At 37.4% G+C, this 44,555-nt stretch carries 45 protein-coding genes, 1 riboswitch and 1 other annotated feature; of the genes, 17 read left to right on the forward strand and 28 right to left on the reverse strand.

Features of this window, described 5'->3' with window-relative positions; all coding sequences use genetic code 11:
* Positions 1 to 206: 206 nt before the first annotated feature.
* Positions 207 to 653 (forward strand): YtoQ family protein, encoded by a 447-nt coding sequence (locus J2S13_RS10640; RefSeq protein ID WP_307257739.1) that lies wholly within the window; start codon positions 207 to 209, stop codon positions 651 to 653.
* 69 nt (positions 654 to 722) lie between these two features.
* Here the strand turns inward: J2S13_RS10640 and J2S13_RS10645 are convergent, their stop codons facing one another.
* On the reverse strand, positions 723 to 1,796 hold the full coding sequence (locus tag J2S13_RS10645) for a M42 family metallopeptidase (protein WP_307257740.1): 1,074 nt from the start codon (positions 1,794 to 1,796) through the stop codon (positions 723 to 725).
* A 325-nt stretch (positions 1,797 to 2,121) separates the two neighbouring features.
* On the opposite strand from J2S13_RS10645, the gene J2S13_RS10650 reads away from it, so the two are divergent.
* Positions 2,122 to 2,442 carry a PepSY domain-containing protein gene (locus tag J2S13_RS10650; RefSeq protein WP_307257742.1) on the forward strand — a complete coding sequence of 107 codons (321 nt, stop codon included), beginning with the start codon at positions 2,122 to 2,124 and terminating at the stop codon, positions 2,440 to 2,442.
* A gap of 125 nt (positions 2,443 to 2,567) precedes the next feature.
* Here J2S13_RS10650 and J2S13_RS10655 read toward each other — a convergent pair whose 3' ends face one another.
* Entirely contained in the window at positions 2,568 to 3,410 is an 843-nt protein-coding gene (locus J2S13_RS10655) for a YtnP family quorum-quenching lactonase (RefSeq protein WP_307257743.1), read from the reverse strand.
* Between the two features lie 556 nt (positions 3,411 to 3,966).
* Positions 3,967 to 4,611, reverse strand: a complete 645-nt coding sequence (trmB, locus tag J2S13_RS10660) for a tRNA (guanosine(46)-N7)-methyltransferase TrmB (RefSeq protein WP_307257744.1) — start codon at positions 4,609 to 4,611, stop codon at positions 3,967 to 3,969.
* A gap of 258 nt (positions 4,612 to 4,869) precedes the next feature.
* On the opposite strand from trmB, the gene J2S13_RS10665 reads away from it, so the two are divergent.
* Positions 4,870 to 5,148 carry a YtzH-like family protein gene (locus tag J2S13_RS10665; protein WP_307257745.1) on the forward strand — a complete coding sequence of 93 codons (279 nt, stop codon included), beginning with the start codon at positions 4,870 to 4,872 and terminating at the stop codon, positions 5,146 to 5,148.
* A gap of 1 nt (position 5,149) precedes the next feature.
* On the opposite strand, the gene J2S13_RS10670 is transcribed toward J2S13_RS10665, so the two are convergent.
* The 3 genes from J2S13_RS10670 to thpR all read right to left on the reverse strand — a co-directional run bounded on the left by J2S13_RS10670 (position 5,150) and on the right by thpR (position 7,940).
* Positions 5,150 to 5,920 (reverse strand): phosphotransferase family protein, encoded by a 771-nt coding sequence (locus tag J2S13_RS10670; RefSeq protein WP_307257746.1) that lies wholly within the window; start codon positions 5,918 to 5,920, stop codon positions 5,150 to 5,152.
* Positions 5,921 to 6,395: 475 nt separating this feature from the next.
* The gene (locus tag J2S13_RS10675; protein ID WP_307257747.1) at positions 6,396 to 7,376 is read right to left on the reverse strand and encodes an NERD domain-containing protein; all 981 of its coding nucleotides are present in this window, start codon (positions 7,374 to 7,376) and stop codon (positions 6,396 to 6,398) included.
* 21 nt (positions 7,377 to 7,397) lie between these two features.
* Entirely contained in the window at positions 7,398 to 7,940 is a 543-nt protein-coding gene (gene thpR, locus J2S13_RS10680) for an RNA 2',3'-cyclic phosphodiesterase (protein ID WP_307257748.1), read from the reverse strand.
* Between the two features lie 351 nt (positions 7,941 to 8,291).
* On the opposite strand from thpR, the gene cysK reads away from it, so the two are divergent.
* The gene (gene cysK / locus J2S13_RS10685) at positions 8,292 to 9,224 is read left to right on the forward strand and encodes a cysteine synthase A (RefSeq protein WP_307257749.1); all 933 of its coding nucleotides are present in this window, start codon (positions 8,292 to 8,294) and stop codon (positions 9,222 to 9,224) included.
* Between the two features lie 106 nt (positions 9,225 to 9,330).
* Here the strand turns inward: cysK and pepV are convergent, their stop codons facing one another.
* Complete coding sequence (pepV, locus tag J2S13_RS10690) at positions 9,331 to 10,749, reverse strand: dipeptidase PepV (RefSeq protein ID WP_307257750.1); 1,419 nt, start codon at positions 10,747 to 10,749, stop codon at positions 9,331 to 9,333.
* A 558-nt stretch (positions 10,750 to 11,307) separates the two neighbouring features.
* Between pepV and J2S13_RS10695 the strand changes: the two genes are divergently transcribed.
* A complete protein-coding gene (locus J2S13_RS10695; protein WP_307257751.1) occupies positions 11,308 to 11,529 on the forward strand; it encodes a DeoR family transcriptional regulator in 222 nt (73 codons plus the stop codon).
* A gap of 94 nt (positions 11,530 to 11,623) precedes the next feature.
* On the opposite strand, the gene J2S13_RS10700 is transcribed toward J2S13_RS10695, so the two are convergent.
* Complete coding sequence (locus J2S13_RS10700) at positions 11,624 to 12,352, reverse strand: pseudouridine synthase (RefSeq protein WP_307257752.1); 729 nt, start codon at positions 12,350 to 12,352, stop codon at positions 11,624 to 11,626.
* 51 nt (positions 12,353 to 12,403) lie between these two features.
* A complete protein-coding gene (gene cobT, locus J2S13_RS10705; protein WP_307257753.1) occupies positions 12,404 to 13,447 on the reverse strand; it encodes a nicotinate-nucleotide--dimethylbenzimidazole phosphoribosyltransferase in 1,044 nt (347 codons plus the stop codon).
* Between the two features lie 204 nt (positions 13,448 to 13,651).
* On the opposite strand from cobT, the gene J2S13_RS10710 reads away from it, so the two are divergent.
* Positions 13,652 to 13,858 (forward strand): hypothetical protein, encoded by a 207-nt coding sequence (locus J2S13_RS10710; protein ID WP_370874024.1) that lies wholly within the window; start codon positions 13,652 to 13,654, stop codon positions 13,856 to 13,858.
* Between the two features lie 130 nt (positions 13,859 to 13,988).
* Here J2S13_RS10710 and J2S13_RS10715 read toward each other — a convergent pair whose 3' ends face one another.
* Positions 13,989 to 15,611: a putative polysaccharide biosynthesis protein gene (locus J2S13_RS10715; protein ID WP_307257754.1), complete on the reverse strand. Its 1,623-nt coding sequence runs from the start codon at positions 15,609 to 15,611 to the stop codon at positions 13,989 to 13,991.
* Positions 15,612 to 15,745: 134 nt separating this feature from the next.
* Here J2S13_RS10715 and J2S13_RS10720 point away from each other — a divergent pair, with 134 nt between their 5' ends.
* On the forward strand, positions 15,746 to 17,014 hold the full coding sequence (locus tag J2S13_RS10720; RefSeq protein ID WP_307257755.1) for a BaiN/RdsA family NAD(P)/FAD-dependent oxidoreductase: 1,269 nt from the start codon (positions 15,746 to 15,748) through the stop codon (positions 17,012 to 17,014).
* 39 nt (positions 17,015 to 17,053) lie between these two features.
* Here J2S13_RS10720 and J2S13_RS10725 read toward each other — a convergent pair whose 3' ends face one another.
* The gene (locus J2S13_RS10725; RefSeq protein WP_307257756.1) at positions 17,054 to 17,236 is read right to left on the reverse strand and encodes a sporulation protein Cse60; all 183 of its coding nucleotides are present in this window, start codon (positions 17,234 to 17,236) and stop codon (positions 17,054 to 17,056) included.
* A gap of 182 nt (positions 17,237 to 17,418) precedes the next feature.
* On the opposite strand from J2S13_RS10725, the gene J2S13_RS10730 reads away from it, so the two are divergent.
* Both J2S13_RS10730 and J2S13_RS10735 read left to right on the forward strand, forming a co-directional pair.
* On the forward strand, positions 17,419 to 18,096 hold the full coding sequence (locus J2S13_RS10730; RefSeq protein ID WP_307257757.1) for a response regulator transcription factor: 678 nt from the start codon (positions 17,419 to 17,421) through the stop codon (positions 18,094 to 18,096).
* The gene (locus J2S13_RS10735; RefSeq protein WP_307257758.1) at positions 18,089 to 19,324 is read left to right on the forward strand and encodes a sensor histidine kinase; all 1,236 of its coding nucleotides are present in this window, start codon (positions 18,089 to 18,091) and stop codon (positions 19,322 to 19,324) included. Before J2S13_RS10730 ends, J2S13_RS10735 begins: the two co-directional genes overlap by 8 nt.
* Before the next feature lie 114 nt (positions 19,325 to 19,438).
* On the opposite strand, the gene J2S13_RS10740 is transcribed toward J2S13_RS10735, so the two are convergent.
* The 9 genes from J2S13_RS10740 to J2S13_RS10780 form a co-directional block, all read right to left on the reverse strand.
* Positions 19,439 to 19,996 carry a ferric reductase-like transmembrane domain-containing protein gene (locus J2S13_RS10740; RefSeq protein ID WP_307257759.1) on the reverse strand — a complete coding sequence of 186 codons (558 nt, stop codon included), beginning with the start codon at positions 19,994 to 19,996 and terminating at the stop codon, positions 19,439 to 19,441.
* Between the two features lie 11 nt (positions 19,997 to 20,007).
* Complete coding sequence (locus J2S13_RS10745) at positions 20,008 to 20,895, reverse strand: FAD:protein FMN transferase (protein ID WP_307257760.1); 888 nt, start codon at positions 20,893 to 20,895, stop codon at positions 20,008 to 20,010.
* An 11-nt stretch (positions 20,896 to 20,906) separates the two neighbouring features.
* Entirely contained in the window at positions 20,907 to 21,143 is a 237-nt protein-coding gene (locus J2S13_RS10750) for a hypothetical protein (protein ID WP_307257761.1), read from the reverse strand.
* Between the two features lie 14 nt (positions 21,144 to 21,157).
* The gene (locus tag J2S13_RS10755) at positions 21,158 to 21,829 is read right to left on the reverse strand and encodes a copper amine oxidase N-terminal domain-containing protein (RefSeq protein WP_307257785.1); all 672 of its coding nucleotides are present in this window, start codon (positions 21,827 to 21,829) and stop codon (positions 21,158 to 21,160) included.
* A gap of 282 nt (positions 21,830 to 22,111) precedes the next feature.
* Positions 22,112 to 22,426 carry a rhodanese-like domain-containing protein gene (locus J2S13_RS10760; RefSeq protein ID WP_307257762.1) on the reverse strand — a complete coding sequence of 105 codons (315 nt, stop codon included), beginning with the start codon at positions 22,424 to 22,426 and terminating at the stop codon, positions 22,112 to 22,114.
* Positions 22,427 to 22,544: 118 nt separating this feature from the next.
* Complete coding sequence (leuS, locus tag J2S13_RS10765) at positions 22,545 to 24,956, reverse strand: leucine--tRNA ligase (protein ID WP_307257764.1); 2,412 nt, start codon at positions 24,954 to 24,956, stop codon at positions 22,545 to 22,547.
* A 96-nt stretch (positions 24,957 to 25,052) separates the two neighbouring features.
* Positions 25,053 to 25,270 (reverse strand) — a binding site (T-box leader).
* 63 nt (positions 25,271 to 25,333) lie between these two features.
* Positions 25,334 to 26,527, reverse strand: coding sequence for an MDR family MFS transporter (locus J2S13_RS10770; protein WP_307257765.1), 1,194 nt, complete (start codon positions 26,525 to 26,527; stop codon positions 25,334 to 25,336).
* Positions 26,528 to 26,950: 423 nt separating this feature from the next.
* The gene (locus tag J2S13_RS10775; RefSeq protein WP_307257766.1) at positions 26,951 to 27,106 is read right to left on the reverse strand and encodes a glycogen biosynthesis protein GlgD; all 156 of its coding nucleotides are present in this window, start codon (positions 27,104 to 27,106) and stop codon (positions 26,951 to 26,953) included.
* Positions 27,103 to 27,390 (reverse strand): YtzC family protein, encoded by a 288-nt coding sequence (locus J2S13_RS10780; protein WP_307257767.1) that lies wholly within the window; start codon positions 27,388 to 27,390, stop codon positions 27,103 to 27,105. The genes J2S13_RS10775 and J2S13_RS10780 overlap by 4 nt, the downstream gene beginning before the upstream one ends.
* A 207-nt stretch (positions 27,391 to 27,597) precedes the next feature.
* On the opposite strand from J2S13_RS10780, the gene mnmL reads away from it, so the two are divergent.
* Together mnmL and mnmM are read left to right on the forward strand one after the other, a co-directional pair.
* The gene (gene mnmL, locus J2S13_RS10785) at positions 27,598 to 28,560 is read left to right on the forward strand and encodes a tRNA modification radical SAM protein MnmL/YtqA (protein ID WP_307257768.1); all 963 of its coding nucleotides are present in this window, start codon (positions 27,598 to 27,600) and stop codon (positions 28,558 to 28,560) included.
* On the forward strand, positions 28,557 to 29,147 hold the full coding sequence (gene mnmM, locus J2S13_RS10790; protein ID WP_307257769.1) for a tRNA 5-(aminomethyl)-2-thiouridylate-methyltransferase MnmM: 591 nt from the start codon (positions 28,557 to 28,559) through the stop codon (positions 29,145 to 29,147). Before mnmL ends, mnmM begins: the two co-directional genes overlap by 4 nt.
* 81 nt (positions 29,148 to 29,228) lie before the next feature.
* On the opposite strand, the gene J2S13_RS10795 is transcribed toward mnmM, so the two are convergent.
* The 3 genes from J2S13_RS10795 to J2S13_RS10805 form a co-directional block, all read right to left on the reverse strand.
* Positions 29,229 to 30,233, reverse strand: coding sequence for an LLM class flavin-dependent oxidoreductase (locus J2S13_RS10795; protein ID WP_307257770.1), 1,005 nt, complete (start codon positions 30,231 to 30,233; stop codon positions 29,229 to 29,231).
* Positions 30,234 to 30,321: 88 nt separating this feature from the next.
* Positions 30,322 to 31,380 (reverse strand): tetraprenyl-beta-curcumene synthase, encoded by a 1,059-nt coding sequence (tbcS, locus tag J2S13_RS10800; protein WP_307257771.1) that lies wholly within the window; start codon positions 31,378 to 31,380, stop codon positions 30,322 to 30,324.
* 14 nt (positions 31,381 to 31,394) lie between these two features.
* Positions 31,395 to 32,204, reverse strand: a complete 810-nt coding sequence (locus tag J2S13_RS10805) for an alpha/beta hydrolase (protein ID WP_307257772.1) — start codon at positions 32,202 to 32,204, stop codon at positions 31,395 to 31,397.
* Positions 32,205 to 32,306: 102 nt separating this feature from the next.
* Between J2S13_RS10805 and J2S13_RS10810 the strand changes: the two genes are divergently transcribed.
* A complete protein-coding gene (locus J2S13_RS10810; RefSeq protein WP_307257774.1) occupies positions 32,307 to 32,822 on the forward strand; it encodes a gamma carbonic anhydrase in 516 nt (171 codons plus the stop codon).
* Between the two features lie 64 nt (positions 32,823 to 32,886).
* On the forward strand, positions 32,887 to 33,717 hold the full coding sequence (locus J2S13_RS10815; RefSeq protein ID WP_307257775.1) for a C39 family peptidase: 831 nt from the start codon (positions 32,887 to 32,889) through the stop codon (positions 33,715 to 33,717).
* 328 nt (positions 33,718 to 34,045) lie between these two features.
* Here J2S13_RS10815 and asnB read toward each other — a convergent pair whose 3' ends face one another.
* Both asnB and metK read right to left on the reverse strand, forming a co-directional pair.
* Positions 34,046 to 35,935 carry an asparagine synthase (glutamine-hydrolyzing) gene (gene asnB, locus J2S13_RS10820; protein WP_307257776.1) on the reverse strand — a complete coding sequence of 630 codons (1,890 nt, stop codon included), beginning with the start codon at positions 35,933 to 35,935 and terminating at the stop codon, positions 34,046 to 34,048.
* A gap of 231 nt (positions 35,936 to 36,166) precedes the next feature.
* Positions 36,167 to 37,366: a methionine adenosyltransferase gene (gene metK, locus J2S13_RS10825; protein WP_307257777.1), complete on the reverse strand. Its 1,200-nt coding sequence runs from the start codon at positions 37,364 to 37,366 to the stop codon at positions 36,167 to 36,169.
* 228 nt (positions 37,367 to 37,594) lie between these two features.
* Positions 37,595 to 37,799, reverse strand: a riboswitch (SAM riboswitch).
* 376 nt (positions 37,800 to 38,175) lie between these two features.
* On the opposite strand from metK, the gene pckA reads away from it, so the two are divergent.
* On the forward strand, positions 38,176 to 39,762 hold the full coding sequence (pckA, locus tag J2S13_RS10830; RefSeq protein WP_307257778.1) for a phosphoenolpyruvate carboxykinase (ATP): 1,587 nt from the start codon (positions 38,176 to 38,178) through the stop codon (positions 39,760 to 39,762).
* 62 nt (positions 39,763 to 39,824) lie between these two features.
* On the opposite strand, the gene J2S13_RS10835 is transcribed toward pckA, so the two are convergent.
* Complete coding sequence (locus J2S13_RS10835) at positions 39,825 to 40,067, reverse strand: DUF2584 domain-containing protein (RefSeq protein WP_307257779.1); 243 nt, start codon at positions 40,065 to 40,067, stop codon at positions 39,825 to 39,827.
* 40 nt (positions 40,068 to 40,107) lie between these two features.
* Positions 40,108 to 40,905: an alpha/beta hydrolase family protein gene (locus J2S13_RS10840; RefSeq protein ID WP_307257786.1), complete on the reverse strand. Its 798-nt coding sequence runs from the start codon at positions 40,903 to 40,905 to the stop codon at positions 40,108 to 40,110.
* Between the two features lie 143 nt (positions 40,906 to 41,048).
* Between J2S13_RS10840 and J2S13_RS10845 the strand changes: the two genes are divergently transcribed.
* The 3 genes from J2S13_RS10845 to J2S13_RS10855 all read left to right on the forward strand — a co-directional run bounded on the left by J2S13_RS10845 (position 41,049) and on the right by J2S13_RS10855 (position 43,827).
* Positions 41,049 to 42,059, forward strand: coding sequence for an ABC transporter substrate-binding protein (locus J2S13_RS10845; RefSeq protein ID WP_307257780.1), 1,011 nt, complete (start codon positions 41,049 to 41,051; stop codon positions 42,057 to 42,059).
* 198 nt (positions 42,060 to 42,257) lie between these two features.
* Entirely contained in the window at positions 42,258 to 43,028 is a 771-nt protein-coding gene (locus J2S13_RS10850) for an ABC transporter ATP-binding protein (RefSeq protein WP_307257781.1), read from the forward strand.
* Positions 43,015 to 43,827, forward strand: coding sequence for an ABC transporter permease (locus J2S13_RS10855; protein ID WP_307257782.1), 813 nt, complete (start codon positions 43,015 to 43,017; stop codon positions 43,825 to 43,827). Before J2S13_RS10850 ends, J2S13_RS10855 begins: the two co-directional genes overlap by 14 nt.
* Here J2S13_RS10855 and ytkD read toward each other — a convergent pair.
* Positions 43,824 to 44,300 (reverse strand): RNA deprotection pyrophosphohydrolase, encoded by a 477-nt coding sequence (gene ytkD / locus J2S13_RS10860; protein ID WP_307257783.1) that lies wholly within the window; start codon positions 44,298 to 44,300, stop codon positions 43,824 to 43,826. The two genes, J2S13_RS10855 and ytkD, sit on opposite strands and share 4 nt — an antisense overlap.
* Between the last annotated feature and the right edge of the window lie 255 nt (positions 44,301 to 44,555).

Genomic DNA, 44,555 nt, shown 5'->3' on the forward strand with positions numbered 1-44,555 from the left:
TATTTGCCGTCTAGCATACATTTATGATAGAGTGCTTTCTCTTTTTTTGACTAGAAATATGCCTCAGGTACCCCCGAGTAAAATTTTACACATAGAGAAAATTCTTTGATTCGATCTATTATTCCCATTTGAGGAGCGAGATAAAAAAATTCAAAATTCAGTTTATTTAAGGTATATTAATTAAGAATGAAGGAGGTTGTTAGAGAATGGAAATCATTATTTATTTAGCAGGGGAGATCCATACAAGTTGGCGCGAAGAAATAAAGGCACGGTCGAATGCTCTTCAATTGCCGATTACTTTCGTTGGACCAATGGAAAATCATGAACGCTCAGACAATATTGGCGAAGAAATATTAGGAGAGCAACCTAACGCTATTTTAAAAGATGAAGCCGCTTCGAGCATTAATAATTTTCGAACACAAATTTTAATGCAAAAGGCAGACATTGTCATCGCCTTATTCGGTGAAAAATACAAACAATGGAACACAGCGATGGATGCAAGCTTAGCGATTACCTCTGGGAAGCCACTGATCTTAATCCGACCAAAAGAACATCACCATGCCCTCAAAGAATTATCAAGGAAAGCCAATGTAACAGTTGAAACAATTGAGCAGGCAATCCAAGTGTTATCTTATATTTTTGAAGAGAAATAGACTTTAGCTTGAATCAGTGGGGGAAGATTCCCTTCCCCCACTGTTTTAGTATGAATATTTATTCACCATTTAACCGTTTTGACGAATCGTTTGAACAGTGGATTGGTCACATGTTTTAACTAATTTCACTAATAATTCTTTTGCAGCAGCATAGTCATCCACATGAATAATGGAAGCATGAGTATGAATATATCTTGAGCAAATTCCGATCACAGCACTCGGTACACCTTCATTCGATAAGTGAACTCTTCCAGCATCTGTTCCCCCTTGTGATACGAAATATTGATAAGGGATATGATTGGTTTCGGCTGTATCCAATACGAATTCTCTCATTCCTCTATGTGTCACCATAGATCGGTCAAGAATCCTTAGTAGTGTCCCTTTCCCAAGCTGTCCAAATTCATTTTTATCTCCTGTCATGTCATTGGCTGGGCTTGCATCCAATGCAAAAAAGAGATCAGGCTTAATCATATTGGCAGATGTCTGTGCACCACGTAGCCCTACCTCTTCCTGAACAGTTGCACCAGAATATAATACATTCGGTAGGTTTTCATCTTTCACTTCTTTTAATAATTCGATTGCTAATCCACAACCATAGCGATTATCCCATGCTTTTGCTAAAATTTTCCTTTCATTTGCCATCGGAGTAAATGGACAAATCGGTACTATTTGCTGTCCTGGCTTAATCCCCATTTGGACGGCATCTTCCCGATCATCTGCTCCAACATCAATTAACATATTTTTGATCTCCATTGGCTTATTTCTTCGACTATCATTTAATAAATGCGGGGGAATGGAACCGATCACGCCGATGATAGGACCTTGCTCTGTGATAATTTGAATCCGTTGAGCAAGTAACACTTGACTCCACCAACCACCTAATGTTTGAAAGCGAATCATGCCGTTGTCTGTAATCGAGGTGACCATAAATCCAACTTCATCCATATGCCCAGCCACCATAAGAGTCGGACCGTTTTCTTCTCCTTTTTTCATTCCGAATATACTTCCAAGTCCATCTTGAATGATCTCATCGGAGTATTGTGATAATTGTTGACGCATAAACGCTCGAACCGCATGTTCATTACCAGATGTTCCCGGAAGTTCTGTTAATGTTTTAAAAAGTTGTAGAGTCTCCTGATTCATTGTAAAACTCCTTTTCTAAAATTTTTTCATTATGTACAATATATTCCTCAAAAGTTCAAAATCGAACCCGTTCTAAATATTGCCTTCCTCTATTTTATAGAAAAATCTTGTCCCTTTCCACCTTCACATTTGTTCGATTTACATCGCCTCTGTAGATGCTTCATTAAGAAAGTTCTTCATGTGAGGGAAAAATGAAATTTTATTGAAAAAAAGTCTCGGAAAGGATTATCTAAACAAACTACTGTATACTGAACTTATATGTGAAAGATCATTCCATAGGAGAAATCCTTATGGATGTAAAAGCCATGCTGGAGGTGGAAGGAAGATGAAATACAATTGGAAAACTTTTTTAGCAGGGGCAGTTTCAGGTGCTATCGGAGCTCTTGCCGTTCAACAAGCTATATCAAATCAAATGTCGGTATCTGCGGAAAAAATATTAGAAAATGTCAAAGAAGCATTTAAAAAAGACGGAGCAATTGATGGTTCATGGATTCAAATGAAGCCAGAGGAGTTTCATAAGCTTGGCCTACAAACGACGGTTTATCGTGGAGGCATTTCAAGAAGAGTGAATGAGAAATTAGAACAATTTGAATTTATCGCCGATGCCAAGACCGGAACGATTATGGACGTGTATCGACTCCCCTAATAATGAAGCTTCAAAATGACGTCCCGAAGGCAAAGTGCCAAGCCATTTTCACCAAGATACTGCTTCAAATCTTCCAATAAAGCCAGAATGGAGCTAGGCACTTTAGGGACACCTTTACATCATTCTTATCTAATTCGTTTTACTGACTCTACGATCTCATGAGATTCATTCCACTTCACAGCCCGATAAAAGGCATCATGATAAAATGTGAACCAAGCGTGATCCTTCACCCCTTCAGATAACCACTTTTGCTTTGCGGCAATCGAATCCATTGGATAATCATCATAGGCCATGACCCATAACACATGTTGATGGGCAGTAGTCGGCATAATATCTGCCATATGAATAAGCTTTTCACCATCTCTTTCAATGACAATGATTGAGTGTCCATCACTGTGACCGCCTGTATGGACCATTTTCACTCCGTTCACCACTTCTATTTCATCTTCAAATGTTTTGACTTGATCTACAATTGCTTGCCAATTCTCCTTCCAATATGTATTTTTGGAACGAATATTCGGGTTTCTCATTTCCCCCCATTCAGTTCGCGACGTATAGATGGTAGCATTGGGAAATGCAGAGACAAGCTCGTCCCCATCATACTTTGTCAAACCACATGCATGGTCAAAATGAAGATGAGTCATTAAGATAATATCAATATCTTCTGGCAATACCCCAAGCTGTTGTAATGATTCTTCTACTTTTGATTCCTCCCTAACCCCAAAGTTACGTTTTTGTTTAGCATTCATTTTCCCATATCCGATTCCAGTTTCAATTAAAATATTTTTCCTATCTAATTGAAAGAAAATAGGGTCTGTGCGCAATTCAATTTGATTTTCATCATTATGTGGATATTTCCGTGACCATAATGGTTTAGGAACAACTCCAAACATAGCTCCCCCATCTAAATTCGTTACTCCACCGTTTAACCATGTCAATGTTAAATCTCCTATTGTAAGCGTTTCCACCACTTCGCCCCCTTTACATAACTTTCTAAATTATAACATAATTCAAAAACCCCCACTATATTTTATAAATACAAAAGCGGAAGCGCCTTGTCCATCGGCGTACGGATTTTGTAGTCTTTGACTGAGATAAAGGAAACACAGCGAGGTCTTTCACGAGCTGATGTTGACTTATCGTAGGGAAAAGACGGAGAAATCCGCTAGACGATAGGCGCTGGAGCTGGACGATCAAAAGCGGAAGCGCCTTGTCCATCGGCGTACGGATTTTGTAGTCTTTGACTGAGATAAAGGAAACACAGCGAGGTCTTTTACGAGCTGATGTTGACTTATCGTAGGGAAAAGACGGAGAAATCCGCTAGACGATAGGCGCTGGAGCTGGACGATCAAAAGCGGAAGCGCCTGGTCATCGGCGTACGGATTTTGTAGTCTTTGACTGAGATAAAGGAAACACTGCGAGGTATTCCACGAGCTGATGTTGACTTATCGTAGGGAGAAAACGGAGAAATACGATAGCTGATAGACGAGGCAAAAATCGGCCCTTTGTGGGACCGATTTTTTCTTAATCATTTTGAAATTTTACTTCACACCGATAAATTCGTTGACCTTTTGCTGAAAATTTCTCTTCATATTCTGTCATAATATTTCCTTCATAATCACTTTGATGAAGATCTAAACTAATATATTTTAATAGCATTCCATATTTAGAAAAACTCATAAGAGAATATTCAAAGAGTCCTTGATTATCCGTTTTAAAATGAATTTCTCCCCCATCAATTAAAAGATCTTCATAAATCTTTAAAAATGACTGATATGTAAGGCGGCGTTTTTCATGTCTTACTTTAGGCCATGGATCTGAAAAATTTAAATAGACACGTTCTACATCATTTTTCGCAAAAAATTTCGATAAATCATTTGCATCCACACTTAATAGCTTTACATTAGGGAGATCGGCCTCAATAATTCGATCAAGCGCTGAAACGATGACACTTTCATACACTTCAATCCCGATATAATTAATATGAGGGTTCGCTTTCGCCATTCCTGTTACAAACTGGCCTTTTCCCGTCCCGACCTCAATGTGGATAGGATGGTCATTACCAAATACCTCTTCCCATCTTCCTTTATATTGTTCTGGTTGTTGAATCGAATATTGCGGATATTCATTCAATTTATCTTTAGCCCAAGGCTTATATCTTAATCTCATGTCAGCACCTCTTTTTTCAATCACTGATTGCACTTCGCATCGTTCAAACGATATCATGATCCCCCATTTGTTGCAAGGAGCATCTTAATGGGACTACTTCTTCAATTTTTCGTATAGATGAATATAGGCATTGATAAGAATAAATAAAAAAAGAACTCACAAAATAAGGAGTGAATTCTTTTCCTTAAAAAGAACAGATGATCGATTTATTCAATTAACCGTAAATGAGCTTACTTAAATAGTGAAAGGATGACTTCCATGACGTTAAATCATCAACATCAGCTGGAATTATTAAAGGACATTTTGTCAAATCATCAAACCGATTGTTGTGGTTCAGTTGCTGAATGTGAACAGTTGGAACGACTAGTCAAATCTTTAATGGTCAACCAGCATATCCATTCTTCGATGAAACCTTTATTAGAAAATGTCTATTCCTATAGTCAAAATGGAAAGAATGCCGGGAACCTTAATCAACATATCCAATCACATCAAAGCCAACTATCTGAATGGGTAGCAGATATGAATCATTTTTCATAAATCACTGAATGGATTGTAAAAAATGAAGCCAGTTCATCATTTCATCAAAGCGATTCTTATCTCTGTGCCACTGGACGAAGTAAAGGGTTTGGACCGTGATGTACCATTTCATTCTTAGTTTCAAATGAGATGTCAAAGTTACTCCGTATAATCCTAACCACTGCTCCCAATTTTCTTTGGGAATATACCAATATAACAGTGATCCAATATCTATTGCAGGATCGCCAATCATAGCATTGTCCCAATCAATTAAATACAACTGGTTGTCTGTTTGCAGCCAGTTGTTATGGTTGACATCTCCATGGCAAACAACCAATTCCTCGCAATAAATATTTTTGAGTTCATATTGTAAGAATTGAATGGATTCTTTCACCCCGGGATATTGTAAAATTTCATCATCTAAATTCATGGTGATTTTCTTCAGCATCATTTCGGGTTGATTATGCCTTTTTCCAAGCCTCTTAAGCATCATTAATAACGGTTTTGAAGAGTGAATTTTCTTTAACACTTTTACAACTTGTTCACTCATCATTTCAACCGGCTTAAGTTCTCTTCCATTTAACCATTGCTGAGCAGTGATGACATCTCCGTTTTCCAAACGTTTCGTCCAAATTAGTTTCGGTACTATTCTTTCTGCAGAAAGAACAGCTAAGAATGGGGAAGAATTCCGTTTTAAAAATAGCTTTTGGCCATTATGACTGGCTAAAAAGGCTTCACCAGTCGCACCACCGGCGGAAACAATTTCCCAATCTTGTCCTAATAAATGTTCCAACTTCATTCACCTTCATTTAAGTAAGCTGTACGATTAAAAAGTACAAACTTTATATTAGCTCACTCCTCATCTGTCGATTCTTTCATAAAGAGAAAGCGAAACTAATCGTTTATTTTTTTAAAATTGTAGCAAAACATAGCTTAAACACATGAAAGAATTCCAATGGGACTCTCCCTTTTAATATCATCCATTCATTAATTGGCGATAAAAAAACAGTTATTGAAGCTCAACGACAATAACTATCTAGTAAATTTTATCCTCTTTCGATGTTTTTCGTCAAGATTACTTTATAGAATCCAAATATCGCAGGACAAAATTCGACTTCCTTCAAACAATCTCTTTATTAAAGGATTCAATCTCCGTACAATTTAACATCTTTTCATTGTATACCAAAAGGGTCCAAGTCAGCAATTCATTTTTTCATATTGTTAAAAATTCCATTTTTATATACCCTACTTTTTTCAGGATTACGTTTTCACTCATCCACTACAAAGGGGTCTTCTATACCCATATCCCATTCAGGTCGACGGATACTAGTGGTTTGTGCATAATCTAATAAACTCTTCGTCGCCTTCATTTGCATTCTTTTTAGCGGAGAATGCAATTTCCGCATAGATTCAAACCATTGGTTAAAATTTCTACAATCCACGATTTCTAAATCAAATGGAGCGGTCGGAAAATCAATATACCCATTTCTCGATAAAACTAATTTTTTCACAGGAAACTCTACTTCATAAAGTTTAAAAAGCTGTGAAATAATGATTCCCATCCGATTTAAAGAAATGGCAGGACTAAGCACCTTTTCTTCTTGTTCCCCTATCTTTTTTGTCCAAAAACGATCATTGGATCCGACAAATGTGGCTTCATGACCATCTTCTAGAAATGAAATACACCACACTTCCGTTGGGGTGATCAACAGGTGATCTAATTCAACAGGTGCATTTTTCATCCTTAAAATCGGTTCATACATAAGAAGGAAAGTATCAGGAAATCGTTGCAGGAAAAACTGTAAACGCTCATCCTGTATGTATTTTTGATCTATATACGACTTCTCTGTTAATGTAGAACTCGCCCATTTTAATTGAAATTGAAATAATTGCTCAAGAAATAATTTTTTTAACTCATGCTTATTTTTTGGGGGATGAGATAAATTGAAATGAAAGGGAAAGACTTCGGTTTCCTTCATTTCCCCCCATTTTTCTAGGTCGTCATCCTCTAACTCTGTATTTACATTCTTTTTAAATAAACCTTTCACCCGCTGAAAAAAGCCTGCTTTTTCAAGTTCAAATACTTCCTCTTCGATTGGTTGATCCCCTTCATTTTGTTTTTCTACTTCCCATTTTTGCTGTGTTTTCTCCCATTGTTGCTTTTTAAATCGAACAAATTGTGTAGGGTAGCGATATAAATCAAATTCATAGCGTGATATATAATCTTGAAGCTTAATTAATTGTGCCATCTTGACCGTCCCTTTCAGTGCTTACTCATGTAATATAAATGTCTCAATTGCTTCATATTTTGGTATTCTATCGAGATGTGTTTGGTATAATGCGACCGTGTCCGCCTTAAAGGGAAGATCGATATCGCTTTCTATTCCTTTAGGATAAGGATATTCTCCTTTCCATTTTCGTGCAATCGTAATATGTGGTCGAAACGGTCTTGTCTCAAGTTCAAAGCCCGCCTCATTACATGCTTTATGAATGATCTGCTGTAACTGGTGTAAGCGGGGTTCCTCCTCAACTCCAATCCAAAAAATTCTTGGGGAATCAGAGCGGCCAAACGTACCGTATGAAGAAATCTTTAATGAAAAGGAGGAAAATCCAATTAACCCTTTTCTTACATTTTCCACTGCCTTTTCTAATTTCACCTGATCCGCACTTCCTAAAAAAGCAAAGGTTAAATGATAATCTTCCGGATGTACCCATTTTTGAAATGGGAAGTGGAGTTGACTTGAATATTGATGTAACATATTTTTCGTATTTTCAGGTAATGATAAAGCAAAAAAATAGTGATATTGTGTCAATTTATTTCACCCTTGTCATAAAAGTATAGTCGACTAAACAGACGCGACAAGCAAGTGCCAAGATCCGCCAAAGAGGGCACTTTTTCCCTCTGAAGGAGATAGCCACTAGACCTTGAGCGTCTAGGAGCTGCAACTGGCCAATAAATGAGTATTTATTCATTATTTTACCAAATTCTATTCACTGTTTCACATTTTCGGGCAAAAGAAACTTCCTTATTCCCATTCAATTCAAATATTTTTATTTCATACAACATTTTCTTCGGATTAACGACAAATATCCTGTATTATTTGATTGGTTTAGTTTGAATTTAGTATTATAAAGATAGGTAGGCAAAAGAAAGGATGAAAAACATGAAAGTCGTGAACAATATTGCGGATTTAATCGGAGATACACCATTAGTCAAACTGAACCGTCTTAATCCTGAAGATGGAGCAGATGTCTATTTAAAATTAGAATTTTTTAACCCGAGCAAAAGTGTAAAAGACCGCGCGGCATTCAATATGATTATCGAAGCTGAAAAATCAGGGGAATTAAAAAAAGGGGCCACTATTATTGAACCAACAAGTGGAAATACAGGAATTGGCCTTGCGATGAATGCTTCAGCAAGAGGCTACCGCGCTATACTAGTCATGCCGGATACGATGACAAAGGAAAGAATTAATCTCTTAAAAGCTTATGGAGCGGAGGTCGTCCTTACTCCCGGTCATAAAAAAATGCCAGGTGCTATTCGAAAAGCAGAAGAATTAGCAAAAGAAATTCCAAACAGCTACATTCCCATGCAATTTGAAAACCAAGCAAATCCTGATGCTCACAGAAAAACCACTGCATTAGAAGTCATTGAAGCAATGAAGCAAATCAATAAGAAATTAACGGCGTTTGTTGCCACTGCTGGAACGGGAGGAACCATCACAGGTACAGGGGAAGTTTTAAAAGATTATTACCCCCAATTAAAGGTTCATGTTGCAGAACCAGCTGGCTCACCTGTACTATCAGGCGGGAAACCAGGAAAACATAAATTAGTAGGAACAAGCCCTGGCTTTATCCCTAATACATTGAATACGAATGTATATGACAAAATCCATTTAATAAAAGATGAGGACGCATATGATATTACGAGACGCCTTGCAAAAGAGGAAGGAATTTTAGTTGGACCTTCATCTGGAGCAGCTTGTTATGCCGCGATCCAAGTAGCCAAAACCCTTTCAAAAGAGGACGTGGTAGTTTGTATGGTAATGGATACAGGGGAAAGATACTTATCCACAGATGTGTTTTTAGAGGGATAACAAAGGCGAAAATGACTGAGGTCTTATGTCCAGATTTCGTAGTTTTCAAATGATATAAAGGAAAGAAAAAGAATGACTAAAAATTCAAGTCATTCTTTTTCTATCTCTATTCTTGCGTTAATTCATAAATCGCTTGTGCATAAATAGCGGTGGCTTTAAATAAATCTTCAATAAACATATGTTCATCTTTCTGATGCATCACATCAGCTCGGCCTGGGAATAATGCGCCAAATGCAACCCCTTTTTCTAACGATCTAGCGTATGTTCCCCCACCAATGGCTAAAAGTTCTGCTTTTTCCCCTGTTTGTTCTTCATATACTTTACTTAAAATTTGTATGAATTCATCATTTTTATCCACATAATGTGGTGGACTATCAGAAAAGTTTTCAATGACGAATCCTTGATCTTGTAATAATAATTCCAAAGCTTCTTTATGTTCCGCGAGTTTATACGTAACAGGATAACGCATATTCACTCCGATACGTCCACCTTCTTTTTCACTATACGATAACTTTCCAATGTTCATCGTTAAATCACCACTAATCTCATCTTCATAAGCTAGCTGTAATTTTCGACCACGAGAATCTTCATGCAAATAATGGGAGATGAACGAAAAGAATGGTCTAGCGGCTTCATCAATCGGTAACTTGGATAAGAAGTCAGCTAAAAACAGCCCAGCATTCCTACCATTTCTTGGTTCCATTCCATGTGCGGAAACTCCTTCTAATTCCAAGACTAAATGGCCGTTGTCAATATGATAACGCCCTTTTAATCCATGGTTATGGAATAGATCCTCAAATCGTTGTACAAATTCTGTTTGACATTCATTGACAACAATCATGGCCTTCGCATAATCAGGAACCATGTTATACCGTCTACCTGAATCAAATGAAACCACTCTTATCATTGCTTGAGAGGGGTCATACTTCCGTGCTTTGTGGACAAGATCATAATCCACAATTCCCTTCTCTGCATGGATGATAGGAAAGTCTCCATCAGGTGCAAAACCAACAGTTGGCATTTCTTCCTGTTTAAAATAATGATCCACACATTGCCAATCACTTTCTTCATCTGTTCCGATAATCATTCGTACTCTTTTATTTAATGGGAGTCCCAGTTCCTTCACGATTTTCATTGCATAATAAGCAGCCATTGTCGGCCCCTTATCATCTAAGGAACCACGTCCAAAGATTTTTCCATCTATGATTTCACCACTGAATGGATCGACAGACCATCCATCTCCTTCAGGAACGACATCAACATGACAAAGAATCCCGACGATATCCTCACCCGCTCCGAATTCAAGATGTCCTGCAACATTTCCTACGTTTTTACTAGTGAAGCCATCTTTTTCACCTAGTTGTAACATATAATCTAATGCCGCTTTCACATTCTTGCCAAGTGGGGCTTCTGGAGTTTGGTCTACATCATTTCGGACACTTTTAATACGAATCAAAGATTGCAAATCATGAATTAATGCCTCTTTTCGTTGTTCAACTTCTTTCATCCAATTGATTTGTGTCACAATCATTGCTCCTTTATCTAACAGTTTCTATTCTACTCTATTTATATTGTACTCCTCCTTCCCAAGGAAAAAAACATAAATCAACGAAATATCTTCCATCTATAGATTCCCATTGTAAAAATATGCTATTCACTCTTTAAGTGATAATATGTGCAACCGTACTTCTTCCATCCTAAATAAAATGAAACTTCATTCAGTGAGAATTTTATTCCCCCGTTACGAGTGTGATAAAGATTCATACGCTAATTTACATTTTTATGGCCTAAGTTTTACTGAATATTCCGAAAAACATTCATATTTGAATAGTTTTTTGATATATTTTTATTAAAGCAATTATTAAGATGTGGTAAATTAGGGTAAACTTTTCTTAAATTATGATTTCATTCTGGAAAAGCACTCGCAAAAAGGGTAAAATAAAATTGTCAGACATCTTAAATCTCTTAGTAAAGGAGCTGTCTGTGGAAAAGAAGCTTACATACAATGTGTGGAAGTTAACCCCCACATCCATATAGCCGTCCGTTGGTTTGCCTTTGGAAATAAGATGAGGGAGTTGGTTTTTTGAAACCTTCAACGAATCGGATGCTAACAAGAATTAAATCCGTCTATCTATTTATTAAAGAAAATGGAACTGTATCTACACAAGAAATAGTTGACGAGTTTGGCATCACTCCTCGCACCATTCAACGAGATTTGAATGTGTTAGCCTATAACGACTTGGTTGTAAGCCCGAGCCGTGGCAAATGGACAACGACAGAGAAAAGAGTAAAGATGACATCTTAGGTGTTTGAATTTAATGAATGAAATAGTTGAAGGCTGTCCCTAAATGCAAATGTGCATAGGACAGCCTTTTTTTGCTTTTTAGAAACGATAAAATTTAAAACGGTGTCTCTCCTTTAAATGATTTCAGCTCGTCTATTTCTTCCTCAGTCAACTCACGGTACTCGCCCAATTGTAGGGAATCATCTAATTGTAATGGGCCCATCGTAAGGCGTTTTAAATAGACGACTTTTTTTCCAACTGCTTCAAACATTCGTTTTACTTGATGAAACTTTCCTTCTGTGATGGTTAATTCTATATCTGATCGCAATCCGCTTTTTAAAATGTTTAAAAAGCCTGGTTTTGTGACATATCCATCATCGAGTTGAACTCCTTTTTGGAAATCCACGACATCTTTTTCCGTCACATTCCCCTCTATAACAGCAAAATAGGTTTTGCAAACATGTTTTTTAGGGGCTAAAAGCTGATGAGCAAGCTGACCATCATTTGTGATCAATAAAAGTCCTTCTGTATCTTTATCTAGTCGCCCCACAGGGAATGGATCAAAGATCGTATCTTCAGCTTCTAATAAATCAATCACCGTTTCATCCCGATCATCCTCCGTGGCCGAGATGACACCCGCCGGTTTATTCATCATTAAATAAATAAATTCACGATACTGTACTTCTTCCCCGAACACCAAGACACTATCCTTTTCGGGATCTACATGTTGTTTTCCATCTTTCACTGCCTCACCGTTAACTAACACCGAACCATTTTTTAATATTTTCTTAACTTCTTTTCTACTTCCATACCCACTATTCGAAAGCAATTTATCGATTCTCAAAAGGCTTCACCTCCCATCTTTATCATTTTCTGAAAAGCGACACTTAATCGATTAAAAACCAGCTTCCTCAAATGTGAACATTTCTTTATTCATCATCACAGCCGCTTCGACTAGGTTAAACGCTAACACAGCTCCTGATCCTTCTCCAAGTCTTAAATCTAAATCGAGCATTGGTTTTAATCCTAAATATTCAAGCGCTTTGATAGCTCCAATTTCTACAGATAAATGAGAAGGGATGATATAATCTTTTACCTTTGGTTCAATGAGGGAAGCGATTAGTGCACTCGCTGCAGAAATATAACCGTCCATGACGACAGGGCAACGATTTGCCGCGCACCCTATCATGATTCCAGCCATTCCTCCTATTTCTAAGCCACCAACTTTAGATAGAATATCTATTCCATCTTTCGGATCCGGTTGATTCACTTGAATCGCTTTTCTTATCACATTTATTTTATGAGCCATTTTTTCCTCAGGGTAGTTCGCTCCAAGCCAAGTGGTTTCCTTTGGATCTAACCCAAGAACGACCGAAGTGATGGCAGAACTTGCTGTTGTATTGCCAATTCCCATCTCCCCGGTAGCAAATAAATTAACTCCTTGATTCATCTGCTCCATTGCTACTTCGATGCCGACTTCAATGGAACGAATCGCTTCTTCTCTTGTCATAGCCGGTCCATTGACCATATTATCTGTTCCATATTTAATTTTTCGGTGAATAACTCCTGGAGTCGTGGATACATCTCCATCAATCCCAATATCCACCGTCACAACCTTGGAATTCGTTTGCTTTGCGAATGCACAAACACCTGTTGCTCCTTGTGGAAAGAACTTCGTTTGAATGGCCGTAATTTCTTGTGGGTTAGAAGCAATTCCTTCTTTATATACACCGTGATCTGCCGCCATCACGATCACCGCTTTATTATGTATTTCTGGAAATGGATTTCTTGTAATTCCCGCAAGTTGAATCAATAATTTTTCTATTTTACCCAAACTTCCTACAGGCTTAATTAAATGATTCACCCGTTCCTCTGCTTGTTTCATTACCTGATGATCAAGATCATTAATTTTTGCAGTCGTTTCCTTTAATAACCCCATAATAAGCCTCTTTTCTATATTTTTTGTTTATGCTTTTAATTGTACTCTTATCCTTTTACATATCAAGTTCCGGTTTCGAAATGATTTGAATATTAAATAATCATTTTTCATTTTAAAAAATTCTGTATTCACTCTATTTTTTCACAAGGAACCATGATCTTGCATAGGCTACCATGTAGTAAAAAATTTACGGGGGTGTGCCCATTGTATCGTCAGCAAGGTCAAGAATTTTTCTTTCCTCCTCAATTCCCACCTTCCCCAGGAGGGCAAGACGTTTTTAACAGACTAGACCGTTTAGAAAGACAAGTACAGCGTTTGAACAACCGTGTAGATCGATTAGATCGACGGGTGGATCGACTTGAAAGACGCTTAGGATTCCGCGATCCATACGAAGAATACCAAGAATTCTAATCAAATGCGTAAGCGCCTTGTTCATCGGCGTACGAATTTCGAAGTTTTCGACTGAGATAAAGGAAACACGATGATGTGTACCCACAGTTCAAAAACAATCATAAAAGAGGTTGAGCCATTTCAACCTCTTTTATCCTCTAGAAATTTTCAGTTTTTTCTTTAACCTTACGACACGTTCTCCAAAAAGCATTTCCAATAAATTCGTTCGGAAACTTAAAAAGAAATAAACTCCTGCACCGAGTAAGGCACAGATGATAATCACAATGAGTGCTTGCATTTCCTTTCCAGAATCAAAAAATAACGTTAAAGCAAAATAACTAGCAAACACAACCACTGCCATAATAACATTAAAAATCAAGATTAATAAAGTTCTTCGAAACACGGTGTTAAAGGAATACTGGGCAAAATGTTTAATCACAAATAAATTGAGCAAAATCGAAACACTATAACCAATAGCTGTTGCATAGATAGCCCCTTCGACATCAAATAAATGAATAAGGGGAATATTCAAGCTTAGCTTAAGTAAAATTCCGATCAATAGACTTAAGATCGTAAATCTTTGCTCATTAATCCCTTGAAGGATCGCAGCCGTTACTGAATACAATGAAAACAAAATGGCTACAGGTGCATAAGCTCTTAACACTTCAGTTCCCAATTCGCTATACCCGTAAAATACGGTATAAACAGGTTCCGCTAAAATCATAATCCCTATAACGGCAGGAATGGTTAAAAATAATAACACTTGAAAGGTTTGGTCTAGCTGTTCTTTTACCATCTCCCTCTTTTCAGAAACAAATGATTGCGTAACAAGTGGAACAACTGTCATCGCAAAGGCGGTCGCAAGGGAGACGGGGATAATTACAATTTTCTGTGAACTAAAATTTAGGATTTCAAAAATAATATCAGCTTGTTTTGCCTTTCCAAGTTCAGCCATTGCTTTATTAAACGTCATCATATCAATGAGTTGGTAAAGGGACATCGCAATTCCAACAAACACAAACGGAATGGAATACATAATAATTTCTTTATACATTTCAGAAATGGAAACATTCATGGTCCCTTTATCTTTTTTCAGAAGTTCATTAAAACTTCTCTTTCTTTTCCACCAATACCATAGTAAAACAAGAAGCCCTGCAAATGCTCCGATAAAAGCCGCAAACGTTGCGACACTGATCGCTTGCACGATTGAACCATTTAAAACATTTAAGACAACATAGGCCCCGACAAGAAGAAATACAATTCTTGCAATTTGTTCCACAACGGTAGAAACCGCAGATGGACCCATGGATTGATGTCCTTGGAAAAACCCCCGAATTAAACTCATAAATGGGACGAGAATCAAAGCGAAGCTCACCGCACGTATGACGGTTGTCACATCTTCTACGGTGTAAATTTGTTCCTTACTAGCAATGACTAATGGGGCAAATTTAGGAGCTAATACATACATCACAATAAAAGACAAAATACCTGTCATTGTCATCAGAATTAAACCCGATCTAAATAACCTTCGACCTACAGCATATTCTTCTAATGCATTGTATTTGGCGATAAATTTCGAAACCGCTAAAGGAACCCCTGCTGTCGCGATACTTATGAAGATTTGATATGGTACATACCCATATTGATATAAGGAGGCAGCCCCTTGTCCTCCAATAATTTTATAAAATGGGATCACATAGAATAATCCAAGAAATTTGGAGATAAAAGTTCCCAATGTTAAAATAAAAGTTCCTTTAATTAGCTTTGATGACATATAATCCCTTCCCGATCGTTTAAAAAATCAGAAACACTAAAAATTAGTTTACCTTATTTCATTGCTTAATGACAAACCTTTTCATATTATATAAGCTTATATTTAAGAAAGAAAACATACAAGTTGGTGAAAACATGAATTATGATGTCATTGTAATTGGCGGCGGACCATCAGGATTAATGGCCGCGATTTCGAGTGGAGAACAAGGAGCAAAAGTTTTATTAGTAGATAAAGGAAACCACCTAGGAAGAAAATTAGCGATTTCCGGCGGTGGTCGTTGTAATGTAACAAATCGCTTGCCGATTGATGAAATCATTCGACACATTCCCGGAAATGGTCGTTTTTTATATGGGGCTTTTTCTATCTTTAATAATGAGGATATTATCGAATTTTTTGAAAAACTAGGTGTCGTTTTAAAGGAAGAAGACCATGGTAGGATGTTTCCTGTTTCCAATCAAGCTCAATCTGTCGTCGATGCCCTCTTAACTAGATTAGATGAGTTGGGTGTTGAAATAAGGACCAATTGTAAAGTGAAGGACATCTTATTTGAAAATGAACGGGTAAAAACGGTTGAATTCATGGACGGACAAATCCTTTCTTGTCATTCTGTCGTGATCGCGACAGGAGGGAAATCTGTTCCAAAAACAGGTTCAACAGGAGATGGATATCCTTGGGCAGAAAAAGCAGGACATACTATTACAGAATTGTATCCGACAGAAGTTCCCATTACATCTTCGGAACAGTTTATTAAGGAAAAACGCCTCCAAGGACTTTCCTTAAGAGATATCGGATTAAGTGTATTGAACCGCAAAGGCAAACCCATTATTACCCATCAAATGGATATGATTTTTACCCATTTTGGAATTTCAGGACCTGCTGTTCTGAGATGTAGTCAATTCGTCGTAAAAGAGTTGAAGAAAAATAAATCAGATGAGGTCATGATGTGCATTGATTCTTTTCCTGAAATAAATGAGGAGCAGCTATATCAACAAACCTATAAAAAAATCAAAGAAAACCCCAAAAAAGCATTCAAAAATGGCTTAAAGGGCTTTTTACCTGAAAGATATTTTTTATTTTTACTCGAACAGGCAGAAATAGCAGATGACGCTCTTTGCACAAATCTCTCTCTCGAAAAGATTCGAAAGTTTGTTCATCTATGCAAAGAGTTCCGCTTCACCGTAAACGGAACTCTCTCACTTGAAAAAGCTTTTGTGACCGGAGGCGGGGTGTCCATTAAGGAAGTCGAACCGAAAACAATGGCATCCAAAAAAGTAAATGGTCTTTATTTTTGTGGAGAAATACTAGATATCCACGGATATACAGGCGGATACAATATTACATCCGCTTTTGTAACCGGTAGACTCGCCGGAATGAGTGCTGCACATTATAGCTTGGCGCAATAAACAAAAATAAACTTCGAACATCCATTTCCCGTTCGAAGTTTATTTCTTATAAATCACCATCGCACTGAAACAATAAATTTGTTCCTCCTCATCTTCAGGCATTGCTGCAATATGATACTTAATATCCACAATTTTCTTTTCATCGATATTTTTTAAAAAACCATTCATTTCTTCTTCTAAATCTTTTTCATGTTCATAATCAAAAACTTTTACTTGAATCATTTCTCCCCACCTAAATGTTCATTTTTATCTATTTTCGACATTTTCCAGAATATTTAAACATGACCTCAATAGACTTTTTCATCTCTAATATATAAGCTGGATTCCTTTTTTCATGTAATTTTCAGATTTCCCTCGTAAAATTTAGTGTATATATGTTCATATATATTTAGGGGGAATTTATAATGAAAATTTTATTAGCAGAAGATGATATTAAGCTCGGGAAGATTATACGTCATATGATCCAGAAGGAAAATCACCAAGTAGAACTCGTCGATAACGGAAGGGACGCATTAGATTTTGCCCTTATCGCTCCTTATGATGTCATCATTCTAGACTGGATGATGCCGAAACTTAATGGAATGCAAGTATGTGAACATCTACGCCAACACGGTTATCAAGGGGGAATCATTTTTCTTACAGCAAAAGATGAAATAAATGACATCATCACTGGTTTAGATCACGGGGCGGATGATTATATCGTCAAACCGTTTAAAATGGAGGAGCTACTTGCAAGGGTGAGAGCTCTTTCAAGAAGAAAAGAAAAAACATTCGAGCAAGAAATTAAAGTGGGAAATTTAACATTATATTTAGATTCGCTTACATTATATCGTCATCATGAAAAAATTGTCCTAACTAAAAAAGAATACCAATTTATCGAATATTTATTTCGGAATAAAGGGAGAATCTTAACGCGTGAACAAATATTGGAACGCATATGGGGATTAGATAGTGATGTCACAGACAATGCATTAGATGCGCTAGTAAAACTTGTCCGCAAAAAAATTGATCAAAATCAAACTCCTTCCCTCATACAAAATGTTAGGGGAATAGGATATAAATTGAGAGATGACGATGTTTAATCCAATCCGAAAAAAGTTGTCATTCCTTTATACGTTCGCCTTTTTTCTCCTTTTGTTACTATTTATTATCGGAATCTATTTTCTCATAATAAAAGCCGTAGAAGATCAGCAAATTAAAGAGTTGGAAAAATATTATCTTGAAGAACAGCATGATCTACTTGAACATTTGGAAGATAAGGATAAGAAAATTGAGTTTGATCCAAATCGATCCTATTTTTATTATGTATTTGACCACAAATCACAATTGGTCGACGGTGATGAGTCATTTTACGGCTTCTATCAAGATTTAAAAAAACATTTAACAAATGATGTAACCGAATCTGCCATTTACAAAGTGGAATGGAAAGATGAACATTTATTATTATTACAGGAACCAATAGTAGTAAGTGGCCAACCTCTTGGATTTATCGTTGTAGGCCAATCGATTACAGATCAGCAACATTTCATCCAAAAAATGATCTGGATCTTCTTCGGTATGACCTGTCTTTTCTCTATTTTATTAGCCTTCCTAAGTTATTATTTAGCTGGAAAAGCGGTGATCCCTATACAAAAATCCTTTGAAAAACAAAAAAAGTTTGTTTCAGATGCCTCCCATGAACTACGTACACCTTTAAGCATTTTTTATAGCTCAGTGGAGTTACTTGAATCGGAAGAAAAGCAAAAGCTAAGTCCACTTGGTCAAGAAATACTAGACGATTTAAAATCAGAAACATATTTAATGAATGGTTTACTTGAGGATTTATTATTTTTAGCGCGACATGATCAAGATGAATGGCAAGCAAAGAAAGAAAAATTCCCTCTTTCCGATACACTATTGACCATTGGAAAGAAGTTTTCACGGACATTGCCCACTTCTATTCACTTTGAAATGAATATTGAAGAAAATATTCAAATGTACGGAGATGCTTTAAGACTACAGGAATTACTATATATTTTATTAGACAATGCCGCACGTTATACAGAACAGGGAAAAATAACCCTGTCTCTCATAAAGCAAACATCTTTTGCCAAAATAATCGTTGAAGATACAGGTATTGGGATGAAGAAAGATGTTCTCCCTCACATATTCGATCGATTTTATCGTAGTGATCCTGCTAGAGTCCGAACTGGAACAGGATTAGGATTATCGATTGCCCAAAAAATTATTAAGATACATCACGGGAGCATTGAAGTTGAAAGTGAGGAAGGAAAAGGAACCATCTTCACGGTATCTTTACCTTTAGAATAAATAGAGCTTTTTCCTACACAGCACTTTCATTTCGGGGGATGCGTCTTTTTCATCCCCCGATCAAGCTTCACCCTAGAGTGGGAAGTATATTCTCTAAATGGATCTGTAATTTGTCTATTGTTTCATCTGTTTTTTTGCTGAGGTGGATGTTTCGATTATTTTTAAAACAAATAGCGAGATTACTACAGCGAGTGCTCCTCCATAGAAAGCGGTAATCAGTGGGTTAGATGAATCTGTGCCTATTAATATTCCATGGACGAGCATTCCCACCCAGGCGGGAAAAACAAGGAAATGACTCTTTTTCCATAAAGGATACTTCAATACTTTCATCCATAAGTCAGATGATATCATTACAAGTAAGATAAGGATAAAGGCGATTGTGCCTATTCCTGATTCGATAGGTTCATAAGTAGACAAAAATGGAAGGATTATTTCCTTTATTGTATAAGGTTGATAAGAATCCCATAATAAAAGAATCATATGAGCTATAGCGGTAAATAGCCCACCCCAGGATGACGTTAAGTGAAGATGATGAAATAATGCTTTCTTCATTTTCAGTGATGGAAATTGACCAAGCATTCCAAAAACTAATGAAAGAGTGAAATGGAAGAAGGCAAGTAACCCCAATGCTCGAATAAAATGCCATGTTCCAAAGGATGCGAATTGTTCCAATGAACTCCCTCCTAATCAAATGATTTAACTCTACAATCCCCTTCCTTGACAATATAACGTTTGCAAGTAGGGAAGTTCTCACGAAACCAATGATCTTGCTTTTCTTCTTTCAATAAAAAGCACATCTTAGCCGCCACCTCTCCTTCCAAAAGATTTCGTGTCACAACGGTCGCCTGAATAATATCCGTCACGGCAGGTTCACCAGATATCCCATTTAATATATGATGTTTTCGTTTATATCCATCTGTCCAACTTCGATATAATCGATTCGAAGTAGCCACTGCTCCATTTTTCATTCGGATGGCCCCTATTTCTTTCCCTTCTAGGATGGGATGAGCCAATCCAATTGTCCACTCCTTCTCACCGTCTGACCACACTCTGATGTCCCCCCCACCATCCACTAGTCCGAATGTTGCTTTGCCAAAGTTTTTTAACCAGGTAGCGATTCTTTCCACAACATATCCTTTCGCAAATCCTCCTAAGTCGACTTCTTCTATAGTATTTTTTAAAACTATCTTATCTTTTAAAAAAATAAAGGGTTGAGCCTCTATCGTTTTTTCTTCTATTCTTTTAGAGGGAGAAAAGGTGAATGGAAAGGATTTCGTGTAACCATTCTCCTCCATCTGCCGCTTTAAATACGGAGAAAAAAGTCCCCCCGTTCGCGTAAAATAGTCATTGGCCTTTTTTAATACATCATAAAGAGGGACAGAAAGTTGGATCATACCCCCTTTTGGTAATTGGTTTAACTTGGCCAATTCATTATGTTCATGAAATCTTGACCATTCTTTTTCAACGTAAGAAAGCCACGAGATGATCTGTTCCTGCCAATCTGGAAAGCAACAATTGGAAACGATGAAATAAAAGTTAGTATTCATTATATTAATTGAAAAAGTCTGCATCTTTCTTCCCCTTATGATCTTCTCGTTGTTCGATCACTTTGATATTGCTGCTCAGATACAGGCTCAAAGTTCACCCAGTCTAATGAAAGTAATTCTTTTTCCTTTTCTGACAGGGAATCATCGATCATAATTTCTGGTTGAATAGGATCCTTTATTTCTTCATCATTTCCCATTTGCGTTAACACCAATGCTGAAAAAGATACAGTTGCTGCTCCAATAATCCATTTAGCTTTTTTTGAAGGTTTCATCTTATTTTCTCCTTTCATTGAATCATTTTTTGTAAATTCATCACTTGCTCTTTTTCATTCCACTCAACAGAATATCCTAGACCATTTGCCAACACACTAATTGGAAGATACACATCCCCATGAATATAGGTAGCTTTAGCTGGCATTGGGGTTTTCGTCCTATTTTCATAAATCACATTCGATCCTGCTCGAGAAATTAATTCTGTCTCTCCCTGCTTTACTTCAAGGATTCGACTCGTTTTATAAAAATTTGTTTTCGCTCCTAAAAAGGTACTTACTTCTTTTCCAGGAATGAATAATTCTCCTTGTGAAGGAACAATATAAATCGATAGTGGTTCTTTTGATTGACGTTTTTTTAATGTAATGGTCTTGGGCTCTATAAATGGTAAACTCCCTTTATATGTCGATAATTCACGATCCCATAAGTACCAGTGACTTGTTTTTCTATCACCCCCATCTTCGCCATAGTCATCATCATCATCGTGATCCTCTTCCTCTTTCCATTTTTCTTTTTTGTAATACTTTTCATCATCGCGATGTTCTTTCTCTTTCCATTTTCTTTTGTAATACTTTTCATCATCGTGATGCTCATAGTATTTCTCATCATCATCGTCATCATCTGCATGTACAATAGGAAACCCATTAATTGAACCGATGGAAAATACGAGGACTAACATCATTAGCATTCGTTTCACTTTTACTCCTCCTCCTTTCGATTTAACTGTATTATCAACAAACAATCTGAAAAGAGACTGAAAATCATCGGGGAAACCACAAAAAATATCTTCAGTAAATGTTAGATCCGTTCATGTGACATGATGTTTTGAATTTTCGATCAATCAATTGAAGGACATCTAGCTTTTGCCTATTTTTCGCTACGCTATTTTATTACCGAATCCACGATTTTTCTCCCTACTGATGAACTGATCACAACAAAAAAGGAGAGCTCCTAATCGCTCTCCTTTTCATCAATATTTCGGTTTTGTATCGCCTGTCCACTCTAGCATGCCGCCGATCATATTTCGCACCTTATATCCTTGTTCTTGTAAATAGTAACAGACATTTTCACTGCGACGACCTGACCGGCAAATAACGATATATTCTTCTTCTTTTTTTAGCTTGTCGAGTGATGTGGGAATTTCCATCATTGGGATATGAACGGCGCTATGGATCATCCCTTCTGCTACTTCTACGTCTTCGCGAACATCTATTAAATTTAATTTTTCTCCAGAAGCTAATTTGCTTTTTAACTCCTCCGGTGTGATGACTTGAATCATTTCCATTATGTCAATCCTTCCTTATACTGAATAAAGTGAAACTTCATGTTTTTCATTATAACAAACGTAAAAACAATAGAAAATGGACGGCTACTAAATAACCGTCCATTCTTTTTAAAAAAAATTAATTTGCAACGATATTAACAAGCTTTCTAGGAACTGCGATCACTTTGCGAATTGTCTTGCCTTCGATTTGTTCTTTGACTTTTTCATTTTCTTTCGCCATTTGTTCCATTTCTTCACGGCTTGCTTCTTTCGACATTTTAATTTTGGCGCGGACTTTTCCATTTACTTGAATGACCACTTCCACAACATCGTCAATCAATTTAGATTCATCATATGTTGGCCATTGTTCATAAGTAATGGTTTCAGTTCCCCCAAGTTTTTCCCAAAGTTCTTCGGCAAGATGAGGAGCTATAGGGGATAACAATTTCACAAAACCTTCTGCAAATGGTCTTGGAATCGATGTCGCTTTATACCCTTCATTCACAAACACCATCATTTGTGAAATAGCCGTATTAAAATGTAAGGCTTCATAGTCTTCTGTCACCTTTTTCACCGTTTGATGGTAAACTTTTTCAAGCTCCTGTCCTTGATCAGTTATCTTATCACTTAATTCCCCTTGTTCATTTACGTACAAACGCCAGATCCGATCTAAGAAACGCCGTGCTCCATCAAGGCCAGATGTACTCCAGGCAACAGATGCATCTAATGGCCCCATAAACATTTCATATAGTCGCAATGTATCTGCACCATGGCTTTCAACGACTTCATCCGGGTTCACGACATTCCCCTTCGATTTACTCATTTTTTCATTATTTTCTCCAAGAATCATTCCTTGGTTATATAATTTTTGAAATGGTTCTTTCGTTGGAACAACCCCAATATCATACAAAAATTTATGCCAGAATCGTGCATATAATAGATGTAGAACAGCATGCTCTGCCCCACCGATATACATATCAATCGGTAACCATGCTTTTAATTTTTCTGGATCAGCGATCGCTTCACTATTTTTCGGATCAATATAGCGTAAATGATACCAACAGCTTCCCGCCCATTGTGGCATCGTATTTGTTTCACGGCGACCTTTTTTACCTGTTTTAGGATCTACAACATTGACCCACTCAGAAATATTAGCCAATGGCGATTCACCAGTCCCACTTGGCTTAATTTCCGTTGTAACTGGTAACATTAATGGTAATTCTTCTTCAGGTACGGCTGTTGTTGTGCCATCTTCCCAATGGATGACTGGAATCGGTTCTCCCCAATAACGTTGACGACTAAATAACCAGTCACGTAAACGGTAGGTAATCTTTTTCGTTCCAATTCCTTTTTCCTCTAACCAAGCGATCATTTTCTCAATAGCTTCTTCTTTATTTAAGCCATTAAGGAATTCAGAATTAATATGTTCTCCTTCACCAGTGTAAGCTTCTTTTTCAATATTCCCACCGGCCACAACTTCTTTAATTGGTAAATGAAATTTCTTAGCAAATTCATAGTCGCGCTCATCATGGGCAGGTACGGACATAATGGAGCCTGTTCCATAGCTCATTAATACATAGTCTGCAATCCAAATCGGCATCTTCTCTCCATTGAGAGGATTGATTGCGTACGTACCAGTGAATACACCTGTTTTATCTTTGGCTAGATCGGTCCGCTCTAGATCGCTTTTTGATTTAATTTGATCGATATAGTTTTGTACTGCTTCTTTTTGTTCTTTTGTTGTAATTTTGTCAACAAGTGGATGTTCAGGTGCCAAGACAGCATATGTTGCCCCGAATAAAGTATCTGGTCGAGTCGTAAAAACAGTAAATGTATCTTCATAGCCTTCAATCTTGAAGGTCACTTCGGCTCCTTCTGAACGACCAATCCAGTTCCGTTGCATATCTTTAATACTTTCTGGCCAATCCAATTCGTCTAAATCTTCTAATAATCTATCAGCGTATTTTGTAATTCTTAAAACCCATTGTCTCATCGGACGACGTTCAACAGGATGTCCGCCCCGTTCACTCTTTCCATCAATTACTTCTTCATTAGCTAAAACTGTTCCAAGTGCCGGACACCAGTTTACGGGAACTTCATCTACATAGGCTAGCCCTTTTTCATATAATTTTAAGAAAATCCACTGAGTCCATTTGTAATATTCCGGGTTCGTTGTATTAATTTCTCGATCCCAGTCATAAGAAAATCCTAAAGATTTAATTTGACGTTTAAATGTTCTGATATTTTTCTCCGTAAATTCAGCCGGATCATTTCCTGTATCAAGGGCATATTGCTCCGCAGGAAGACCGAATGCATCCCACCCCATCGGATGAAGAACATTATACCCTTGCATCCGTTTCATACGGGATAAAATATCTGTTGCTGTATACCCCTCTGGATGTCCTACATGCAACCCTACACCTGAAGGATATGGAAACATATCTAATCCATAGAAATTCGGTTTATCTTTATCCTCCGTTGTTTTAAATGTTTGATTCTCTTCCCAATATTGCTGCCATTTTTTCTCGACTTGCTTATGATCAAAGCTCATTTATGTTAACCTCCTTTTTTTACAACAAGATGATCTATATTTACAAAAATGTGAAGAAAAAAGTAAATTTTTGTATTAAAAAACCCCCGCCCCAACAATTGGGACGAGAGATAGACTCCCGCGGTACCACCCATATTAGTGTATGTACACTCGCTTACATCCCTAACGCGGACAAACGGCAAATGCTACTTAATTCTTTTTCACATTTACAACTAAAAAGGCGAGTTCATGGTTGATCTGGTTGACTTGCACCTCCCGTCAACTCTCTGATTGTCAGAAAAAAACCATTACTACTCCTTTGTCATCATCTTTACTTTATATAAATATAAGATTATTTTAGACAAAATGGTACAAGGATGCAAGTATTCATCATTTATTTAAGAGGAATGGGAGGCCAAACATGAGTCTGCTTCTTCTTTCCTCAATGGTTTGTCATATATGCTAGCTAAGAAAATGGCAAGAATCAACAAGCCGATTAAGATGATAAATAATACCGACATGCCATATAAATCGACAAGAAATCCTCCTAAGACAGGGCCAAACATTTTCCCAACGGTCGCCGTTGAATTCACGACCCCTTGATAAAATCCCTCACGCCCTTTTGGAGACAAGCTATCGGCAATCGTTGGAACGGCTGGCCAAACTAGCATTTCACCAGCTGTTAAAATAATCATGGCGGCAAGAAATCCTTTAAACCCATCAGCTACTGCTGTAACAGCAAATGAGGCGATAAAAATCACGATTCCAATCATGATTTGTGCCTTTAAATTATGACGAAATCTTCTCGTGATGGGAGCGAGTAAAGGTTGACCTAACACGATAAAAGCCCCATTGACTGTCCAAAGCAAACTATATTGACTTAATGAAATATTGATTTCTTGTGTATAACTTGCGATTGTCGTAAGCCATTGCACATAACCGACCCAGCAGAGCATATAAGCACTACATAAAATCATAAGAGAAGTTAATTTTCGGAGTTGTTTGATTCCCTGATTTTGTTCCAATATACTCGTAGGGCCCGTGGCGACAGATATATTTCGGTATCCCATTACCGCAATCAAAAAGAAAAGAACAAGCATTAATAAGTTGGCTAAGAAAATATATTCAAAAGAGAAAGATGCGACAAACCCACCTAATGCAGATCCTAATGCAACCCCTAAATTTTGTGAAATATAGATGGCATTAAACGATTTTCTTCCACCTTCAGGCCAAACCGACCCGGCCATTGCATAAATTGCAGGGAAAATGATTCCAGACCCAAATCCAACGATTGTTAGAAAAATGACATAATGTGGCCACCCATGCCAAATATATAGACAAAATAACGCAAATAAAGTGGTAATGGTTCCAAATAAAATTGAGCGATATCCGCCTATTTTATCAAACAAAACACCGCCAAATAAATTCCCTATCACCGTAGCTGCGGAATTCAACATTAAGACCATTCCCGCAATCGATAATGACTTTCCTAAATGATCATGCATGTAAATGGTATTTAACGGCCATAAAAAAGACGATCCCGTTACATTGACCGCCATCCCTATTACTAATAGCCATAATGATCTTGGCATCTCGATCCCCCTTTTCTTCTTTCTCTTGTAAAAACATACGTTTATTTCGTAATTCTAAAATCTAATTTTAATCCTTTTATTTTGTCCATTCAATATCATTGAGCATCTTAAAATTCTGACTATAATACCAAGAGTGAAGGCGACTGTTTTGCTGCGACAAGCAAATGACAAGATCCGAAAGAAGGGGCCTTTCCTTCTGTAGGAGATTGACATTTGACCTCGAGCAGCAAGGAGCCGTAACTGGATGACAAATGTGAAGGCGACTGCTTTGCTGCGACAAGCATCTGAACAGCCTTGACGTCGCGTACTTTGCGACAGAAAGGATGGACAGATGACCTCGAGCAGCAAGGAGCCGCAACTGGATGACCAAAGTGAAGGCGACTGCACTGAAAAAACCGCCATATAAAATGACGGTTTTTTCGATTATGATTGCTTTGATTTTACTGGTTGACTTGTTTTGGCATTTTTCCTTTTTAGTTGGTCCACAGGGCTATTTTCAGCGGCAAATTCATATCGTTCTGGATTTATGCCATTTTTTGTTTTTTGCTCCGGGTTATTTTGATTAGAACGTCTCTTCAAAACATTCTCCCTCCATACCGATCATGATCTAATAAAATCATATTATTTTGAAGCTGTTGTAGTTGAAATCGTTTTCGGTCTAACATCTCTCTTTGTTGGCTATTTGCACTATTATATAGTTGCAATAGATCATTATATAGTTCTTCTAGTTGTTGCATCGATTCTGTATATTCTTCATCATGATAATGTCCTTGGAGATGCCCTTCTTTATACTGATCTTGTGCTTGTCTAAATACATCTTCACAACGCTGGATGAATTGATCCATCGAATCTCTTGTTGCCATACTCATCCTCCTCACAACTGTTGAAGCGTTATAGGCTTCTTTTCTTAGTTTTTTCAAAAGCTTCACTTTCTATAGATGGGAAAGTACGGTTTTCTAGGGGAACGCTTCTATGTTCACTTTATTTTTTTATGATAATATTAGGAAGCATGAAAACCCCAATGGTAGGCATTTTAGATGGATGTAGGGATTTTTTAGGAGGTAGGAAGCATGGAAAATCCATTTCCTTTTGCAAGTGATCAAAAAAGATATCATACGTGGAACTATCATTTACGCCAAACATTTGGACATAAAGTCTTTAAAGTTGCTTTAGATGGTGGCTTTGATTGCCCAAACCGTGATGGTACGGTTTCCTATGGTGGTTGTACATTTTGTAGTGCAGCGGGTTCTGGCGATTTTGCCGGAAATCGGGCAGATGACTTAACGACACAATTTAATGAAATAAAAGAAAAAATGCATGAGAAATGGAAAGATGGGAAGTATATGGCCTACTTTCAAGCTTTCACAAATACTCATGCCCCTGTTGATGTACTGCGTGAAAAATATGAAACCGTTCTTCAATTAGAAGGCGTTGTCGGACTTTCAATTGCCACAAGGCCCGATTGTTTACCAGATGATGTAGTCGAATATTTAGCTGAATTGAATAAACGGACTTATTTATGGGTGGAACTAGGCTTACAAACGGTTCATGAACAGACCGCAGAACTAATCAATCGTGCCCATGATTTCCAATGCTATGTCGACGGTGTCGCGAAATTAAGAAAACATGGTGTTCGAGTTTGTTCCCATATCATTAATGGATTACCTTTAGAATCGAAGGAAATGATGATGGAAACTGCGAAACAAGTTACCGATTTAGATGTTCAAGGAATCAAAATCCATCTTCTTCATTTATTAAAAGGAACCCCCATGGTCAAACAATATGAGAAAGGATTGTTACAATTCCTTTCATTCGATGACTATGTAAACTTAGTTTGCGACCAATTAGAAATATTACCCCCTGAAATGGTCATTCATCGAATCACAGGGGATGGACCTATTGACTTGATGGTTGGACCGATGTGGAGTGTAAATAAATGGGAAGTATTAAATGCGATTGATCGTGAGTTAAAACGCCGCAACAGTTGGCAAGGGAAATATTATCATCAAATGAAAACGAAGGTGAAAGAATGAAATTAGACGGCATATTACCCTTTGCGAGAAAATTATTACAAAAATCCGTTCAAGATGGCAGTATCGCGATTGATGCGACCATTGGCAATGGAAATGATACCGTTTTTTTAGCTAATCTTGTTGGAGATAGTGGTCACGTATTTGGATTTGATATTCAAAAACAAGCCATTAATAAGACAAAAGAACGCCTAGCAAAAGAAAAACTGCTCGACAGAACGACTTTATTTTTACAAGGGCATGAGCATATTTCTGAACTCATTCCTGACGACTTACAAAAAAGGGTCTCAGGTGCGATCTTTAATCTTGGCTATTTACCAAAAGGTGATAAGTCAATCGTGACAAAACCTGATACGACGATTTCAGCGGTCGAACAATTACTAAAAATGATGAGTTCAGAAGGTATCATTGTTTTAGTCATTTATCATGGACATGAAGAAGGAGCGGTCGAAAGAGATGAGCTTCTTCATTTTGTCAAAAAGCTCGACCAATCGAAAGTACATGTGTTGCAATATCAATTTATCAATCAACAGAATAACCCACCGTTTATCATCGCATTAGAAAAGCGGGGGAAAGATCCGTTTTCATGATAGACGACGAGAATCGGCGCCTGGTTGTTTCGTGAACAAAAAATCAGGCGCATCTCATAACCGAGATGCCCCCGTAGATTTTCATTTCAATACAGCTTCTGCTACTAATTCAAATGATTTTAATTTATCTTTGAAATCGTAAATGATGGAAACGAGCATGATCTCATCTGTTTCATACAACTCGCCTAATCGATATAATTCGTCTCGCACATGCTGTGGATCCCCGACGACCATTCGTTTACGATTCTCTTCAATGCGCATTTTTTCATATGGACTATATGAATAAGCGGATGCTTTTTCCGGACTCGGTGTACCAGAAGAAGTCATACCTTGCTCAATCATCAAGATTGATAAATCAAGACTCGAAGCGATCCATTCTGCTTCCTCTTGCGTTTCTCCACAAATCACAAAGACAGATACCATGCTTTTTGAATGACTTAAATAAGGGGAAGGTTTGAAATTATTTCGGTATGCTGCCATATACTGAGGCCCACCATTTCCGTTAATAAATTGAGCAAAGGAATAAGGTAATCCTTTCTCAGCAGCTAACATCGCACTGGAAGGACTAGAACCTAATAACCAAACTTTTGGGGATGTTTTTATTAGGGGGGAAGCCTTCAAACCGCGGTACGGTTGATGGTCGCCTATGGAGTCATGTAAAAACCTTAGCAACTCTTCAATTTGATCAGGGTAACGGTCGACATTTCTTGGTTTACCGTCATGAAGAGCCATCGTCGCCAGTGGCATTCCTCCAGGAGCTCGTCCCAACCCTAAATCGATTCGATTAGGATTTAATCCTTCTAATACCCGAAAGTTTTCAGCCACTTTATATGCACTATAATGAGGAAGCATCACCCCTCCGGACCCTACACGGATATGATCTGTTTTCGCAGCAATATGCGAAATTAACACTTCTGGTGAGGAACCTGCGAGACTTGTTGCATCATGATGCTCGGAAACCCAAAATCTTGAGTATCCTAATTTTTCCACATGACGCGCAAGTTCCACTGTATTAGCAAGTGCTTCTTCAGCTGACATTCCTTCAGATATAGGCGATTGATCTAAAACACTTAACTTTAAAGACATCTTTACATCTCCTTATCATTCATTTCATGACCTCATTATCATTGACAATGAAAAAGATGTCCATTGATTTGATTTGGTATCCATTGCATTATTTTGCCAAGAAGCGGTATGCACGTGCATTATAATAAAAAAACATACTCATGGTCCCTCCAAAACGAACCATTTTTTTCGCCATTTTATTCATCTTTTTCTCTCTTCTCACCTTCTCATCGGATAAATAAACTCCAAGTAATCCCCGAATAATGAGTTGATGGAATTTCGCGTCGGGAAGAAGTCTTGCGTGAAGATCCGCCTGTTCAAAAAAATATTGAAATCTCCTAAAGATCATTTCATTATTTTCATAATAAAAACAAAAGTTCAAATCCCCTTCAAGATGATCCTCTTCTTGGTCGATGAAATAATCAAGTAAAATATGGAGCCCTTGAACGAATGGAAAATATCCATCCCGAATCGTTTTAGCCACTTCCAGTTGGAAATCATCCCGTAAGGAATAAGCAATTAAACAAAAAATCCCCAAAGTAGACCCGGCACATGCCGAAAACTCATACCAATACAGATCACGTTCACAAGGTTCCTCATAGTGAAACCATTGAATCAGTCGATCTTCTCTTTCTTCGATTTGAACATGCTTATGCACTTGGAGATCGCAATAATAATGGCATAGTTCTTGCAAAAACGGGGTAATCTTATCCAAATGCTTTATTTTTCCAAGAACAGATTGGCAAGTATGAACAAGCTCATACAAATATCCTCCATCATCTTGATCCATTCGATACCGATAATAATTTCTAATTGGAGCCCCAACCGTTAAGGCATCTTCTGCCGCCTCATGCAAGGCAGCAAAGTCTTTCGGGTCTAATGAATTGCTGCGGTCACAAAGATTGTCCAAATAATCACTAATGGTCTGGTAGGCGACGATAAATTTGATCGCGTCCTCCATTTTCTCTAATGAAATCAAAGCTAAAATCGCGCCACCTTCACAATGAAAAGTTTTCAATTGAATGCTCGATAATGCTTGTCTTCGTAATTCTCTATTAGGAATTTCCATCGCCTTTTGTTTCAAACCATCCAATTCCTTATGAACGACAGGAAATACATCTTTATACACTCTTCTCATTAATGTTAAAGGTTCATTAGGCAGTTTCATTTTATAACCTCTTTTCACTCAATTAAATAACCAAGTGTACGCAAACAATCCTCGACGAAGTCTTTTCCATATTCAAACACATCTTCTCGCTCTGGCTCACTGAAAATTTCATGATATAGCTTCGGCCATTCTCGGTAATGCATTTCTGTAAGAGATAATTGATTAAACCACTTCTTGACTGCTTCCTTATTGACAATTTTATCATCTCCCCCTTGCATAATTAAGAGAGGAAGATCAGGCATTTTCGAAATATTCGTGAAGGCAAGATCGATCGCATGGACTAATTCCCGGTACCATCTTACAGATACTTTCGTTAAGAATAACGTGTCGTTCATATCCACCTTTTGAACTTCTTTATTTCTTGTTGCCATTTCAATGGTCAAACGCGGCGAAACTTTGAGGGAAGGCAATAAATAATTTAGACCGTATGAAAGAAAATTCAACATCTTTGGAGGGGTAAAATGAATCCCTAAACAAGGAGAAGAAAGAATCACACCTGTAATCGGAAGTCTGGCTTCTTGTAATAATCGAACCGCAATTAATCCACCCATACTATGACCTAATAAAAAAATTGGCATTTCGTACTGAGCAGCGGACTGAACCCACGTTTTCACTTCATCTATATACTCATCAAATGAATCAATATGTCCTCTTTTTCTTCTTGACGACAGACCTTGTCCAGGTAAATCCCCCATTAAAACGTGGAAGCCCGAGCTTCTCCACATTTCTGCGACCCACCAATATCGTCCATGATGTTCCATCGCTCCATGGATCATTATGATCACGGCTTTTGCAAACCCATCCTCAGTTTCCCATTTTCTCATCACCGGTCCCCCTTTTAATGAAATAAGTTATACAAATGATGCTATTTCCTATAAAATATAGAAAAGGTCTAATTAATGTCTACACAAGGAAGGAGTTTTCACATGATTTATCCATATAAAGGAAAGCAACCTCAAATTGCTGATTCAGCCTATATTGCTGATTATGTAACCGTTACGGGAGATGTCATAATAGGTGAGGAGTCTAGCATTTGGTTTAATAGTGTCATTCGCGGAGATGTCGCTCCCACCATTATCGGAAAAAAAGTAAATGTCCAAGATAATTCAGTTCTTCATCAAAGTCCAAATAATCCGCTCATTATTGAAGATGACGTAACTATTGGCCACCAAGTGATTCTACATAGCTGTAAGATTAGAAAAGGAGCCTTAATCGGCATGGGATCGATTATTTTAGATAATGCTGAAATTGGTGAAGGAGCTTTTATTGGAGCAGGGAGTCTCGTCCCACCTGGAAAAGTCATTCCTCCAAACACAATGGCCTTTGGGCGACCTGCAAAAGTCATTCGTCCCATCAATGACCATGACCAAAAGGAAATGAACCGTATCTATCAAGAATACGCAGAGAAAGCTCAATATTATAAAACTTTACAAAAAAAATAAGAATGGCTAATGTTACTATGCCCCTCTTTTTTAACAATTATAAAAAGGATGTTTCGGAATTGAAATGACACTTAAATTTATATTACTTCTTATTTTGATCATGCTGATCGTATTCGTCATTCTCATTTGGAAAAGATTTAACGGAAAGTTGGCTATATCATCTTTTATTATGATAATCTTGATTCTTTTCGGAATGTTTCTCAGTTTAGATGAAAATAATCAAGAACGATTTTTATATGCCATTGATGAGCCCCTGTTCAAACACTATTATTCAGTTATTAAAATGAAAGACAGTACTTTAATTGATGCACCCCTTGTTGCACAATTACCGGAATTACCTCGGGGATGTGAAGTCACAAGTCTAGCGATGCTACTTCAAAGTGCCGGTGTATCAACAGATAAAATGACACTGGCATCAGAAATTAAACGAAACCCTGCTACATACAAAAAAGAGAATGGAAAGATTTATTTTGGCAATCCAGCTAATGGTTTCGTAGGGAATATGTATACATTTGAAGAACCTGGTTTAGGGGTCTTTCATGAACCTATAGCCGAATTGGCTAAAAAATATTTACCTGATCATAAAGTGCTTGATTTATCAGGAGGAGACTTCGAGGATATTAAAATCCAGCTATCCGACGGACGACCAGTTTGGGTCATCATTAATACAGCTTATGATGAATTACCCGATCACTATTTCCAAACATGGCATACAGAAGATGGAGAGATCCGGATTACGTATAAAGAGCACTCCGTATTAATAACGGGATATGATGAAGAATATATATACTTCAATGACCCCCTTACAAATACAAAAAACAAAAAACAACCAATCCAAACTTTCGAAAAATCTTGGATTCAAATGGGAAGACAAGCCATCACCTATCTTCCATAAAAATCAAAATCAAAAGCGGAAGCGCCTGTTCATCGGCGTACGGATTTCGTAGTCTTTGACTGAGATAAAGGAAACACAGCGAGGTATTTTCGAGCTGATGTTGACTTATCGTAGGGAAAAGACGGAGAAATTCGCTAGACGATAGGCGCTGGAGCTGGACGATCAAAAGCGGAAGCGCCTGTTCATCGGCGTACGAATTTCGTAGGTTTCGACTGAAATAAAGGGAACGAGGCAAGGTAGTTCAAAAGCTAATGATATCCATATCCCCAACAATAAAAAAGAGGAAAGGCGCCTAAGTTACTTAGGACAGCCTCATCCTCTTCTTTTTTTATCCCACTTGATATTCTGGTTTTTTCTTTCCAAAATCATATTTTTCCTCAACATAGACATCATGCCAAATCATAAAGACAAGGATCGTCCAAATCTTTCTACTATTATCCATTTTCCCTTGAACATGATCTTCTAATAAATTCAAAATATAATCTTGGTGGAAATATTCATTCGCACCACTATTTTTAATTAGATCCAATGCCCAATCATACATTTCGTCTTTTAACCAATGACGGATTGGAACTGGGAATCCTAATTTTTTGCGATCAAGTACATGATCAGGAACGATACCTTTAGCTGCTCTTCTTAAAATGTACTTAGTTGTTCCATGAGCTGTTTTTAATTGGGTTGGAATGTTAGAAGCAACTTTAAATACTTCTTTATCTAAGAATGGAACACGAAGCTCTAAAGAATGAGCCATCGTCATCTTATCCGCTTTTAATAAAATATCACCACGAAGCCATGTGTGAATATCAATATATTGCATCCGATCAACAGGATCATAATCTTTTGTTTCCATATAAAATGGCTTTGTCAATTTTTGATAATCAAGGCCTTCGGAATAATGGCGGAGAAGACTTCTTTTCTCTTGTTCCGTGAACATTTTGGCATTTCCAATATAACGCTCTTCCATTGGAGTTACTCCGCGTTCAATAAAGCTCTTTCCTTTCATTCCTTCAGGCATCATTTTCGCTATGAGACGGAGAAATGATTTCAAGATCATAGGAATTTTATTAAAAACTTGCAAGGATTGTGGTTCTCGATAAATATTATATCCGCCAAATAGTTCATCAGCCCCTTCACCTGATAAAACAACGGTCACATGTTTTCTAGCTTCACGGGCAACGAAATATAATGGAACACATGCTGGATCTGCTAATGGATCATCTAAATGCCACATGATTTTCGGAAGTTCTTTCATATATTCTTCTGGTGTAATGACATAGCTAATGTTCTCAACACCTAGCTTGTCAGCTGTCTCTTTCGCAACATCAATTTCACTAAATCCATCTCGTTGGAAACCAACAGAAAATGTTTTAATATTCGGATGGAAGTTTTTAGCGATAGAAGCAATGATGGAGGAATCAATTCCACCAGATAGGAAAGATCCAACTGGCACATCACTTCTCATATGAACATTGACAGAATCAAGTAGCACATCTTGAATTTCTTTAATATATTGATCTTCTGATTTTAAAATAGGACGGAAAGATGCTTTCCAATAGCTGCGAATCTTCATCTTTTCTCCTAGTTTTTTCGTAAAACAATGACCAGGTTCCAACTTCTTAATGTTCGCTGTTAAGGTATAAGGCTCAGGGACATATTGATACGTTAAATAATGTTGCAAGGCATCATGATCAAATTCTTTTTTTTCTAAAGATAGTAAAATACTTTTCTTTTCCGATGCAAAAAACGTTCGATCTTCCTCTTCTAAATAGAAAAATGGTTTAATGCCAAAAGCATCCCTTGCACCAAATAAAACTTTCTCCTGCTTATCCCAAATAACAAAAGCAAACATTCCACGCAGCTTATCAACCACTTCTTCCCCTATTTGACTATATAAGGCGATAATCACCTCTGTGTCTGAAGAGGTTTGGAATGCATAGCCAGACTGGATAAGACCTTCGCGTAATTCTACGTGATTATAAATCTCTCCGTTAAAAATAATCCAATATCGCTCATTCTCATAAGATAATGGTTGATGACCGTTTTCGATGTCAATAATACTTAAGCGACGGAAACCGAATTGTATAAATTCATCAGAAAAAAAACCTTCATCATCAGGACCACGATGTTCAATGAGATCATTCATTTGTTTAAATTGTTGTTGATCACATACGATCTCTTTTGCAGAAACATTTCTTACACAACCAATAAAGCCACACATAGAAAATCCTCTTCTCTATTTGATTTAAAAATAAAGTTCAAGTCCTAACCTATAATGTAAACTATCTTTCTATAAACTTCTACCATTTTATAGTGAACATAAAAAAATTGTAACAAATTAGATTGATTTGTTAATAGTTATTCTAGCTCATTTTCAAAAAGTTACCCATAGTTCTAAATTTTATAACAATAATAAAGGAGTCACATTGTAAATGTAACTCCCCCTATCATATTATTTCAAAGCTTGTTCTTTCAATACTTCTGCTTTATCTGTTCGTTCCCAAGGAAGATCAATATCCGTACGTCCAAAATGACCGTATGCCGCCGTGTTCTTATAAATCGGTCGGCGCAGATCTAGCATTTTGATAATCCCCGCTGGACGAAGGTCGAAATGATCCCGAACAACTTTCACTAATACATCTTCTGAAACTTTCCCAGTACCAAATGTATCAACAGAGATAGATACTGGCTGAGCAACTCCAATCGCATAAGCAAATTGAACTTCACATTTATCAGCTAAGCCCGCTGCAACAATATTCTTTGCTACATAACGCGCTGCATACGCCGCAGAACGATCCACTTTTGTAGGATCTTTCCCAGAGAAAGCTCCTCCACCATGGCGAGCATAGCCACCATACGTATCCACAATGATTTTTCGACCTGTAAGACCTGCATCCCCTTGTGGTCCCCCAATGACAAAACGACCTGTAGGATTAATAAAGAATTTCGTTTTTTCATCAATTAGTTCTTTTGGAACAACAGGATTAATAACATGCTCACGAATATCTTTTTGAATTTGTTCTAATGTAATTTCTGGATGATGCTGTGTAGAAAGAACAATCGTATCCACGCGAACAGGTTGATTTTTTTCATCATATTCAACCGTTACTTGTGTTTTCCCATCAGGTCGTAAATATGGAAGAACTTCCTCTTTTCGAACCTCTGTCAGACGACGTGCTAGTTTATGAGCTAATGAGATCGGTAACGGCATTAATTCCTTCGTTTCATTACATGCAAAACCGAACATTAACCCTTGGTCACCTGCACCAATCGCTTCAATCTCATCATCACTCATTTGACCTTCACGTGATTCTAAAGCTTCGTTTACTCCAAACGCAATATCTGGAGATTGTTCATCAATCGAAGTGAGTACCCCGCAAGTTTCAGCGTCGAAACCGTATTTTGCTCGTGTATAACCAATATCCCGAATCGTATCACGAACAATTTTCGTAATATCCACATATGAAGATGTTGTAATTTCTCCTGAAACTAGTACAAGCCCTGTTGTCACAGAAGTTTCAGCGGCTACACGTGCATTTGGATCTTCCGCTAAAATAGCGTCTAAAATAGCATCTGAAATTTGATCGCAAATTTTATCAGGATGCCCTTCTGTAACCGATTCAGAAGTAAAAAGGCGACGATTAACTGTCATAAAGATTCCTCCCCTAAAATTTTTCCCTTCCTTTATAGTGTCGTAATGGAAAGGTGAACCGAATCAATACTTTATACAAACATCATGCTCACGGTACTCGTTCCCTACGTAGTAGTATGTTATAAACATTGGTAAAATATCACTACCAACGACCAAGGCCATAATAAAAATAAAAACCTTTCCTATAATATTGAGGGAAAGGTTGCATTGTAACACTTTAGCCTTTCACTCTTATCGTTCAAGGGAATCCCTTGCTTCAGGTTAGCACCTTTTCTCTCAAAACTGGGCGTGAAAATAACCAACTCGTTTCGCAGCCAATTTCACAAAAGAAGTATGGACGAGAGAATAATAAATCTATACATACGCTCGGTTTTTGCAAGAGCAGGTTGCTGGGTTTCATTGGGCCTGTCCCTCCACCAACTCGGGATAAGAGTATCCGTTCAAGGTACAATGTTAACGTACGTCTATAATTCATGTCAACCTGTTTTTCATCACATGAACAATTGCACCAATGTAATCCCTCAAAGAAAAAACACAAAGCAGATTCCTGATCTAAATCCAACAAAAGAATCTGACTAGACCTAAAATAGGGTCTTTTTAAAATAACAACTTGCTCCACCATGTTTTTACCTTATTATATTAGTGAAAGATATTCTCCGACAAATAATGAGCATTTTCTAAGAAAATGTGACAAAATAAAAAACAAAAGAAAAATTTTTTAAATAGTATAGACTATTCCTTCGAATGTGTTATACTATTTCTAGAACAAATAAGCGTATAAAAATCAGACAAAGGAAGGTTATAAATCTATGAACTCTGTAAGCGTTTCAAGCGAAATTTTGGAATTATTAAACGGTGCAAACGTCATGATGCAACCATCAGTTCCTCAATTAGTTGAAAAGGTATTAAACCGTAAAGAAGGAATCTTATCAGAAGCTGGAGCTGTTTGCGCTGAGACTGGTAAATATACAGGTCGTTCACCTAAAGATAAATTTATCGTAGAAGAGCCTTCTACTAAAGATAAAATTGACTGGGGTTCAGTTAACCGACCTATTTCCAAAGATGCGTTTGATCATTTATATAATAAAGTAGTGGATTACTTAAAACAAAAAGACGAACTTTTCGTTTTCAAAGGGTACGCTGGAGCTGACAAAAAACATCGCCTACCTATTCAAGTAGTTAATGAATATGCTTGGCAGAACCTTTTTGCTCATCAATTATTCATTCGTCCAACGGAAGAAGAGTTAGAAAGTCATCAAGCAGAATTCACTATACTATCTGCTCCAGATTTTAAAGCAGATCCTGAAGTGGATGGAACCAACTCTGAAACATTCATCATCGTATCATTCGAACGCCGTATCGTATTAATTGGTGGAACCGAATACGCTGGGGAAATTAAAAAATCAATCTTCTCCATTATGAACTATTTATTACCTGAATCAGATATTTTATCTATGCACTGTTCTGCCAATGTTGGCTTTGAAGGGGATGTCGCATTATTCTTCGGACTTTCTGGAACAGGAAAAACAACATTATCTGCAGATCCTCATCGCCGACTTATTGGAGATGACGAGCATGGATGGTCACCGAACGGGGTCTTCAATATTGAAGGTGGTTGCTATGCGAAATGTATCGGTTTATCTCGTGAAAAAGAACCACAAATTTACGATGCAATTCGCTTTGGCTCAGTATTAGAAAATGTTGTTCTTGATCCAGATAGCCGCATTCCGAACTATGATGACAATACTTTAACTGAAAATACACGTGTTGCTTACCCAATTCAAAATATTGACAACATTGTAACACCAAGTATAGCAGGTCATCCAAATACAATTATTTTCTTAACAGCTGATGCTTTTGGAGTATTACCTCCAATCAGTAAATTAACAAAAGAACAAGCAATGTATCATTTCTTAAGCGGATATACATCTAAATTAGCTGGTACAGAACGTGGAGTTACTTCACCAGAAGCTACATTCTCAACATGTTTTGGCTCACCATTCTTACCACTTCCAGCTACACGTTATGCGGAAATGTTAGGGAAGAAAATTGACGAACATAATGTTCAAGTCTACCTAGTGAACACAGGTTGGACAGGTGGCGAATATGGTGTAGGTAATCGTATAAAATTAGCCTATACTCGTTCTATGGTTCAATCTGCTTTACTTGGTGAACTTGAAAGCACAGAAACCATTAAAGATGAAATCTTCGGATTAGAAATTCCTTTACATGTGCCTGGTGTACCTGATGAAGTATTACAGCCAGTGAAAACATGGGAAGATGATAAAGCTTACGAACAAAAAGCAAAAGAACTTGCTGCGAAATTTAATGAAAACTTCAAAAAGTTTAACAATGTAGCGGTTGAAATTGAAAAACTTGGCGGACCAATTTCGTAAGTTACGACTGAGAAAAAAGAAACACAGTAAATTAAAAAAGCGAGACACAATGTCTCGCTTTTTTAATTTGTCGTATTAAGGGAGATTAAATGATAAGTAATTACCGTTTTTTCATTCGACCACTGTAACTGATCGATAATCGCTGTCCCACTCGCTTCTACATCCTTAAATTTATGAACGTGAATGGGGATATGTAATGGATAAACACGGTATCCAGTTTTCGTTAATTCAAAAACATTTTCTTCTTTTCTTATTTCTTCCCCTTTTGTCACAATCATTGTATTAAATTCCAAAGGCATTCCCATGATCATCCCCTGCCCTTTCTCTATTGATCTCCCATCTATCCTAACATGATTCACCTTGACTTTTCATCCATTGACATAAATTTGTAACCACTTGTCTATTTACAACTGGTGGAAAATAATGTGTGTAATCCTCGAAATACCATGTTGTCACTTCTTTTCCAAGTTGGTGCAGTCCTTTTTCTAATCGGAAAGAATGTTCAGCTGACACATTTTCATCTTTTAGTCCGTGAATAATAAGAACAGGACAGGTTATTTTCCCCAATTCAAATAAAGGTGTTCTTCCGTCATATTTTGATTTGCACTTATTCGGGCTCCCCCCTATTACCCTTTTCATCATTCTTCTTAAATCCATTCTTTCCATATAGGTTAAAGTCATATCCGTCACTCCCCCCCAAGAAACGACAGAAGCTACACCCTCCATATAGATTGCTGTAAAAAGGGCCATCACCCCACCTCGAGAAAATCCAAATACATGAATTTGACTTTTTAAAACATTAGGTTGTTCTTTTAACCATCGATAGGCTGAGAAAGCATCTTCCCGATCTCGCCCAGCAAAATCTTCATCCCCTTCTCCTCCCCGATTTCCACGGTAAAAAGGAGCAAAAACAACAAACCCCTCAGATGCAAACTGTGCAATTCTCGCAGGTCGAACCATTCCGACATTTTTGATTCCACCACGTAAATATAAAAAACCAGGATAAACTCCACTTTCTTTAGGTTCTGCTAATAACCCCTTCACTTTCAATCCATCAGACAAATAAGTAATAATATACATCTTTACATTTGGATTTGGAGAGGGAAATCTATATTTTTCCCCAGTAAAATAGAAACCTTCCATATCACCAACAACTCCTAACAAGCCTAATGATCCCCATAATGGGTACAAAATATGAATATATTCTATAGGCTATCACACATTTTCACCATAATCATAAGATAAAGAAAACTCACTTGTAATGCATTTTTTAGAGGAGGATCACAATGAAAAAAACGTGGATAAAATGGGTGTCATTATTACTATCTGCCATCGTTATTTTTTCTTTAGCAGCCTGTAACCAACAAACGGAGAAAAAAGAAAAAAGGCAAAAAATACGGGTTGCCGAAGTAACGAGATCCATATTTTATGCCCCACAATACATTGCAGTGGAAAAAGGATTTTTTGAAGAAGAAGGATTAGATGTGGAAATCAAGACGACTTGGGGTGGAGATAAAACGATGACAGCCCTATTATCAAATGGTGCCGATATCGCCTTAGTTGGATCAGAAACATCTGTATATGTATATGCACGTGGCGCTAATGACCCCATCGTTAATTTCGCACAGCTCACTCAAACAGATGGAACATTCCTTGTAGCCAGAGAAAAAGTAGAAAATTTTAACTGGGATCAATTAAAAGGTGCAGACTTTTTAGGACAACGAAAAGGTGGAATGCCACAGATGGTTGGGGAGTATGTCTTAAAGCAACATCAAATTGATCCAAAAAATGATGTAAACCTCATCCAAAATGTTGACTTTGCCAATATTGCGAATGCCTTTGCCTCTGGAACCGGTGATTATGTCCAGCTATTCGAACCTACTGCATCTATTTTTGAAAAAGAAGGGAAAGGACAGATTGTTGCCTCATTTGGAGAAGAATCCGGTACTGTTCCATACACCACTTTTATGACAAAGAACAGCTATCTAAAGGAAAAAACTGAGACCATTGAGAAATTTACAAGGGCCATCTACAAAGCACAGCAATGGTTAAATACCCATAGCACAAAAGAAGCCGCCAAAGTCATCCAGCCTTATTTTGAAGATACAGAAATTGAAATCATCGAAACAGTGATCGATCGGTATAAAAACCAACATTCCTTCGCTACCGATCCCATATTAGATGAGAAAGAATGGAATCAGCTCATCCATATTATGAAAGAAGCAGGAGAACTCCCAAGTCAAGTCGATTACAAAACATTAGTTGACACAAGCATCGCGGAAAAAATTGTGAAATAAAGCTCTAGATCCATACGTGCTTTTATCCGCATCAGTCATGAAGCCTTGAAGTGCAAATATCTCGGGTTCTAGCGCATATATTCGTGGGAAATGTGCATAACTCTCAATTTGTAATGCATAACCTTTTGGGAAATACGCAAAAAGCATTCAGCCACATCTAGAAAAAGGAAGGAAATAAATGATAAAGGAGGACCTTCGATGGGTTTTGTTGAAATTGACTCCATCTCGCACACTTATTTTACTCCTACGACAGCCAATAATGCTTTAAAAAATATTCATTTTACCATCGAGAAGGGAGAATTCATTTCGCTCATTGGACCAAGTGGTTGCGGGAAAACCACTTTATTGTCCATTGTGGCAGGTCTCCTCTCCCCTACCAATGGGAAAATTCTCATAGAAGGGAAAAATCCCAATCAGTTAAAAAGCCTGATCGGTTATATGCTTCAGCAAGATTATCTATTTCCATGGAAATCGATTGAAGAAAATATTTTCTTAGGCCTGAAAGTCATGAATCTTTTAAATGAGGAAACAAAACAAAAAGCAATTCATTTGTTAGAAGTGATGGGATTACAAGGGGTGGAAAAACAATCTCCTAGACAATTATCTGGAGGAATGCGGCAGCGAGTCGCTCTCGTTAGAACATTGGCTGTGAATCCGAAACTATTATTATTAGATGAACCCTTTTCCGCTTTAGATTATCAAACAAAGTTAAAATTAGAAGATTTAGTGTTTACTACTCTTAAATCTTTTCATAAAACAGCCCTTCTCGTCACACATGATATTGGAGAGGCTATCTGTATGAGTGATCGAATTATCATGCTTTCCAGAAGTCCAGGAAGCATTCATAGAATCTTTAAAGTACCAAAAGAATTGCGGGAACTTTCACCTTTCGAGGCAAGAAACCATTCACAATTCCCCGATTTTTTTCAACAAATATGGAAGGAGTTGGAGTTACTTGAACACAAATAACAAAATCAAACTCCTCCATGATCAGTATATAAGTCAAATAAAAAAAGAGAAGCGATTTGTGATTTTTTATCAACTGCTCATCTTTGCCGCCTTCTTCTCACTTTGGGAAATGGCTAGCTACTTTCAGTGGATTGACCCATTAATATTTAGCTCACCAAGTCAAATCTGGCAATTATTTATTAACAAAATCATGGATGGTTCCTTAATCAACCACCTAACTGTCACATTAACTGAAACCGTATTCGGCTTTATTCTCGGTACATTATTAGGTACGATACTAGCATCGGCTTTGTGGTGGTCACCCTTTTTATCCAAAGTTCTTGACCCTTATCTTGTCATTTTGAACGCGATGCCAAAAGTAGCCTTAGGACCAATCTTAATCGTAGCTTTAGGACCTGGATATTTATCGATCATCACAATGGGAGCGATCATTTCCGTTATTATTACGACGATTGTGGTCTACACATCATTTAGAGAAGTCGACCCCAACTACGCAAAGGTTTTGCAAACGTTTGGAGCCACACGTAATCATATTTTTAAAGAAGCCATTCTACCTGCTTCCTTTCCAGCGATTATATCAACCTTAAAGGTAAATGTCGGATTATCATGGGTAGGGGTGATCGTCGGTGAATTTTTAGTATCCGCGAAAGGACTTGGCTATATGATTATATACGGATTCCAAGTATTCGACTTTACCCTTGTCCTACTATCCCTTCTCATCATCGCCATCTGCGCAACCGTAATGTACCAACTCGTTGCAATCATTGAAAAACTATTGATACGCAATGACTCAAATTAATAAAACCCTTTTTCCTTTAAATAACGCAATGTCGTCGGAACCACATCATCTTTCATTATAAAACTATACTGTTCCTTCTGTAATTCGAAAGGCAATGTCTCTTTTGACACATAAACAGGGCCATCTGTTTCCAAATAATCATCCTTCTTATCTAATTCAGAAATCTTCGCGAAAAAGATGGCCTTTACAAATGTTTTTTTAGGATCCTTCACATAATAATCGCCAATATGAACCAATTCCTCCACTTTCCCGCCCGTTTCTTCATATACTTCACGAATGGCGGCTTCTTTGATTGTTTCATTTTTTTCTACCTTCCCACCTGGAAATTCTAATCCTCTAATCGAATGATGGGTTAATAACCAATCATGTTGATATTGGCTAAAAACGAATACGTGTTTTTGTGGAAGCTGAAAATGATTCGGTTCAAAACTAAGAATCACTTCATTTCCATTCATATCCGTAAAATATTTCATCATTTTCACCAGTTTCTTTTCATTGAATATTTTCTTACCTAGATAAAATTATACCTAAATTATTCACCGCAATCTAAAACTTTGAGAATTTCATGAAATTTATAACGCTAAGGGAAATTGAGACCGAAAAAATAGCCTAGTTAGAGACGATTTGAAACGTGTCTTGCGAGAAAACCGATTTTTGGGCAGACTTGCCCCTTGGTGCGAGTTCGATTTTTTAAAAATGGCTATTTAGTTAAATGTTAGCTGCTGCAC

Origin of the sequence: Oikeobacillus pervagus (genome assembly GCF_030813365.1) — a bacterium.
GTDB classification, from domain to species: Bacteria; Bacillota; Bacilli; order Bacillales; family DSM-23947; genus Oikeobacillus; species Oikeobacillus pervagus.

Excerpts from the sequence above, each read along its gene's own strand:
- J2S13_RS10750 (WP_307257761.1), bottom strand. The coding sequence starts at position 21,143 with ATGAAACCTTCAAAAAAAGCTAAATGGATTATTGGAGCAGCAACTGTA.
- cobT (WP_307257753.1), bottom strand. The coding sequence starts at position 13,447 with ATGGGGTTATTAAAGGAAACGACTGCAAAAATTAATGATCTTGATCAT.
- J2S13_RS10745 (WP_307257760.1), bottom strand. The coding sequence starts at position 20,895 with ATGCAGACTTTTTCAATTAATATAATGAATACTAACTTTTATTTCATC.
- cysK (WP_307257749.1), top strand. The coding sequence starts at position 8,292 with ATGAAAGTCGTGAACAATATTGCGGATTTAATCGGAGATACACCATTA.
- J2S13_RS10715 (WP_307257754.1), bottom strand. The coding sequence starts at position 15,611 with ATGTCATCAAAGCTAATTAAAGGAACTTTTATTTTAACATTGGGAACT.
- J2S13_RS10665 (WP_307257745.1), top strand. The coding sequence starts at position 4,870 with ATGACGTTAAATCATCAACATCAGCTGGAATTATTAAAGGACATTTTG.
- J2S13_RS10840 (WP_307257786.1), bottom strand. The coding sequence starts at position 40,905 with ATGGAAGGTTTCTATTTTACTGGGGAAAAATATAGATTTCCCTCTCCA.
- J2S13_RS10675 (WP_307257747.1), bottom strand. The coding sequence starts at position 7,376 with ATGGCACAATTAATTAAGCTTCAAGATTATATATCACGCTATGAATTT.
- J2S13_RS10850 (WP_307257781.1), top strand. The coding sequence starts at position 42,258 with ATGGGTTTTGTTGAAATTGACTCCATCTCGCACACTTATTTTACTCCT.
- ytkD (WP_307257783.1), bottom strand. The coding sequence starts at position 44,300 with ATGAAATATTTTACGGATATGAATGGAAATGAAGTGATTCTTAGTTTT.
- mnmL (WP_307257768.1), top strand. The coding sequence starts at position 27,598 with ATGGAAAATCCATTTCCTTTTGCAAGTGATCAAAAAAGATATCATACG.
- J2S13_RS10835 (WP_307257779.1), bottom strand. The coding sequence starts at position 40,067 with ATGGGAATGCCTTTGGAATTTAATACAATGATTGTGACAAAAGGGGAA.
- J2S13_RS10780 (WP_307257767.1), bottom strand. The coding sequence starts at position 27,390 with ATGGCAACAAGAGATTCGATGGATCAATTCATCCAGCGTTGTGAAGAT.
- asnB (WP_307257776.1), bottom strand. The coding sequence starts at position 35,935 with ATGTGTGGCTTTATTGGTTGTGTAAGAAATGTTTCTGCAAAAGAGATC.
- J2S13_RS10770 (WP_307257765.1), bottom strand. The coding sequence starts at position 26,527 with ATGCCAAGATCATTATGGCTATTAGTAATAGGGATGGCGGTCAATGTA.
- J2S13_RS10645 (WP_307257740.1), bottom strand. The coding sequence starts at position 1,796 with ATGAATCAGGAGACTCTACAACTTTTTAAAACATTAACAGAACTTCCG.
- metK (WP_307257777.1), bottom strand. The coding sequence starts at position 37,366 with ATGACAGTTAATCGTCGCCTTTTTACTTCTGAATCGGTTACAGAAGGG.
- J2S13_RS10725 (WP_307257756.1), bottom strand. The coding sequence starts at position 17,236 with ATGATTCAAGTAAAAGTTTTTGATTATGAACATGAAAAAGATTTAGAA.
- leuS (WP_307257764.1), bottom strand. The coding sequence starts at position 24,956 with ATGAGCTTTGATCATAAGCAAGTCGAGAAAAAATGGCAGCAATATTGG.
- J2S13_RS10735 (WP_307257758.1), top strand. The coding sequence starts at position 18,089 with ATGTTTAATCCAATCCGAAAAAAGTTGTCATTCCTTTATACGTTCGCC.
- trmB (WP_307257744.1), bottom strand. The coding sequence starts at position 4,611 with ATGAGATTAAGATATAAGCCTTGGGCTAAAGATAAATTGAATGAATAT.
- tbcS (WP_307257771.1), bottom strand. The coding sequence starts at position 31,380 with ATGAAACTGCCTAATGAACCTTTAACATTAATGAGAAGAGTGTATAAA.
- J2S13_RS10805 (WP_307257772.1), bottom strand. The coding sequence starts at position 32,204 with ATGAGAAAATGGGAAACTGAGGATGGGTTTGCAAAAGCCGTGATCATA.
- J2S13_RS10815 (WP_307257775.1), top strand. The coding sequence starts at position 32,887 with ATGACACTTAAATTTATATTACTTCTTATTTTGATCATGCTGATCGTA.
- J2S13_RS10810 (WP_307257774.1), top strand. The coding sequence starts at position 32,307 with ATGATTTATCCATATAAAGGAAAGCAACCTCAAATTGCTGATTCAGCC.
- J2S13_RS10755 (WP_307257785.1), bottom strand. The coding sequence starts at position 21,829 with ATGCTAATGATGTTAGTCCTCGTATTTTCCATCGGTTCAATTAATGGG.
- mnmM (WP_307257769.1), top strand. The coding sequence starts at position 28,557 with ATGAAATTAGACGGCATATTACCCTTTGCGAGAAAATTATTACAAAAA.
- J2S13_RS10760 (WP_307257762.1), bottom strand. The coding sequence starts at position 22,426 with ATGGAAATGATTCAAGTCATCACACCGGAGGAGTTAAAAAGCAAATTA.
- J2S13_RS10650 (WP_307257742.1), top strand. The coding sequence starts at position 2,122 with ATGAAATACAATTGGAAAACTTTTTTAGCAGGGGCAGTTTCAGGTGCT.
- J2S13_RS10730 (WP_307257757.1), top strand. The coding sequence starts at position 17,419 with ATGAAAATTTTATTAGCAGAAGATGATATTAAGCTCGGGAAGATTATA.
- J2S13_RS10845 (WP_307257780.1), top strand. The coding sequence starts at position 41,049 with ATGAAAAAAACGTGGATAAAATGGGTGTCATTATTACTATCTGCCATC.
- J2S13_RS10640 (WP_307257739.1), top strand. The coding sequence starts at position 207 with ATGGAAATCATTATTTATTTAGCAGGGGAGATCCATACAAGTTGGCGC.
- J2S13_RS10795 (WP_307257770.1), bottom strand. The coding sequence starts at position 30,233 with ATGTCTTTAAAGTTAAGTGTTTTAGATCAATCGCCTATATCTGAAGGA.
- pckA (WP_307257778.1), top strand. The coding sequence starts at position 38,176 with ATGAACTCTGTAAGCGTTTCAAGCGAAATTTTGGAATTATTAAACGGT.
- J2S13_RS10720 (WP_307257755.1), top strand. The coding sequence starts at position 15,746 with ATGAATTATGATGTCATTGTAATTGGCGGCGGACCATCAGGATTAATG.